This window comes from Streptomyces sp. NPDC048255 (assembly GCF_040652415.1).
Lineage (GTDB): Bacteria > Actinomycetota > Actinomycetes > Streptomycetales > Streptomycetaceae > Streptomyces.
Genome location: NZ_JBEZMA010000052.1, coordinates 1 through 54,640, shown reverse-complemented (window position 1 = coordinate 54,640; position 54,640 = coordinate 1). Strand labels below are relative to the sequence as shown.

General features: G+C 72.6%; 47 protein-coding genes and 2 pseudogenes. 13 read left to right on the top strand and 36 right to left on the bottom strand.

From position 1 onward, the window contains the following. Positions 1–93: pseudogene (locus AB0D94_RS29850) on the top strand (glyoxalase); the annotation flags it as partial. Between the two features lie 46 nt (positions 94–139). Here the strand turns inward: AB0D94_RS29850 and AB0D94_RS29845 are convergent. Beyond that, entirely contained in the window at positions 140–520 is a 381-nt protein-coding gene (locus tag AB0D94_RS29845; protein ID WP_362057918.1) for a VOC family protein, read from the bottom strand. Positions 521–522: 2 nt separating this feature from the next. Continuing rightward, entirely contained in the window at positions 523–1,389 is an 867-nt protein-coding gene (locus tag AB0D94_RS29840; protein WP_362057915.1) for a trans-aconitate 2-methyltransferase, read from the bottom strand. 160 nt (positions 1,390–1,549) lie between these two features. Between AB0D94_RS29840 and AB0D94_RS29835 the strand changes: the two genes are divergently transcribed. Further along, a complete protein-coding gene (locus AB0D94_RS29835; RefSeq protein ID WP_362057912.1) occupies positions 1,550–2,047 on the top strand; it encodes a MarR family transcriptional regulator in 498 nt (165 codons plus the stop codon). On the opposite strand, the gene AB0D94_RS29830 is transcribed toward AB0D94_RS29835, so the two are convergent. From AB0D94_RS29830 to rsmI, 13 genes are all read right to left on the bottom strand, one after another. Next, on the bottom strand, positions 2,006–2,770 hold the full coding sequence (locus AB0D94_RS29830) for a response regulator transcription factor (RefSeq protein ID WP_362057909.1): 765 nt from the start codon (positions 2,768–2,770) through the stop codon (positions 2,006–2,008). The two genes, AB0D94_RS29835 and AB0D94_RS29830, sit on opposite strands and share 42 nt — an antisense overlap. Positions 2,771–3,236: 466 nt before the next feature. Further along, positions 3,237–4,226, bottom strand: a complete 990-nt coding sequence (gene galE, locus AB0D94_RS29825) for a UDP-glucose 4-epimerase GalE (RefSeq protein ID WP_362057906.1) — start codon at positions 4,224–4,226, stop codon at positions 3,237–3,239. Positions 4,227–4,331: 105 nt separating this feature from the next. Further along, positions 4,332–5,024, bottom strand: coding sequence for a LuxR C-terminal-related transcriptional regulator (locus AB0D94_RS29820; protein WP_362057903.1), 693 nt, complete (start codon positions 5,022–5,024; stop codon positions 4,332–4,334). A gap of 129 nt (positions 5,025–5,153) precedes the next feature. Then, a complete protein-coding gene (locus AB0D94_RS29815; protein WP_362057900.1) occupies positions 5,154–6,923 on the bottom strand; it encodes a PQQ-binding-like beta-propeller repeat protein in 1,770 nt (589 codons plus the stop codon). A gap of 41 nt (positions 6,924–6,964) precedes the next feature. Further along, on the bottom strand, positions 6,965–8,596 hold the full coding sequence (locus AB0D94_RS29810; RefSeq protein WP_362057897.1) for a PQQ-binding-like beta-propeller repeat protein: 1,632 nt from the start codon (positions 8,594–8,596) through the stop codon (positions 6,965–6,967). A 155-nt stretch (positions 8,597–8,751) separates the two neighbouring features. Continuing rightward, positions 8,752–10,554 carry an ABC-F family ATP-binding cassette domain-containing protein gene (locus AB0D94_RS29805; RefSeq protein WP_362057894.1) on the bottom strand — a complete coding sequence of 601 codons (1,803 nt, stop codon included), beginning with the start codon at positions 10,552–10,554 and terminating at the stop codon, positions 8,752–8,754. Positions 10,555–10,582: 28 nt separating this feature from the next. Next, positions 10,583–11,935 carry an acyltransferase gene (locus AB0D94_RS29800; protein WP_362057891.1) on the bottom strand — a complete coding sequence of 451 codons (1,353 nt, stop codon included), beginning with the start codon at positions 11,933–11,935 and terminating at the stop codon, positions 10,583–10,585. Positions 11,936–12,559: 624 nt separating this feature from the next. Then, complete coding sequence (locus AB0D94_RS29795) at positions 12,560–13,456, bottom strand: 4-(cytidine 5'-diphospho)-2-C-methyl-D-erythritol kinase (RefSeq protein ID WP_362057888.1); 897 nt, start codon at positions 13,454–13,456, stop codon at positions 12,560–12,562. Beyond that, the gene (gene rsmA, locus AB0D94_RS29790) at positions 13,453–14,364 is read right to left on the bottom strand and encodes a 16S rRNA (adenine(1518)-N(6)/adenine(1519)-N(6))-dimethyltransferase RsmA (protein WP_362057885.1); all 912 of its coding nucleotides are present in this window, start codon (positions 14,362–14,364) and stop codon (positions 13,453–13,455) included. The genes AB0D94_RS29795 and rsmA overlap by 4 nt, the downstream gene beginning before the upstream one ends. Before the next feature lie 59 nt (positions 14,365–14,423). After that, a complete protein-coding gene (locus tag AB0D94_RS29785; protein WP_362057882.1) occupies positions 14,424–16,253 on the bottom strand; it encodes a ubiquitin-like domain-containing protein in 1,830 nt (609 codons plus the stop codon). A 112-nt stretch (positions 16,254–16,365) separates the two neighbouring features. Then, positions 16,366–17,253, bottom strand: coding sequence for a TatD family hydrolase (locus AB0D94_RS29780; RefSeq protein ID WP_362057879.1), 888 nt, complete (start codon positions 17,251–17,253; stop codon positions 16,366–16,368). A gap of 10 nt (positions 17,254–17,263) precedes the next feature. Next, positions 17,264–17,653: a hypothetical protein gene (locus AB0D94_RS29775; protein ID WP_362057936.1), complete on the bottom strand. Its 390-nt coding sequence runs from the start codon at positions 17,651–17,653 to the stop codon at positions 17,264–17,266. Positions 17,654–17,915: 262 nt separating this feature from the next. Next, positions 17,916–18,764 carry a 16S rRNA (cytidine(1402)-2'-O)-methyltransferase gene (rsmI, locus tag AB0D94_RS29770; RefSeq protein ID WP_362057933.1) on the bottom strand — a complete coding sequence of 283 codons (849 nt, stop codon included), beginning with the start codon at positions 18,762–18,764 and terminating at the stop codon, positions 17,916–17,918. 230 nt (positions 18,765–18,994) lie between these two features. Between rsmI and AB0D94_RS29765 the strand changes: the two genes are divergently transcribed. The 3 genes from AB0D94_RS29765 (at position 18,995) to AB0D94_RS29755 (ending at position 23,437) form a co-directional block, all read left to right on the top strand. Next, entirely contained in the window at positions 18,995–20,677 is a 1,683-nt protein-coding gene (locus tag AB0D94_RS29765; RefSeq protein WP_362057930.1) for a phospholipid carrier-dependent glycosyltransferase, read from the top strand. A 200-nt stretch (positions 20,678–20,877) separates the two neighbouring features. Then, complete coding sequence (locus AB0D94_RS29760; RefSeq protein ID WP_362057876.1) at positions 20,878–22,521, top strand: penicillin-binding transpeptidase domain-containing protein; 1,644 nt, start codon at positions 20,878–20,880, stop codon at positions 22,519–22,521. A gap of 439 nt (positions 22,522–22,960) precedes the next feature. Next, positions 22,961–23,437, top strand: coding sequence for a YbaK/EbsC family protein (locus AB0D94_RS29755; protein WP_362057873.1), 477 nt, complete (start codon positions 22,961–22,963; stop codon positions 23,435–23,437). A gap of 477 nt (positions 23,438–23,914) precedes the next feature. Here AB0D94_RS29755 and AB0D94_RS29750 read toward each other — a convergent pair whose 3' ends face one another. Genes AB0D94_RS29750 through AB0D94_RS29735 form a run of 4 tightly spaced genes read right to left on the bottom strand, consistent with a single transcriptional unit; the run spans position 23,915 to position 27,698 of the window. Continuing rightward, on the bottom strand, positions 23,915–25,078 hold the full coding sequence (locus tag AB0D94_RS29750) for a serine hydrolase domain-containing protein (protein ID WP_362057870.1): 1,164 nt from the start codon (positions 25,076–25,078) through the stop codon (positions 23,915–23,917). A gap of 28 nt (positions 25,079–25,106) precedes the next feature. After that, entirely contained in the window at positions 25,107–25,895 is a 789-nt protein-coding gene (locus tag AB0D94_RS29745) for an ABC transporter ATP-binding protein (RefSeq protein WP_362057867.1), read from the bottom strand. Beyond that, positions 25,883–26,644 carry a cobalt ECF transporter T component CbiQ gene (gene cbiQ, locus AB0D94_RS29740; protein ID WP_362057864.1) on the bottom strand — a complete coding sequence of 254 codons (762 nt, stop codon included), beginning with the start codon at positions 26,642–26,644 and terminating at the stop codon, positions 25,883–25,885. Before cbiQ ends, AB0D94_RS29745 begins: the two co-directional genes overlap by 13 nt. Position 26,645: 1 nt before the next feature. Next, the gene (locus tag AB0D94_RS29735; RefSeq protein ID WP_362057861.1) at positions 26,646–27,698 is read right to left on the bottom strand and encodes an energy-coupling factor ABC transporter permease; all 1,053 of its coding nucleotides are present in this window, start codon (positions 27,696–27,698) and stop codon (positions 26,646–26,648) included. 169 nt (positions 27,699–27,867) lie between these two features. Between AB0D94_RS29735 and AB0D94_RS29730 the strand changes: the two genes are divergently transcribed. Next, positions 27,868–28,269, top strand: coding sequence for an SsgA family sporulation/cell division regulator (locus AB0D94_RS29730; RefSeq protein WP_362057858.1), 402 nt, complete (start codon positions 27,868–27,870; stop codon positions 28,267–28,269). Positions 28,270–28,380: 111 nt separating this feature from the next. Here the strand turns inward: AB0D94_RS29730 and AB0D94_RS29725 are convergent, their stop codons facing one another. Together AB0D94_RS29725 and AB0D94_RS29720 are read right to left on the bottom strand one after the other, a co-directional pair. Beyond that, positions 28,381–30,606 carry an MMPL family transporter gene (locus AB0D94_RS29725; RefSeq protein WP_362057855.1) on the bottom strand — a complete coding sequence of 742 codons (2,226 nt, stop codon included), beginning with the start codon at positions 30,604–30,606 and terminating at the stop codon, positions 28,381–28,383. A 117-nt stretch (positions 30,607–30,723) separates the two neighbouring features. Continuing rightward, complete coding sequence (locus AB0D94_RS29720; protein ID WP_362057852.1) at positions 30,724–31,314, bottom strand: TetR/AcrR family transcriptional regulator; 591 nt, start codon at positions 31,312–31,314, stop codon at positions 30,724–30,726. A 168-nt stretch (positions 31,315–31,482) separates the two neighbouring features. On the opposite strand from AB0D94_RS29720, the gene AB0D94_RS29715 reads away from it, so the two are divergent. Then, on the top strand, positions 31,483–34,764 hold the full coding sequence (locus AB0D94_RS29715; protein ID WP_362057849.1) for a S41 family peptidase: 3,282 nt from the start codon (positions 31,483–31,485) through the stop codon (positions 34,762–34,764). Between the two features lie 88 nt (positions 34,765–34,852). Here AB0D94_RS29715 and AB0D94_RS29710 read toward each other — a convergent pair whose 3' ends face one another. From AB0D94_RS29710 to AB0D94_RS29695, 4 genes are all read right to left on the bottom strand, one after another. Further along, entirely contained in the window at positions 34,853–35,062 is a 210-nt protein-coding gene (locus AB0D94_RS29710; protein ID WP_362057846.1) for a hypothetical protein, read from the bottom strand. A 74-nt stretch (positions 35,063–35,136) separates the two neighbouring features. Beyond that, on the bottom strand, positions 35,137–36,021 hold the full coding sequence (locus AB0D94_RS29705) for an SDR family oxidoreductase (protein ID WP_362057843.1): 885 nt from the start codon (positions 36,019–36,021) through the stop codon (positions 35,137–35,139). Then, positions 36,018–36,953 (bottom strand): alpha/beta hydrolase, encoded by a 936-nt coding sequence (locus AB0D94_RS29700; protein WP_362057840.1) that lies wholly within the window; start codon positions 36,951–36,953, stop codon positions 36,018–36,020. The genes AB0D94_RS29705 and AB0D94_RS29700 overlap by 4 nt, the downstream gene beginning before the upstream one ends. Continuing rightward, positions 36,950–38,653, bottom strand: a complete 1,704-nt coding sequence (locus tag AB0D94_RS29695; protein ID WP_362057837.1) for an NAD(P)/FAD-dependent oxidoreductase — start codon at positions 38,651–38,653, stop codon at positions 36,950–36,952. The genes AB0D94_RS29700 and AB0D94_RS29695 overlap by 4 nt, the downstream gene beginning before the upstream one ends. A gap of 175 nt (positions 38,654–38,828) precedes the next feature. Here AB0D94_RS29695 and AB0D94_RS29690 point away from each other — a divergent pair, with 175 nt between their 5' ends. Continuing rightward, positions 38,829–39,518, top strand: coding sequence for a MerR family transcriptional regulator (locus tag AB0D94_RS29690; protein WP_362057834.1), 690 nt, complete (start codon positions 38,829–38,831; stop codon positions 39,516–39,518). Here AB0D94_RS29690 and AB0D94_RS29685 read toward each other — a convergent pair. Then, positions 39,500–40,309, bottom strand: a complete 810-nt coding sequence (locus AB0D94_RS29685) for an exodeoxyribonuclease III (protein ID WP_362057831.1) — start codon at positions 40,307–40,309, stop codon at positions 39,500–39,502. The two genes, AB0D94_RS29690 and AB0D94_RS29685, sit on opposite strands and share 19 nt — an antisense overlap. A 38-nt stretch (positions 40,310–40,347) precedes the next feature. Here AB0D94_RS29685 and AB0D94_RS29680 point away from each other — a divergent pair, with 38 nt between their 5' ends. Next, the gene (locus AB0D94_RS29680; RefSeq protein WP_362057827.1) at positions 40,348–40,860 is read left to right on the top strand and encodes a GNAT family N-acetyltransferase; all 513 of its coding nucleotides are present in this window, start codon (positions 40,348–40,350) and stop codon (positions 40,858–40,860) included. 162 nt (positions 40,861–41,022) lie between these two features. On the opposite strand, the gene AB0D94_RS29675 is transcribed toward AB0D94_RS29680, so the two are convergent. Continuing rightward, positions 41,023–42,405, bottom strand: coding sequence for a CoA transferase (locus AB0D94_RS29675; protein WP_362057824.1), 1,383 nt, complete (start codon positions 42,403–42,405; stop codon positions 41,023–41,025). Positions 42,406–42,494: 89 nt separating this feature from the next. Between AB0D94_RS29675 and AB0D94_RS29670 the strand changes: the two genes are divergently transcribed. Genes AB0D94_RS29670 through AB0D94_RS29660 form a run of 3 tightly spaced genes read left to right on the top strand, consistent with a single transcriptional unit; the run spans position 42,495 to position 44,703 of the window. Beyond that, positions 42,495–43,061, top strand: a complete 567-nt coding sequence (locus AB0D94_RS29670; protein WP_362057821.1) for a hypothetical protein — start codon at positions 42,495–42,497, stop codon at positions 43,059–43,061. Further along, positions 43,061–44,203: a hypothetical protein gene (locus AB0D94_RS29665; protein ID WP_362057818.1), complete on the top strand. Its 1,143-nt coding sequence runs from the start codon at positions 43,061–43,063 to the stop codon at positions 44,201–44,203. The genes AB0D94_RS29670 and AB0D94_RS29665 overlap by 1 nt, the downstream gene beginning before the upstream one ends. A gap of 5 nt (positions 44,204–44,208) precedes the next feature. Next, positions 44,209–44,703 (top strand): hypothetical protein, encoded by a 495-nt coding sequence (locus tag AB0D94_RS29660; protein ID WP_362057815.1) that lies wholly within the window; start codon positions 44,209–44,211, stop codon positions 44,701–44,703. Between the two features lie 147 nt (positions 44,704–44,850). Here the strand turns inward: AB0D94_RS29660 and AB0D94_RS29655 are convergent, their stop codons facing one another. The 9 genes and pseudogenes from AB0D94_RS29655 to asnB all read right to left on the bottom strand — a co-directional run bounded on the left by AB0D94_RS29655 (position 44,851) and on the right by asnB (position 53,550). Then, positions 44,851–45,912, bottom strand: coding sequence for a CE1758 family FMN-dependent luciferase-like monooxygenase (locus AB0D94_RS29655; RefSeq protein ID WP_362057927.1), 1,062 nt, complete (start codon positions 45,910–45,912; stop codon positions 44,851–44,853). A 79-nt stretch (positions 45,913–45,991) separates the two neighbouring features. Continuing rightward, complete coding sequence (locus AB0D94_RS29650; protein WP_362057812.1) at positions 45,992–46,858, bottom strand: shikimate dehydrogenase; 867 nt, start codon at positions 46,856–46,858, stop codon at positions 45,992–45,994. Further along, positions 46,851–47,297 (bottom strand): type II 3-dehydroquinate dehydratase, encoded by a 447-nt coding sequence (aroQ, locus tag AB0D94_RS29645; RefSeq protein ID WP_362057924.1) that lies wholly within the window; start codon positions 47,295–47,297, stop codon positions 46,851–46,853. The genes AB0D94_RS29650 and aroQ overlap by 8 nt, the downstream gene beginning before the upstream one ends. Positions 47,298–47,330: 33 nt before the next feature. Then, positions 47,331–48,431: pseudogene (gene aroB / locus AB0D94_RS29640) on the bottom strand (3-dehydroquinate synthase); the annotation flags it as partial. Beyond that, the gene (locus AB0D94_RS29635; RefSeq protein ID WP_362057809.1) at positions 48,428–48,946 is read right to left on the bottom strand and encodes a shikimate kinase; all 519 of its coding nucleotides are present in this window, start codon (positions 48,944–48,946) and stop codon (positions 48,428–48,430) included. The gene AB0D94_RS29635 and the pseudogene aroB, both read right to left, overlap by 4 nt. Beyond that, positions 48,943–50,127, bottom strand: a complete 1,185-nt coding sequence (aroC, locus tag AB0D94_RS29630) for a chorismate synthase (RefSeq protein WP_362057921.1) — start codon at positions 50,125–50,127, stop codon at positions 48,943–48,945. The genes AB0D94_RS29635 and aroC overlap by 4 nt, the downstream gene beginning before the upstream one ends. Before the next feature lie 79 nt (positions 50,128–50,206). Next, on the bottom strand, positions 50,207–50,920 hold the full coding sequence (locus AB0D94_RS29625; protein ID WP_362057806.1) for an SDR family oxidoreductase: 714 nt from the start codon (positions 50,918–50,920) through the stop codon (positions 50,207–50,209). Positions 50,921–50,939: 19 nt separating this feature from the next. Then, complete coding sequence (locus AB0D94_RS29620; protein WP_362057803.1) at positions 50,940–51,632, bottom strand: DsbA family protein; 693 nt, start codon at positions 51,630–51,632, stop codon at positions 50,940–50,942. A 64-nt stretch (positions 51,633–51,696) separates the two neighbouring features. Next, entirely contained in the window at positions 51,697–53,550 is a 1,854-nt protein-coding gene (gene asnB / locus AB0D94_RS29615) for an asparagine synthase (glutamine-hydrolyzing) (protein ID WP_362057800.1), read from the bottom strand. A gap of 226 nt (positions 53,551–53,776) precedes the next feature. Here asnB and AB0D94_RS29610 point away from each other — a divergent pair, with 226 nt between their 5' ends. Next, positions 53,777–54,538 carry an aquaporin gene (locus tag AB0D94_RS29610; RefSeq protein WP_362057798.1) on the top strand — a complete coding sequence of 254 codons (762 nt, stop codon included), beginning with the start codon at positions 53,777–53,779 and terminating at the stop codon, positions 54,536–54,538. The last annotated feature ends 102 nt before the right edge of the window (positions 54,539–54,640 follow it).

Below are 54,640 nucleotides of genomic sequence, written 5' to 3'. Positions count from 1 at the left end.
GGAGGCTGCTGGTTCGCTGCCGGAGGCGTCCAGCTGCACCTCGGCGTGGAGGAGGACTTCCGCCCGGCCCGCAAGGCGCACCCGGGACTACGGTGGCGGGGCGCCGTCGTGCGCGCGCGCAGGTGCGCGGGTGCGTGCGTCAGGCGAGGGGTCGCGGGTCGGCAACCGGCTCCAGGAACTCCAGCCGGTTGCCGACCGGGTCCTCGGAGTAGAAGCGGCGGTGGCCCGGCAGGTTGTCGTCCCAGACGACCTCGGCGCCCCGCTCCTCCAGTCTGCGCGCGTACTCCTCGATCCCCGTCACCCGTAGTCCCGGGTGCGCCTTGCGGGCCGGGCGGAAGTCCTCCTCCACGCCGAGGTGCAGCTGGACGCCTCCGGCAGCGAACCAGCAGCCTCCACGGGCGGCGAGGACGGGCGGTTTGGAGAGCTCCGTCATGCCGAGGACCCCTGTGTAGTACGCGCGCAGCCGGTCCTCCGTACCGGGCGGTGCGGCGAGTTGTACGTGGTCGACTGCGGTGAGCACGCTCAGGCCTCCTTGCGGGCGACGGCGAAGATGCGGCGGAAGGGGAAGACGGTGCCCCGCGGCCCGGACGGGTAGGCGGCGCGCAACCGGTCCCGGTACTCGGCCAGGAAGGTGTCCACCGCGTCCCGGTCGTCGCCGAGGGCGGTCAGGACGGGCCGCAGGGCGGTTCCCTTGACCCAGTCCAGGACCGGGTCGGGGCCTTGCAGGAGTTGGTAGTAGGTCGTCTCCCACACCTCCACGGCGCAGCCGAGTTCGGTGAGGCGGGCGAGGTACTCGGGGGGTTCCAGCAGGTGGATGTAGCGGGCGCCGTGGCCGGCGAGCCGGGACCGCCAGCGCGGGGTGTCGCAGAGGTCGGCGAGCAGGGCGTGGCTGGGAGCGGTGAAGTTGCCGGGGATCTGGAAGGCGAAGGTGCCGCCGGCGCGCAGTCCGTTGATCCAGGCGGCGAAGGAGCCGGGGTGGCTGGGGACCCACTGGAGGGCGGCGTTGGACACGATCAGGTCGTACGTCTCCTCGGGGAGCCAGTGCGCGAGGTCGCCGAGGCGGAAGTCGAGGCTGCCGCCGCCGGCGGTGGGGCCCGCGTACTCCTCGGTGGCGCGGTGGAGCATCTCCGGGGAGAGGTCGAAGCCGGTGATGCGGGCCTCGGGCCAGCGTCCGGCGAGCAGGGCCGTGACGTTGCCGGGTCCGCAGCCGAGGTCGGCGATCCGGGCGGGCCGGGCCGGGAGTTCAGGTATGCGGGTCAGGAGGTCGAGGAAGGGGCGTGTGCGGTGGCCTGCGTGCCGGAGGTACTGCTGGGGGTCCCAGGTGGGTGCGGAGGGGTCGGAGAGGACATCGGCCGTGGGGATCCTGGCCTGGGCGGTATCGGAATGCATGTTCGAGCCTCCCTGCTGGCGGGGCGGTCGGAAGCGGAAGCCGTTTCAGCCCCCTCCATGCCCCATGCTGGCGCATTTATATCTTGACGTCAAGATAATTGATCACGAGATACTCGATATGAAGAGACTTCATATCGACAGACCCCTTACACTGATCCGCATGGAGGACGAGGTCGACCGACTGGTCGCGGCATGGCGGCGGGAGCGCCCTGACCTCGACGTGGAACCGCTCGAAGTGCTCAGCCGTGTCAGCAGGCTCGCGCGCCACCTCGACCGGGCGCGCAGGCTGGCCTTCTCCGAGCACGGCCTGGAGCCTTGGGAGTTCGACGTCCTGACCTCCCTGCGGCGTGCCGGCGCCCCGTACCAGCTCTCGCCCGGCCAGCTGCTCACCCAGACCCTCGTCACCTCCGGCACCATGACCAACCGCATCGACCGGCTCGCCAAGAAGGGCCTCGTCGAACGGCTCCCGGACCCCAGCGACCGGCGCGGGGTCCTGGTCCGGCTGAGCCCCGAAGGGCGCGACCGCGCCGACCAGGCACTGGCCGGGCTGCTGGCCCAGGAACGGGCGATCCTGGCCCAGCTCTCGCAGGCCCAGCGCGGCGACCTCGCCGCGCTGCTACGCCAGTTGACCGCTCCGTTCGACAACATCCCCGGCTAGGTCCGCCGGCCGTACGCCCGCCCGCCGGGCCAGCGCCACCGCGGCCAGGGTGGAGTGCACCCCGAGCTTGCCCAGCACGTTCTGCATGTGCGTGCGGACGGTGTGCGGGGACAGGAACAGCCGCGCGGCCACGTCCTTGCGGCCCAGCCCCGCCACCATGCAGCGCAGTACCTCGTGCTCACGCGGCGTCAGCGACTCCACCAGCCGTTCGCTGTCCGTACGGTGCTTGCGCGCCGCGGTCAGTTCGCGCAGCACACCGGTGAGCAGCGCGGGCGGCAGGTGGGTCTCCTCGCGCAGTACGCCCCGCACGACGGCCAGCAGCCGGGAGAGCGAGCAGTCCTTCGCCACCCAGCCCGAGGCCCCGGCCTGGAGCGCGTGGGCGGCCCGGCGGGGGTCGTCGCGCTCGGCGAGGACCACGGTACGGACCCCGGGGTGGGTCACCCGCACCCCCGCGACCAGCGCGATCCCGTCGGGGGCAGACGGTGGCCCGGACCCCGACTCCCGCTGGGCGGGCACGGTCCCGGCGGCGGCGCCCAGATCGGCGTCGACCAGCAGGACGTCGAAGCGGCGGCCCTCGGCCACCGCGCGTTCGAGGCAGCGCAGGGCGGCGGGACCGCTGCCGGCCGCGGACACGTCCACGTCCGGCTCGGCCGCGAGCGCGGCTGCGAGCGATTCGGCGAAGATGCGGTGATCGTCGACGACGAGAACCCGGATACGAACCACAAAACCCCCAAGGGTCGGGGAACGGACGACGGCGGGTACGGCGCCCGGACCGGGTGATCCGCAGCTGCCGCGGCCGCCGCCGAGACATCTCTGCACTACCCCGGACCGGACGCCGTACCCGACGTGTCTCGACCCCTGAATCAACACCGGCCCCCACCGGTGTCACGCATCAGCGTAGGGCCGGTGGCGCTCGCAGTTGGCCGAATAGCAGAAGTTTTCCCGGGGATTTTCCGGCGCGGCCGTCCTGAACGGCCTTTGTGGTGGCTTGAATTCGACTGCCCTGAAGGTCCGGATGGCGGCTTCCCGCCCAGCGTGTGCCGCGGGCAGTTGCACGGGGTGCATTTCACCCGGCGTGTGCACGCTGGGCGCCCGCGCACAGCGCCCGCCTACGGCGTGCGGCCAGACACACGCGCCCCCCGCACCGGTCGGCGCGAGGGGCGGGTGGAGCAGGGGTGGCCCAGGGGGCTCAGGAGGTGTGCGTACGGGCGAAGTTCCACGCGTCCGTGATGATGCCGGTGAGACCCGAACGGGTCGGAGTCCAGCCGAGACGCTCGTGGGCCGCGCGGGCCGAGGCGACCAGGACCGCGGGGTCGCCGGCCCGGCGGGGTGCGACCACCTCGGGGATCTCCTCGCCGGTGACCTTGCGGACCGTCTCGATGACCTCGCGGACCGAGAAGCCGCTGCCGTTGCCCAGGTTGCAGATCAGGTGCTCCCCGGGCGCGGCCACCCGCAGCGCGTCGAGGTGGGCCTCCGCCAGGTCGGCGACGTGGATGTAGTCGCGCACGCAGGTGCCGTCCGGGGTCGGGTAGTCCTCGCCGAAGACCGAGATGGCCTCCCGCTTGCCCTGGGCGACCTGGAGAACCAGAGGGATCAGGTGGGTCTCGGGGTCGTGGCGCTCGCCGAACTCCTTGTACGAGCCCGCCACGTTGAAGTAGCGCAGCGAGACCGCGGCCAGGCCGTGCGCCGCGGCCATGCCGGCGATCATGTGGTCCACGGCCAGCTTCGAGGCGCCGTAGGGGTTGGTCGGGGCGGTCACCGAGGCCTCGGTGAGCAGGCCTTCGGTGGGCTCGCCGTAGGTGGCCGCGGTGGAGGAGAAGACCAGCTTGGCCACCCCCGCGTCCCGCATGGCGGTCAGCAGGGCGAGGGTGCCGCCGACGTTGTTGTCCCAGTACTTGGCGGGGTCCGTGACGGACTCGCCGACCTGGGAGGACGCGGCGAAGTGCAGGACCGCGTCGTAGGAGCCGTCCAGGTGGCGGGCCGCGTCCTGGATCCGGCCCTCGATGAACGTGGCGCCGGCCGGGACGCCGGCGCGGAAGCCGGTGCTCAGGTCGTCCAGGACGGTGACCTGGTGGCCGGCCTCCAGGAGGTGGGCGGCCACCACGCTGCCGACGTAACCGGCGCCGCCGGTGACCAGGCACTTGAGAACCGGCGTGTCATGAATCGGCGTGCTGCTCACTCGCCTACTGCCTCTCACGGGGGTACGCACGCGGGAGGTTCCACATGCCGGTCACTGGCTTACCCGATTCCGCGCCCACGGGGAAATCGGGAGCCCCCCGGCCCTTCAGACGGCGGGAGCCTCGGAGGGCGGTTCCGGCACCGCACGGTCCAGCAGGCCGGTGCGCGCGGCCAGCGCGGCCGCCTCCAGCCGGGACCCCACGCCCAGCTTCATCAGCACCCGCTGCACGTGCGTACGGGCCGTGCTGGGCGCGATCTCCATGCCCGCGGCGATGAGCCGGGTGTCCTCGCCCTCGGCGACCCGGACCAGCACCTCCACCTCGCGCGGGGTGAGCAGCCGCAGCAGTCGGCTGCCCTCGTCGTCAGGCTGTGCCGCGGGGTTGAGGAGCTCGGCGAAGGCCCCCTGGAGCAGCTGCGGGGCGATCGCCACCTCCCCCGCCCTGGCCTTGGCCAGGGCCCGCTCCACGCCTTCGATGCGCTCGTCGTGGCGCACGTACCCCGAGGCCCCCGCGGCGAAGGCGGCCGCGATCCCGCGCGGGCTGGGCACCGGGCCGAGGACAACGACGGCGAGCTGCGGGCGCTCCCGCCTGATCCGCGTGACGGGTTCGAAGACCCCGGGCTCGGCCGGGGAGGCGGTGCCGAACAGACAGACCTCAGGAGCCCGGCTGATGACCAGCTCGGCGGCGCCCGAGGCCGGGGCCGCCGCGGCGAGCACCCGGTGGCCCCTCAGTTTCAGGGCCGAGGCGAGCGCCTCGGCCAACAGCCGGTGCTCGTCGACCACCACGACCCGTACGCCCATTGAGGCACCCCACCCCCCACCCTTCTGCCCCGGCAAGCTACACGCTTGTTCGACGGTGCGCGGGGGATACCGCGCAGAAGCCCCCGGAAGGATTGACCTTCCGGGGGCTCCTGACGGGCGCTGCGCGGGTCAGCTCGCCGTGAACGAGACGAACAGGTACTCCGGGTCGCCCCCGCCCGAGTAGGGCTTGCGCGCGTACCAGCGGGCGATGAACAGCTTGCCGTTGTGGTAGCGGTACTCGGCGGCCGTGGGCGTGGTGCGGGTCTCGGCGCGCTGGCTGGTCTTGTCCCCCGGGTTCTCCATGAGGAGGGTCTCCTTCATGGTCTTCCCGTCGATGCTGACGATCTGGCCGCCCTTGTCGTACGGGGGGATCTTGTACGCGATGACGTTCGACCCGTCCATGCGCAGCGGCATGATCTGGTAGCGCTCGCCCGCGTCGGCGCGGTCGTTGGTCTGCTTGCCGGTCTCCAGGTCGAAGGAGAGCAGCTCGTTGGTGCGGGCACCGCTGCTGTCCTGGCCCTGGTGCTCGTAGGAGGGCACGTAGACCTTGCCGTTGCCGACCACCATGTTCGAGCACTGCTCGACCTCAGTGGCCGGGCACTCGGGGTTGAAGTTGCCCGAGGCGAGGGAGATGCGCGACTTGAGCTGGCCCGCGTCGTCGACGACGAAGAGGTCGCTGACGCCGGTGGCGTTCTTGGCGGTCTTGCCGACGTCGGCGGCGATGACCAGCGGCTTGGTGGAGATGATGCCGGCCCACTCGATGCCCGGGGAGAGCTTGTACGAGGACTTGACCGCGCCGGTGGCGGGGTCGAGGGCCTGCGCCTGCAGGGTCTGGTTGGGGCTGCGGCCGCACTTGCGGAGCACGGCGAGGGCCTCGCCGCCCGCGTAGCCGAGGTCGTAGCAGCCCTCGCTGTCCACCTTCGGCTGCCACAGGGGCTTGCCGTCGGCCAGGTTCCAGGCGGCGCCGCCCGACAGGCCGCCCGCGGCGACGGTCTGGCCGCTGAGGGAGACCTCGGCGAACGTGACGTTCTTGTCGCCGCCGGTGGGCGACTTGGCGGCCGCGGACCACAGGAGCTTGCCGGCCTCCAGGTCGATGACGCCGACCTTGGTGCAGGGCTGGAACTTCTTCTCCGGGGTCGCCGGCCCCTCCTCGAAGAGGATGGCGGTCTTGTTCTCGCTGACGTGCTTGGTCGCGGCGCAGACGTTGGCCGGGAGCGCGATCTCCCACTTCTTGCCGCCGTCGACGAGGTTGTAGCCGACGACCTTGCCCACATCGGACTTGATGTAGGTGGAGTCGGTGAGCCAGGAGCCCTTGACCGTGACCTGCTCCTCCGGCGCCGGAAGCGGCACGTTCAGCAGGGTCTTGGACTTGGGGTTGGCCGGCACCTTCTCGGTGCCGCCGCCGCCCGCCTGCGGCTTGTCGCCGTCCGGGGAGCCGCTGGCGCCGCCGTCGGCGGTGTTCTGCGTACCGCCGCCGCTGTCGCCGGAGACGTACCAGAAGCCGCCGCCGATGATGAGGACGATGGCCAGCAGGGCCGCGCCGACGATCATCAGCTGGGTACGGACCTCACCGCGGCCGCCGCCCGAGCCGCCGACCGGGGCCTGGGACGCGGCCATGGGCGTGGTGGGCGGGCCGAACGGCGGCGGGGTGCCGGGCTGCTGCGGGTATCCGTAGCCGGGCCCGGCCTGCGGGTAGCCGTACGCCGGCTGCGCCGGGGCGCCGGGCGCCTGCTGCGGCGGCGCGGGCGGCTGCTGCGGGACCGGCGGCGGGGTCGGGGGCTGCTGCGGGGGCGGCGGGGGCGTGGGCGCGCCGAATCCGCCGGCGGGCGGCTGGCCGGGGGGCGGCGGGGCGCCGAAACCGCCGGGCGGCGGCTGGTGGGGGGGCGGCGGGGTACTCATCGGTTGCTACTGCCTCTCGTGGGCGGCTCGGTGGACGCGTTTCACTTGCCGAAGACCATCAGGAGCTTCTCGTCCTTGCCCTTGGCGAGGAGGCGGGAGGCGGAGATGAAGAACCGGCCGTCCACGTAGTCGATCCTCGGGGAGTGGAAGGAGCTCTCGACCGGGGCCGCGGCGCCCGACGGGTGGCGCAGCACCGGGGTGGGCGTGCCTCCGGCGGCGGGGACGGTCACGACCTCGCCGGCCTGGTCGTACTCGGCCTCGCGGTAGGCGACCAGCTGTCCGCCCTCGGCCTTGACCGGCGTCAGCGTGCGCTTGTCCCCGGCCGGGGTGCGCCACTTGACCTTGCCGGTGCCCAGGTCGAAGGCGACGATCTCGTTGCCGGTGCCGGCGGCCGGGGCGGTGGGCAGGTACAGGGTGTTGGAGTCGACCAGGCCGGAGGAGCACTGGAGGGAGCGGCTGAAGGAGAGTCCGCAGCCGGTGGCGAAGCTGCCCTCGCCGGTGACGGTGGCGCGCTGCTTCCCGTCGGGTCCCAGGACCACGATGGAGCGCTCCTTCTTGGCCTCGTTGCCGATGTCGAGGACGAGCGGGTCCACCGAGTAGACGCTGGTGACCTTGAAGTCCTTGGGGAGCCTGAAGGACCAGGTCGTCTTGCCGGTGGCCGGGTCGGCGTCCTGGACCTCGACGGTGTGGTCGGCGTCCTGGCAGGTGGCGATGCCGATCATCTTGCCGTTGCCGCCGATGTAGCTGCCGGCCTGGCAGCCCTCGGACGGGGTGGCGAAGAGCTTGTCGCCGGTGCTGACCTTGAAGGCGCTGGCGCGGGTCACGCGGTTGACGGAGACGGTGTCGCCGGTGAGGGACAGGTTGGGGCCGGCGAAGAGGTCGAACATGCCCTCCTTGGGCACCTCCTTCGACCAGCCCTCCTTGCCCGCCTTGAGGTCGATCATCCGCATCTGGTTGCAGTTCGCGGTGTCCGACTCGCCGTCCCGGTACATGACGACGGTCTTGCCGTCGGCGGTCATCTGGTCGGTGACGGCGCAGATCTCGGCAGGGAAGGTGAGCGTCCACTTCTCCTTGCCGTCGGCGGCGCCGTAGCCGGTCACGGACTTCCAGACGCTCTTGGCGACGGTGTCGCCGACGACCCACTGACCGTCGGCCTCGACGCCGGAGCCGGGTCCGTCGATCTTGCTGGTCTTGAGCCAGAGGACCTTGTCCTCGCCCTGCTTGCGGCCGGAGTTGAGGTCGCCCTCCTGGCCGCCGTCGCCGCTGCCGTCCCCCTTGTCCACGGAGGGCGAGGCGGAGGGCTTCTCGTCGACGGGCGGGGAGGACTGCGCGACGGGCTGCTTCGGGTCCTTGTCGTCACCCCGGAGGAAGCCCACGTAGGCGACGGTGCCGACGACCAGCGCGGCGGCGACCGAGGCGGCGATCCACACCACCGCCTTCTTCTTCGGCGGCGTGCCGGGAGCGCCCGGGTGCATCCCCGGCGGGCCGGGGGGCGGGGGCGGGAAGCCGTAGCCGACGGGCTGGGTCTGCGGCTGCTGGGCGTACGGGGACTGCTGGGCGTACGGGTTGTCGCCCTGTGCGGGGTATCCGTAGCCGGACTGCGGCGGGCCGGGCAGGTGGCCGTAACCGGAAGGTGTCGGCGGCTGGTTCGGCGGCTGGGGCGGCTCGGTCATCAGCGCACACTTTCGGCTTCTGGAGGTCGTGGAGGATGACCTTTCTATCACTGACGGCTCTCGCACGCCGGGCCGGTCCGCCCCCTGTTCCCAAGGGAGGACCGGCCCGTGATGCCGTCGTTATCGGGCCAGTTGGCCCGTACGCGCCCCGGGGGTCACGCCTCTTCGGCCAGCTCCAGCCAGCGCATCTCCAACTCGTCGCGCTCCGAGAGCAGTTCCCGGAGCTCCGCGTCGAGCTTGGCCACCTTGTCGTAGTCGGTGGAGTTCTCGGCGATCTGCGCGTGCAGGTTGCTCTCGCGGTCGGAGACCTTGTTGAGCTGCCGCTCGATCTTCTGGAGCTCCTTCTTCGCAGCGCGCGCGTCGCCCGAGGCGGTGGACTTCGCCGCGGGGGCGGCCGGGGCGGACGCCGGGGCGGCCGCCTCGATCATCCGGCGGCGGCGCTCCAGGTACTCGTCCAGACCGCGCGGCAGCATCCGCAGGCTCGCGTCGCCGAGGAGCGCCATCACCGTGTCGGTGGTGCGCTCGATGAAGAACCGGTCGTGGGAGATCACGATCATCGAGCCGGGCCAGCCGTCGAGGAGGTCCTCCAGCTGGGTCAGGGTCTCGATGTCGAGGTCATTGGTGGGCTCGTCGAGGAAGAGGACGTTGGGCTCGTCCATGAGCAGCCGCAGGATCTGCAGCCGGCGCCGCTCACCGCCGGAGAGGTCGCCGACGGGCGTCCACTGCTTCTCCTTGGTGAAGCCGAACTGCTCGCACAGCTGGCCCGCCGTCATCTCGCGGCCCTTGCCGAGGTCGACGCGGTCACGGACGCGCTGGACGGCCTCCAGGACCCGCAGGGACGGGTCGAGTTCGCCGACCTCCTGGGAGAGGTAGGCGAGCCGTACGGTCTTGCCCACGGTGACCTTGCCCGCCGCGGGCTGGACGTCGCCCTGGGTGCGGGCGGCCTCGGCGAGGGCGCGCAGCAGGGAGGTCTTGCCCGCGCCGTTGACGCCGACGAGGCCGATGCGGTCACCGGGGCCCAGGTGCCAGGTGAGGTGCTTGAGCAGCTCCTTCGGGCCCGCGTGGACGCTGACGTCCTCCAGGTCGAAGACGGTCTTGCCGAGCCGGGCGTTGGCGAACCGCATCAGCTCGGAGGTGTCGCGGGGCGGCGGGACGTCGGCGATCAGCTCGTTGGCCGCCTCGATGCGGTAACGCGGCTTGGAGGTGCGGGCGGGGGCGCCGCGGCGCAGCCAGGCCAGCTCCTTGCGCATCAGGTTCTGCCGCTTGGACTCCTCGGTGGCCGCGATCCGCTCGCGCTCGGCGCGGGCGAAGACGTAGTCGCTGTAGCCGCCCTCGTACTCGTGCACCTCGCCGCGCTGCACGTCCCACATACGGGTGCAGACCTGGTCGAGGAACCAGCGGTCGTGGGTGACGCAGACGAGCGCGGAACGGCGCTCCTGGAGGTGCGCGGCCAGCCAGGAGATGCCCTCGACGTCGAGGTGGTTGGTGGGCTCGTCGAGGATCAGCAGGTCCTGGTCGGCGATGAGCAGCTTGGCGAGGGCGATGCGGCGGCGCTCGCCGCCGGAGAGCGGGCCGATGACGGTGTCCAGGCCCTGGCCGAAGCCGGGCAGGTCGAGCCCGCCGAAGAGGCCGGTGAGCACGTCGCGGATCTTGGAGTTGCCGGCCCACTCGTGGTCGGCCATGTCGCGGATGATCTCGTGGCGGATGGTGGCCGCGGGGTCGAGCGAGTCGTGCTGGGTGAGGACGCCCATGCGCAGGCCGCCCGACTGGGTGACCCGGCCGGTGTCGGGGTCCTCCAGTTTGGCCAGCATGCGGATCAGGGTGGTCTTTCCGTCGCCGTTGCGGCCGACGACACCGATCCTGTCTCCCTCGGACACGCCGAGGGAGATGCCGTCGAGCAGGGTACGTGTGCCGTACACCTTGCTGACTGCCTCGACATTGACCAGATTGACGGCCATCAGACGCGCTCCAGGGAAGGGGTGTGGATCAGCCCCTCAGCCTAACCCTCCGGGACGGGGCGGACCGTTCCACCAGGAGCCAGCCGCCGACGGCCATGCCGATGGCGGCGGGCGCGGTGACCGGGAGGGCGATCAGGGTGGCGCTGTGGCCCTCCAGCAGCCCCCCGAGGCCGGTCATGGACAGGCCGAGGACTCCGAGCAGGCAGAGGGTGATCCCCAGGGCGGCGCCGGCTCCGCTCCCCCGCCGGGCGGGGGCGGGCCCGGAGGCGGCCTCCGCCGCCGGGGCGGGCCGGGCCGGGGCCTCGAAGCGGCGGAACAGGGCCACGAAGAGGCCGGTCAGCGCGATCGCGGCCAGCACCCGGACCGGCACCTGCGCCCACCAGGCGGCGCTGGCCGGGGCCGGCAGGGCCAGGCCGAGGGCGAGCTGGACCCCGTACACCCCGAGCATGGCGGAGAGGTGCCAGAGGAAGGCGGTCATGGCGATCCCGTTGGCGGCGACCACGCCCCGCCAGACCCGGGGGCGGCGCAGCCAGGCGGTGGCGGGGCGGGCGAGCAGCTGCACCGCTCCGACGAGCCACATGCCGTGGCAGAGCAGGGCGAAGGTGGGCGGGGCCATGTTGGAGACCCGCTCGCCGGGCATCCCGACCATGGACAGCGGGTACGGGCCGTACGCCACCAGCAGGACGGCCCCGGCGAGACCGGCGGCGGCGAGCAGGGCGGGCCTGCGGATGCGCCCGTCGGCGCGGAGGAAGCCGAGCTGGTGGACGGCGAGCCAGACGAAGGCGAAGTTCAGGAACTCGACGTACGGCACGCCGAGCGCGAAGCGCAGTACGTCGACCAGCGCGGCCGCCGCCACGAGCCCGGCGAAGGCGGCCCAGCCGTGGCGTTCGTGCAGCCTGAGCAGCGGCGGGGTGAAGGCGACCATCGCGAGGTAGATCCCGATGAACCACAACGGCTGCGTGACCACCCGCAGCGCGGCCCCGGTCAGCCGCCCGTCGCCGCCGCCGGCGAGCTGCACGCCCAGCGCGAGCACGCTCCACACCAGGACGAAGACCAGGGTGGGCCGCAGCAGCCGCTGGAGGCGGGCCCTCAGGAAGGCCGCGTAGACGGGCCCGTCGGTCCCGCGGGCCAGCGAGCGGTAGGACAGGGCGTGCGAGAACCCCCCGACGAAGAAGAAGACCGGCATCACCTGGAGCGCCCAGGTGAGCACCTGGAGCGGGGGCAGGACGGCGAGCAGGTTCCCTATGCCGTCGCCGCTGACCGCGGCCATCAGCCAGTGCCCGCACACGACCGCCCCGAGGGAGGCGACGCGCAGCAGGTCGACGTACCGGTCCCGTCCGGCGGGGGTGGCTGCGGCCATGGCGCTTGCGCTGACTGTCATGGGCCTTACGGTCGCCGCCGGCGGGCGTCTCCCGACAGGGTGCGGATACTCAACCCGCGCCTAGGTACCGGCCCGGCCGCGGGCCGTCTCCGGGGCTCCGCCGACTCCCCTGCCGCGCCGCTGCACGGGGCTCCGCCGACTCCCCTGCCGCGCCGTTGCACGGGGCTCCGCCCCGGACCCCGCGCCTCAAACGCCGGCGGGGCTGATTCTTGCCTTGGTATCCGTGTGCGGGGCGGGGGCCCTCCGGAGCGTCTCCTCGGCTCGCGCACTGAGCCCCGGCTCCGCAAGTACGGCCTGGGTTGCGCGCTCGTCCTGCGGGGACTCTCCTGCGGGCCCCCGCCCCACACGCCCCGGCCCTGGAAGCGGAGCCCGGGCGGAGGGGAGTGGGGACACTCCGGGGTGTCCTCGCAGGACGAGCGCGCAGCCGGGGCCGAGGACGTCGAACGGGGTTCAGTGCGCGAGCCGAGGAGACACCCCGGAGGGGCACCGCGGACCGACACCACCCGACCAGGTCCCGCCAGGGCCGAACTCCAGCCCCGCCGGCGTTTGAGGCGCGGGGTCCGGGGCGGAGCCCCGTGCAGCGGCGCGGCAGGGGAGCCCGCGGAGCCCCAACGGCGCGGCAGGTCAGGACGGCAGGAGCGTGGCTCCGGGGGCCGGGCTGGACGCCACGCGGGTGACCCGGCAGGTGCCGGACGCTTCGAGGGCGGCGGCGACCTTCGCCGCGGCTTCCTCGTCGCGGACCAGGAAGGCCGTGGTGGGCCCCGAGCCGGAGACCAGCGCGGCCAGCGCACCGGCCCCGGTCCCCGCGGCCAGGGTGTCCGCCAGGGCCGGCCGCAGCGACAGGGCCGCGGGCTGGAGGTCGTTGACCAGGGTGGTCGCCAGCGCGTCGGGGTCGCCGGAGGCAAGGGCGGCGAGCAGCGCCGGGGAGGCCTCGGGCTCGGGTACCGCCGTACCGGCGGTGAGGCGGTCGAACTCGCGGAACACCGCCGGCGTGGACAGTCCGCCGTCGGCGACGGCGAACACCCAGTGGAAGGTGCCCGCGTCCACCGGCGTGAGCAGCTCGCCGCGGCCCGTGCCCAGCGCGGCCCCGCCGACCAGGCTGAAGGGGACGTCGCTGCCCAGCACCGCGCAGATGTCGAGCAGTTCGGCGCGCGGGGTGTCCAGGCCCCACAGGGCGTCGCAGGCCAGCAGCGCGGCGGCGCCGTCCGCGCTGCCGCCCGCCATGCCGCCCGCGACCGGGATGTTCTTCGCGATGTGGAGGTGGACGGCGGGTTCGATGCCGGCCCGCTCCGCGAGCATCTCGGCGGCGCGCGCGGCGAGGTTGGTGCGGTCCAGGGGGACCTGATCGGCGTCGGGGCCCGCGCAGGTGACGGTCAGCCCGTCCGCGCGGGTGGCCGTGACCTCGTCGAAGAGGGAGACGGCGAGGAAGACGTTGGCCAGGCCGTGGAAGCCGTCGGGGCGGGCCGCGCCCACCGCCAGCTGGACATTGACCTTCGCCGGGACCCGTACGGTCACGCTCACAGCGCGGGCCTCTCCGCCGCGGGCTTGTTCTCGGCGATCGCCGCGAACTCCTCCACCGTCAGGGACTCCCCGCGGGCCTGCGGCGAGACGCCCGCGGCGACCAGCGCCGCCTCGGCGCCCGCCGCCGAGCCGGCCCAGCCGGCCAGGGCGGCGCGCAGGGTCTTGCGGCGCTGCGCGAACGCTGCGTCCACGACCGCGAAGACCTCCGCCTTCGAGGCACTGGTCTTGATCGGTTCGCTGCGGCGCACCAGGGAGACGAGACCGGAGTCGACGTTGGGCGCGGGCCAGAAGACGTTGCGGCCGATGGATCCGGCGCGCTTGACGTGGGCGTACCAGTTGGCCTTGACGGAGGGCACCCCGTACACCTTGTTGCCCGGCTTGGCGGCGAGCCGGTCGGCGACCTCCGCCTGCACCATGACCAGGGTCCGCTCGATGGTCGGGAAGCGGTCGAGCATCGTCAGCAGGACGGGCACGGCCACGTTGTACGGCAGGTTCGCGACGAGCGCGGTCGGCGCCGGACCGGGCAGTTCCGTGACCAGCATCGCGTCGGAGTGGACCAGCGCGAAGCGGTCCCGGCGCGCGGGCATCCGGGCCTCGATGGTGGCGGGCAGCGCCGCGGCCAGGATGTCGTCGATCTCGACGGCGACGACCCGGTCGGCGGCCTCCAGCAGTGCGAGCGTCAGCGAGCCCAGACCCGGCCCGACCTCGACGACCACGTCGTCGGGGCGCACCTCGGCGGTGCGCACGATCCGGCGCACCGTGTTGGCGTCGATGACGAAGTTCTGGCCCTTCTGCTTCGTCGGGCGGACACCGAGGGCTGCTGCCAGCTCGCGGATGTCGGACGCGCCGAGGAGGGCGTCGGGGGTACTGGGGGAGGCGGCTTCGGGCTGCTGCTCTGCGGTGCTCACCGGTAAAGCGTCTCAGATCACCCGGGGGATCCCGCGCCGGACCGGGGTCCGCCGCGGTGTCACCCCCGGGTGAGCCTGCGTCCGCAGTGCGGCCACGGGCTCGCGCCCCGCTGTACGTAGAGCTTCTTCGCCCGGTACGTCTGCTCCGCGCCGGAGGCGTCCTGCGGGCGGCCGCTCCCGCCGAGGCCCTGCCAGGTGCGGACGTCGAACTGGTAGAGCCCGCCGTAGGTGCCGGAGGGGTCGGTGGCCGAGGACCGCCCGCCGGACTCGCACTGGGCCAGGGCCGCCCAGTTGAGGCCGTCCGCGCCCGAGACGGAGGTCGGCAGCGGCCGCGTGCCGACCTTGACGAGCTGGGTGACGGGCTCGCGGATCGTCTCCTCGGCGACGCGGCGGGGCTGCTGGCGGACCCCGTTGACGGTGCGCAGGCTGTAGGTGACCCGGCGCGCCCCGGGCCGGCCCGCCCGTTCGACGACCTCGGTCCCGGCGAAGAGGCTGTCGTCCTCGGCCCGCTCGGTCGCGTACGGGATGCGTTCCTCCCGGACCTCGCGCGTGCCGGTGATCCGGAGCACGGTGACGGTCTGGCCGTCGCGCGGGAAGGAGCCGGGGGGTACGGAGGTGGTGTCCTGCCCCTGGAGGGTGATGCCGGCCTGGCCGAGGGCCTCCCCGACGGTGGCGGCGTTGGTGCGGATGGTGCGTTCGCGGCCGTCGGCCATGAAGGTGACGCTGCGCTCGGTGCGGACGCTGAGGGTCAGGCCCGCGCGCGGGACGGACGCGGTGCGGGGGGCGGAGAGGTACGCGCCCTCGGCGCGGATGCCGAACTGGCGCAGGGCCCCGTCGACGGTGCGGGCGGTGGTCCACACCTGGCGCTGCTGCCCGTCGACGGTGAGGCGCAGCGGGCGGCCGTATCGGACGACGATCTCCTCGCCGTCCTCGATGGGTGCGCCGGGGGCGGGGGCGACGAGGTCGTGCGGGCCGACGCCGAGGCCTTCGGCGACGAGCAGTTCGTCCACGCCGTCGGCGAAGGTGTGCAGGGTCCTCGGTACGCCGTCCACGGTGAGCCGTACCGCCTTGTCGGCGGCGACGAAGGCGGTGGTGCCGCCGGCGAGGAAGGCGACGACGAGGGCCTGCGGGACGATGCGCCGCCAGTTCCCCGCCGGGGCGGGGGCGGGGAGGAGCCCGGTGCCCGTCGTCCGGGCCCCGGTGGCGGCCCGGCGGTGGGCGCGTCCGTTGGGCGCGGTCCCCGGTTCGGGGGCGGGCTGGCCGCCGCCCCGGCGCCGGCCGGGCCCCGCGGGCGCGGGGAGGGTGAGGGATCCCGCGTCCCCGGCTTCCGGGCCGCCCCGGCGTCGGCCGGTGCCCGGTGCGGGCGGGGTGGCGGTGTCTGCCGCGCCGCCCCTGCGGCGGCCGGAGCCGGTCCCGGCGGCTGCGGCGGCGAGGTCCCCGGTGTCGGCCACGGCGCCGCGGCGGCGGCCGGGCCCCGCGGATGCGGACGGGGCGGGTTCCCCGGCGGCCGGACCGCCGGATTCACCGGCGCTGCGGCGGCGGCCCGTACCCGGCGCGGCGGCGGACGGCTGCGGCTCGGGTCCGCGGGCGCGGCGGCGCGATGCCCGCGGGGCCGGGACCCCGGGCTCGGTGTCCCCTGCGGCGGCTTCGGCGGCGGACCAGGCCAACGGCCCGGGGTCCGCCGCCGGCCACGTCAGCGGCCCGGGATCGGCCGCCGGCCAGGCCAACGGTCCGGGGTCGGCTGCCGGCCAGGCCAACGGTCCGGGGTCGGCTGCCGGCCAGGCCATCGGCCCGGGGTCCGGCAGTGTCGGCGGCCAGTCCGGCTGTCCGGCCCCGTACGACCCCGGGACGGGACCGCCACGGCGGTGACTGCCCTGCGTATCGCTCACGACGCTCGCTCCACTGGTCCGGCACCCCTGGTCGGGGCACGGCACCTTAGCGGAGCGGTGGTCACTCAAACAAAGCAGGGCGACTACCCAGCGTGTCGCGTCGCGGGCGGTTTCAGTAGCCGAAGGCGCGGGCGGTGTTGGCCGCCAGGGCCGTGGCCATCACGTCCTCGTCGAGGCCGCGGACCGCCGCCATCGCCCGTACGGTCAGCGGAATGAGGTACGGGGCGTTGGGCCGTCCGCGGTACGGGGCCGGGGTGAGGTAGGGCGCGTCCGTCTCGACGAGGACCAGCTCCAGCGGGGCCACGGCGAGCGCCTCGCGCAGCGGGGCCGCGTTCTTGAAGGTGACCGTCCCGGCGAAGGACATGTAGTAGCCGGCGGCGGCGCACTCGCGGGCCATCTCCGCGTCCCCCGAGTAGCAGTGGAAGACGGTCCGCTCCGGGGCGCCCTCCTCGCGCAGCACCCGCAGGACGTCCGCGTGGGCCTCGCGGTCGTGGATGACCAGGGCCTTGCCCTGCCGCTTGGCGATCTCGATGTGGGCGCGGAAGGAACGCTCCTGCGCGGCCATCCCCTCGGGCCCCGTGCGGAAGTAGTCCAGTCCGGTCTCACCGACCGCCTTGACGTGGTCCAGCGCGGCGAGCGCCTCGATCTCGGCCAGCGCGTCGTCCAGGGCGCCCTCGCCGCCACCGGTCCGAGCGCCCTGCCGGGACCAGCCGTCGGGGTCGCCGTGCACGATGCGGGGGGCTTCGTTCGGGTGAAGGGCCACGGTCGCGTGGACGTTCTCGTAGGCGGCCGCGGTCTCGGCCGCCCACCGGGAGCCCTTCACGTCGCAGCCCACCTGGACGACCGTCGTCACACCCACCGAGGCGGCCTTCGCCAGGCCTTCCTCGACGGTCCCGGACTGCATGTCCAGGTGGGTGTGCGAGTCCGCCACCGCCACCCGGAGGGGTTCGGGCAGCGGCGGCGGTGCGTCCTTGGTCTGCGCTTTCTCCTCGCGTGTCATACGGCCGATCTTATGACCGGCGGAAGATCCCCAGCAGCCGGGAGAGCAGGCCCCGGCGCTCCTCGTCCGCGTCGATGGCGACGGGCCCCGGGGCGTCGTGCCGCAGGGGTGCCTTGCGCGCCTTCGGGGGCCTGGGGAGGTCCGCGCCCGCCGGCACCGGGCCGGCGATCCCGGGGGCGACGGGGTAGTGGTAGAGCTGGTCGAGCATGCCGAGCACCGAGGAGACCTGGCCCGCCCGCATGATGCGTACGACGTGGCCGCCGCAGTTGAGGCAGGTCGGGTTCGACAGCGGGGAGGGCACCCGCTCACCCTTGACCGTGTACATGATGAACGGCTGGCCCGCGCCGTCGACGTGGTGCTCTATCGCGTAGGCCTGTTCCCAGCCGTATCCGCACCGCATGCAGGCGAACGAGTACGCCTCGTGCACGGTCTGCACATCAGGTGCGGAGACCGGCACGCCCGCTGCGGAGACGGGTGCCGGGGTGTCTGCGATCTCACTCATGCCAGCTCCTCTTGTTCCACTGGTGCCATTGCCAGTGGACGCCTCTTCGGGCGGGAGCGCATCAGGCCCTGTCTAGTGTTGGACGGTCTTTGGGCGACTCATGCCCAAAGCGCCCGGTGCGCGGTCTGAGCTTTGCCTTTCAGGTTAGCTCTTTACCGACTTACGGCACCTTTTGTGCCTCGTTCTTTGCCGCCACCACCGCGTCGAAGACCTCCCGCTTGGGTACCCCGGCCTCGGCCGCGACCGCCGCGATGGCCTCCTTGCGCCGCTCCCCCGCCTCCTCGCGCACCCGCACCCTGCGCACCAGCTCCGCCGCGTCCACATCGCCGGGGCCGGGCGCCGCGGCGCCCTCCACGACGACGGTGATCTCCCCCCGCACACCGTCGGCCGCCCAGGCCGCCAGCTCGCCGAGGCCGCCGCGCTTGACCTCCTCGTAGGTCTTCGTCAGCTCGCGGCACACGGCGGCCCGCCGCTGGGGGCCGAACACCTCGGCCATCGCGGCCAGGGTGTCGTCGAGCCGGTGCGGGGCCTCGAAGTACACGAGCGTGCGCCGCTCGTCCGCCACCTCGCGCAGCCGGCCCAGGCGCTCGCCCGCCTTGCGCGGCAGGAACCCCTCGAAGCAGAAGCGGTCCACCGGCAGCCCGGACAGGGCGAGCGCGGTGAGCACGGCCGAGGGGCCGGGCACGGCGGTGACCTTGATGTCCTTCTCCACGGCGGCGGCGACCAGCCGGTAGCCGGGGTCGGAGACGGAGGGCATCCCCGCGTCGGTGACGAGCAGCACCCGCTTGCCCGCCTCCAGGGCCTCGACCAGTTCCGGGGTGCGCGCCGTCTCGTTGCCCTCGAAGTACGACAGGACCCGGCCCGTGGTGTGCACGCCGAGCCCCTGGGTCAGCCGGCGCAGCCGCCGGGTGTCCTCGGCGGCGACCACGTCGGCCCGTTCCAGCTCGGCCGCGAGGCGGGGCGGGGCGTCGGCGAGGTCACCGATGGGGGTGCCGGCGAGGACGAGCACACCCGCCGCGCCGGGGGCCGGGTGGACGGGTTCGGTACCGCGGGGCTGGTCAGTTGTCACGCGGCCATCCTCTCATTGGGGCTCGGCCGGCCTCCGGGGCGCTTTCAGTGGGCTCCCACAGATCAGTTCCCTACGATGGCCCGGTGACCAGTACCGCGACGCCTCCGCCCAGCCCCGCGGGGGCCCCTCCCGCCCCGCCGGAGGGAAGGGCAGAAGAGCCGCCCACCTGGCTGCGCCGCCTGCGCGGCTTCGGCTACGTGCGCTCCGCCGCGGCCGAGCCGCGCGCGGACGTCCGCACCCGCCTGGTGCCCCCGTACGCCAAGCCGTCCCCCCAGCTGTGGACGGCGCTCGGCGTGCCCGCCTCGGCCGTGGGCACCTGGCAGCGGGTGCTCGCCTGGGCGGGGCCGCTGCTGGTGGCGCTGGTCGCCGGGGTGCTGCGGTTCGTGCACCTGGGCAGCCCGAAGGCGGTGATATTCGACGAGACGTACTACGCCAAGGACGCCTGGGCCACGATCCAGCAGGGCTACGAGGCGAGCTGGCCCAAGGACATCGACAAGTCGATCCTCGCCAACCCCGACGGGATCTCCCTCCCGCTGGACCCGGGCTACGTCGTGCACCCGCCCGTCGGCAAGTGGGTGATCGGCCTCGGCGAGTGGATCTTCGGCTTCACCCCGTTCGGCTGGCGGTTCATGACCGCCGTACTCGGCACCCTCTCGGTGCTGATGCTGTGCCGGATCGGGCGCCGGCTGCTGCGCTCCACCTTCCTCGGCTGCCTGGCGGGCGCCCTGCTCGCCGTGGACGGCCTGCACCTGGTGATGAGCCGCACCGCGCTGCTGGACCTGGTGCTGATGTTCTTCGTCCTCGCCGCCTTCGGGGCGCTGCTCATCGACCGCGACAGGAGCCGGGCCAGACTCGCGGCCGCGCTCCCGGTGGACGACGAGGGCCGGGTCCGGCCCGATCTGAAGATCGCCGAGACGCTGCGGCTGGGCTGGCGCCCGTACCGGATCCTGGCCGGGGTCTGCCTGGGCCTGGCCGCCGGCACGAAGTGGAACGGCTTCGTGGTCCTGGCCTTCTTCGGCATCCTCACCGTGCTCTGGGACGCCGCCGCGCGCCGCACCGCGGGCGCGGGCGCCCCGTACGCGGCGATGCTGCGCCGCGACGCCGTGCCCGCCTTCGTCTCCACGGTCCCGGTGGCGATCGTGACGTACGTGGCCTCCTGGAGCGGCTGGATCTTCAGCCCCGACAACGGCAAGGGCGGCTACCTGCGCGACTGGGCGGCCAAGAACGACCAGGGCAGCTCGCTGGCGTTCCTGCCGGAGTGGCTGCGCAGCCTGTGGCACTACGAGACCGAGGTCTACAAGTTCCACGTCGGCCTGACCTCGGGGCACACCTACGACTCCAACCCGTGGAGCTGGCTGGTCCTGGGCCGCCCGGTCTCCTACTTCTACGAGTCCCCCGAGCCCGGCACCGCCGGCTGCCCGGCGACGGAGGCGGGCAAGTGCGCCCGCGAGGTCCTGGCCCTGGGCACCCCGCTGCTGTGGTGGGCGGGCTGCTTCGCGCTGCTGTACGTGCTGTGGCGGTGGTTCTTCCGCCGCGACTGGCGGGCGGGCGCGATCGCGTGCGCGCTCGGCGCGGGCCTGCTGCCCTGGTTCAACTACCAGGAGCGGACCATCTTCTACTTCTACGCGGTGGTCTTCGTCCCGTACCTGTGCCTGGCGGTGGCGATGATGATCGGCGCCCTGCTGGGCCCGGCGGGCTCGTCCGAACGCCGGCGGGCGCTGGGCGCGATCGGGGCGGGGGTCCTGGTCCTGCTGATCGTGTGGAACTTCATCTACTTCTGGCCGATCTACACGGGCCAGACCCTCCCGATGGACTCCTGGCGCGGCCGCATGTGGCTGGACACCTGGGTCTAGCAGCGGGAACAGCGGCGAGAACGGCGGATGGCCCGGCACCTCCCAGGTGCCGGGCCATCCGCCGTCCGGCGGGCTTCAGAGGCCCCTTGACATGTTCCGGTCCGGTAACAAAGACCTGCTGATACGTCAGCGCAGCGTAAGGTCTGCACCACGAGTTCTTTGAACACGTTCAGAGAACTGAGGTCCGGGGGAGGACTTGAATGAACGGGGTAGCGAAGGGCGCCGTCATCGGCGGGGTGTTCATCGCGATGCTCGGCGGGGCCGGGTACGGGGTGTACGCGCTGGTCGGGGACGCGGGCGGCGAGGGCAATGCCGGCATCAAGGCCGGTGAGGCCTCGTACCGTCCGGAGAAGGGCAGCGGCCCGGTCACCGAGACGGAGACCGCCGAAGTGGCGAAGGCCTTCCTCGCCGCATGGGCGTCCGGGGACGACCGGGCGGCCGCCGACCTGACGAACAACGCCCAGGCCGCCCAGACGGCCGTCGCCGACTACAAGGCCAAGGCGTACGTCTCCAAGGCCGTGATCACCCCCGGTACGGCGAAGGGCGACACCGTCCCCTTCACGGTCGCCGCGGAGATCACCTACGAGGGCACCACCAAGCCCCTCGCCTACGAGTCCCAGCTGACCGTGGTGCGCGGGGTGACCAGCGGCAAGCCGCTGGTCGACTGGCAGCCGTCGGTGATCCACCCGCAGCTCCAGAAGGACGAGAAGCTGCGCGCGGGCGCCCCGGCGAGCCCGCCCGTCAAGCTGGTCGACCGCAACGACGAGGAGCTGACGGCGGAGAAGTACCCCTCGCTGCGGCCCCTCCTCGACCAGCTCCGCGACACGTACGGCAGCAAGACGGGCGGCAAGACCGGCGCCGAGGTCTGGATCGAGCCGGCCGTCGCGGGCACGCCCAAGCGGACCCTGCTGACCTTGGTGGAGGGGCAGCCGAGCGTCCTCAAGACGTACCTGGACGCGAAGGTGCAGGCGGCGGCCGAGAAGGCGGTCGCGAAGTTCCCGGAGGCGTCCGTGGTCGCCGTCAAGCCGAGCAGCGGGCACATCCTGGCCGTCGCCAACCACCGCCAGGACGGGTACAACGCGGCGATGGCGGGCACCCGGGCGCCGGGCTCCACGATGAAGATCGTGACGGCGGCGATGCTGCTGGACCGGGGCATGGTGGCGGCCGACAAGCCGGCGGAGTGCCCGAAGTCCGTGTCCTGGGGCGGGCGCCCCTTCCACAACCTGAAGAACTTCGACCTGCCGGCGGGCACCACCTTCGCGACCAGCTTCGCCAAGTCCTGCAACACCGCCTTCATCAAGCAGATCAAGCCCGTCGACGACGACGCCGCGCTGTCGAAGGAGGCCAGGGAGGTCTTCGGCATCGGCCTGGACTGGAAGACCGGCGTGAAGTCCACCGACGGCAAGGTCCCGGCGGCGACGGGCGCGGAGGCCGCCGCCGCGTACATCGGGCAGGGCCAGATCACCATGAACCCGCTGAACGTCGCCTCCATCACCGCGACCGCCCGCACCGGGGTCTTCCGCCAGCCGCTGCTGGTCTCCCCCGAGCTCGACGGCCGTACGATCGCGACGGCGCAGCGCCGGATGAAGCCCGCGGTGCAGCAGCAGCTGGTGTCGATGATGCGGCTGACGGCCACCGAGGGCACCGCCCAGAAGGCGATGGCCTCGGTCGGCGGCGACAAGGGCGCGAAGACCGGCTCGGCGGAGGTCGACGGCGCGGGCAGCCCGGACAGCTGGTTCACCGGCTTCAGCGGCGACATCGCCGCGGCGGCGATGGTCGAGGGCGGCGGCCACGGCGGCGACGCGGCGGGCCCGATCGTCGCCTCGGTGCTGTCCTCTTCCTGACGCGCCCCTCGCATTCCTGACGCGCCCCTCGCACCGCCCGGCGCCGGGGCGCCTCACGGGCGCCGGGCCGCTGCGCCGGCCTCCGTCCGGCGTCGGCAGCCCGGCGCGGCAGCCCCGCTTCGGCCCCGCGCCGGTGGAGCCGGGAGCCCAATCCAGCCCCGCCGGCGTTCGAGGCGCGGGCCCAATCCAGCCCCGCCGACGTTCGAGGCACCGGCCCCATCCAGCCCCGGCGGCATTCGAGGCGCGGGCCCAATTCAGCCCCGCCGGCGTTGAGGCGCGGGGTCCGGGGCGGAGCCCCGGCAGCGGCGCCGCACCGGACGGCCCACACGGAGCAGGGGCGGCGGAGCCGAACAGCCGAGGCGGAGTCGGGGCAGGCGGCGTGGAGGCCGGCGCAGAGAAACGGCTCGCCCCCGCACCCGCACAGCGCTAGCGTGCCGGCATGCGCACCCCCACCCACCCCCTCTTCGCCGAGGCCCTCGCCACCCTGGCCCTCGACGTCACCGTCCGCACGTTCCCCGAAGGGACCCGGACCGCCGCGGACGCCGCCGCCGCGATCGGCTGCGAGCTCAGCCAGATCGCGAAGTCGCTGGTCTTCGCGGCGGACGGGGTCCCGGTCCTGGTCCTCATGGACGGGGCCTCGCGGGTCGACGTCGAGGCGGTGCGCCGGGAGCTGGGCGCCGCGAAGGTCACCCGGGCGGATGCCGCCCTGGTGCGCGAGACCACCGGTTACGCGATCGGCGGCGTCCCGCCCTTCGGCCACCGCACCCGCACCCGCGTGCTGGCGGACCGGTCCCTGCTGGCCCACGAGGTGGTCTGGGCGGCGGCGGGCACCCCGCACACGGTGTTCCCGATGGCCCCGAAGGAGCTCATCGAGCACGCCGGGGCCGTCCTGGCCGACGTACGGGAAGCCGGCTGACCGCCAACTCCCGCCCCGCCGACGACCGAGGCACAGGGCCCACCCAGCCCCGCCACCGGTCAAGCCGGGGTCCCAATCCAGCCCCACCGACGTTTGAGGGCGGGGGCTCAATCCAGCACCGCCGGCGTTCGAGGCGTACGCCCATCCAGCCCCGTCGGCGCTTGAGGCAGGGCCCCACCCAGCCCGGCACCGGTCGAGCCGCGGTCCCAATCCAGCCCCGCTTGAGGCAGGGGCCCCATCCAGCCCCGCCGGCGTTTGAGGCGCGGGCCCAATCCAGCCCCGCCGGCGTTTGAGGCGCGGGGTCCGGGGCGGAGCCCCGGCAGCGGCGCCGCACCGGACGGCCCACACGGAGCAGGCGCGGCGGAGCCGGACAGCCCAGGCGGAGCCAAGACAGACGGCGCGGAAGCCAGGGCCGAGCCGTGCGGCCCTGCGCCAAGCGCCGAGCCCTGCGTCAAGCGGCGAGCCGCGAGCCCTGCCTCAAGAGGCGAGGGCTGACCGCAGCGCCCGTACCAGCGCCTGCGCACGCGGATCGGCAGTGACCGACTTGGCGAGGGCGTTGGTGACGTAGCCGAAGCCGATGCCCTCCTCCGGGTCCGCGAAGGCCAGCGAGCCGCCGCGGCCCGGGTGGCCGAAGGAGGCCGGGGACAGCAGCGGGGAGGCCGGGCCGTGCAGCATGTAGCCGGGGCCGAAGCGGGTGTTCACCACCAGGACCCGGTCCGGGCCGGCCGAGAGCTCCTTGCCGGCGAGGGCGGTGGTGGCCGGAGTGAAGATCCGGGCGCCGTCCTCCACCACCCCGATCGTGGCCGCGTAGAAGCGGGCGAGGGCGCGCGCGGTGCCGATGCCCGCCGAGGCCGGCAGTTCGGCGGCCCGGTAGGCGGGGTCGTTCTCGTCCGGCAGCGGATCGATGGCGGCGAAGGCGCGACGGGTGAGGGAGTCCGGGTCGGCGTAGGCCTCGGAAACGTTTCTCCTGGGCCTCGTCCTGAGCACGCCCGCGCTCTCGGGCGGGTCCACGGGGGCCACCCGCCCCACCCGGTGGACCTCCGTCTCCGGCAGGCCCATCCAGAACTCCAGTCCCAGCGGCTCCGCCAGCTCTTCGGCCCAGATGCCCCCGACGGTGCGGCCGGTCGCCCGCAGCACCAGCTCGGACAGCAGCCAGCTGTAGGTCTGCGCGTGGTAGCCGTGCTCGGTGCCGGGCTGCCAGAAGGGCTGCTGCACGGCGACCGCGCGCGGGCCGCTGACCCCGTCGGCGGCCTCGGCCGCGGTCAGTCCCCGGTCCAGCGCCGGCACGCCCGCGCGGTGCGCGAGCAGGTCGCGGACCAGGGTCCGGTCCTTGCCGCCCGCCTTGAACTCCGGCCAGTAGGAGCCCACCGGCGCGTCCAGGTCGAGCAGTCCGTTCTGGTGCAGCAGCAGGGGGACGGCCGCGGCCACGCCCTTGGTCGCGGAGCGGACGATCTGGGCGGTGTCAGCGGTCCAGGGCTCGGTGCCGTGCGCGTCCTTGGTCCCGCCCCACAGGTCCACGACCTTGCGGCCGTCCCGGTACACGGCGACGGCCGCGCCCCGGTCCCCGAGCACCTCGAAGTTGCGTACGAACGCGTCCCTGACGGGCTCGAAGCCCTCCGCCACCACACCCTGGATGTCCACGACCAGGCCAACAACCCGCGGCCTGCGCTTATGCCACGGCCACGGAGCGGGGGTCGAAGCCGAAGGGGAGCTCCAGGCGGTGGGCCCGCATCAGCTCCTCGTCGCACAGGAGCGCCTGCGTGCGGCCGTCCGCCGCGATGACCCCCTGGCTGAGGATCACGGCCCGGGGGCAGAGCTCCAGCGCGTACGGGAGGTCGTGCGTGACCATCAGGACGGTCACGTCCAGCGAGCGCAGGATGTCCGCGAGCTCGCGGCGCGAGGCCGGGTCCAGATTGGACGAGGGCTCGTCCAGGACGAGGATCTCGGGCCGCATGGCGAGGACGGTGGCCACCGCGACCCGGCGGCGCTGGCCGAAGGACAGGTGGTGCGGCGGCCGGTCGGCGAAGTCCGCCATGCCGACCTGCTCCAGGGCGTCCCGGACCCGCTCCTCCAGCGCCGCGCCGCGCATTCCGGCCGCCGCCGGTCCGAAGGCGACGTCCTCCCGCACGGTCGGCATGAACAGCTGGTCGTCAGGGTCCTGGAAGACGATCCCGACCCGGCGCCTGATCTCGGCGAGGTTCCGCTTCTCCACGGGCAGCCCGGCCACGGTCACGGAGCCGACCCCGCCGGCCAGGATGCCGTTGAGGTGCAGCACCAGGGTGGTCTTCCCGGCGCCGTTGGGGCCGAGCAGGGCGACGCGCTCGCCGTGCCCGACGGTCAGGTCCACCCCGAAGAGGGCCTGGTGGCCGTCCGGGTAGGCGTAGGCGAGACCCGAGACCTCCAGGGAGGGGGCGGTCGCCGAGGGTGTGGTCGCTGAGGATGCCGTCACAGGGTCCATCCCATCAGACAGACGGCGAGCGCCGTCACCGGGAGTACGGCCGCGTGCGCCCACTGGGTGCGCGTGGCCGCGACGTCGTCGATCACCGGCATCGAACCGGCGTAGCCGCGGCTGACCATCGCCAGGTAGACGCGCTCGCCCCGCTCGTAGGAGCGGATGAACAGCGCGCCGGCCGTCTTGGCCAGCACCCCCCAGTGCCGGATGCCGCGGGCCTCGAACCCGCGCGAGCGGCGGGCGATGGACATCCGGCGCAGCTCGTCGGTGATCACGTCCCCGTAGCGGATCATGAAGGTGGCGATCTGTACGAGCAGCGGCGGGAGCTTCAGCCGCTGGAGCCCCAGCAGCAGTGCCCGCAGTTCGGTGGTGGAGGCGAGCAGGACGGACGCGGCCACGCCGAGGGTGCCCTTGGCCAGGACGTTCCAGGCGCCCCACAGGCCGGAGACGCTGAGCGGGACGCCGAGTACGTCCACCCGCTCGCCCTCGGCCACGAAGGGCATCAGGACGGCGAAGGCCACGAACGGGACCTCGATCAGCAGCCGCTTCAGCAGGAAGCCGGCCGGGATCCGGGCCACGGCCGCGACCCCGGCGATGAGGAGGGCGTACAGGCCGAAGGCCCACACCGCCTCGCGCGGTGTGGACACCACGACCACCACGAACGCGAAGGTCGCGGCGAGCTTGCAGTGCGGCGGCAAGGCGTGGACCGGTGAGTGACCGGGCCGGTAGAGCCGGTGGGCGTGGCCCGCGCCCATCTCAGACCGCCGACGGCTGGGCCGCGGCGGGCTCCTCGGTACGGCGGCGGCGCACCGCCCAGAAGACCCCGGAGCCGACGGCTACGGTCGCGCCTACGCCGATGACGCCCGCGAGGCCCACGGAGAGGCCCTCGTTCCCGATGTCCTTGATCTCGTAGTCGGCGAGCGGGGAGCCGGCGGTGGCGTGCGTGTACTGGTCGGCCTTGGCGTCGATGCCCTTGTCGGCGGCGACCTTCTCCAGGCCGTCGGGGCTGCCGGAGGCGAAGGAGGAGACGATCCCGGCGAGGGCCAGGGCGGAGACCATGCCGACGGCCCAGACCTTCTTGGTGGAGCGGGCGGCGACCGGCTCCGCGGCGGCGGCCGGGGCGTCGACGAGCTCTCCGCCGACGCGCAGCTTCAGCGGCGCGGTCAGCCCGCGCGCCCCGTGGACGAGGTCGGGCCGGACGGCGATCACGGCGCCCACGGTGGCGGCGGTGATGGCCGCCTCACCGATGCCGATGAGCACGTGCACGCCGACCATGGCGGTGATCACCTTGCCGATGGCCACGTCGGTGGTCCCGCCGACGGCGTAGAGGAGGGTGAAGGCGGCGGCCGAGGCCGGCACCGAGAACAGGGCTCCGGTGAAGGCGGCGACGGTCACGGAGCGGCGGGTGCGCGGCAGGACCTTGAGCAGCCCGCGGAAGGTCGCGTAGGCGACGACCACGGTGACGACGCCCATGACGGTGATGTTGACGCCGAGGGCGGTCAGGCCGCCGTCGGCGAAGAGGATGCCCTGCATGAGCAGCACCACGGACACGCACAGCACACCGGTGTAGGGGCCGACGAGTATGGCGGCGAGCGCCCCGCCGAGCAGGTGGCCGCTGGTGCCCGCGGCGACCGGGAAGTTCAGCATCTGGACGGCGAAGATGAAGGCGGCGACGAGGCCGGCGAGCGGCGCGGTGCGCTCGTCCAGCTCCCGGCGTGCGCCGCGGAGGCTGACGGCCACCGCGGCGGCGGCCGCCACTCCGGCGGCCACCGAGACGGGTGCGTTGATGAATCCGTCGGGCACATGCATGGAGTGGCTCCGCTTCTTATGCAGTCTTTAACCGTTCAAGAATAGTGCTCACTTGCAAATGGTTGGCAAGAGCGCGCGCGTCACAAATAGAGCCGTGCGGTTTCGTGGGAATGTGCGAGGCTGGACGGACAAACGGAGTCAAAGGTTCCGATTTCGAGGAGTCGTGTCGATGTCAGCGACCGCCGAGAATCCCCCTGCCGCCCGGACCGCCACCGCGACCGTCGCCCTCGTCGAGGAACGCGTCAGCGCGCGCGTGATCACCGACGACCCCCTCTACCGGAAGATTCCGGTCGCGCTGCGCTTCGTCCCCGCCGAGCCGCTGGCCGTACGGATCGTCTTCCCCGCCGACCTGTCCCCCGAGGGCACCGACAACGAGTGGGTCTTCCCCCTCGCCCTGCTGGAGGCGGGCCTGCTGGCCCCGTCCGGCACCGGGGACGTACGCGTCTGGCCGTGCGGCCGCGTGCAGGCGGTCGTCGAGTTCCACTCCCCCGACGGGGTCGCCGTGATCCAGTTCGACATCGCCGCCCTGCGCCGCTTCCTTCGCCGCACGTACGCCCCCGCCACCCGGTAGGGGGTACCTCGCCGGTCAGGCCGGACACCCCCAAGGCGCAACGGCCCCGGCCCCGTACCACCTGAGGATCAGGCGGTACGGGGCCGGGGCCTTCAGCCGTACGGAGCAAGGTCAGGCGTTGACCAGCTCGCGGTCCTTGTCCGGACCCTCGGGGGAGCCGGTGTCGTCCGCGAGGTGGCGCCGCAGGCTCTCGCCCTCCACGTCCACGTTCGGCAGCAGCCGGTCCAGCCACTTGGGCAGCCACCAGGCCTTGTGCCCGAGCAGTGCGAGCACCGCCGGGACGATGGCCATGCGGACCACGAAGGCGTCGAAGAAGACGGCGACGGCCAGACCGAAGCCGATCATCTTGACCATCTGGTCGCTGGCCCCCATGAAGCCCCCGAACACCGCGATCATGATGACGGCGGCGGCCACGACCACCCGGGCGCTGTACTGGAAGCCGGTCACGACGGCCTGCCCCGGGCGCTCGCCGTGGACGTACGCCTCCCGCATCCGGGTGACGAGGAAGACCTCGTAGTCCATGGCCAGACCGAAGACCACGCCCACCATGAAGATCGGCATCATCGACATGATCGGGCCGGTCTGCTCCACGCCGAAGACCGAGCCGAGCCAGCCCCACTGGAAGACCGCGACGACCGCGCCGAGGGCGGCGACCACCGAGAGCAGGAAGCCGAGGGCCGCCTTGAGCGGGACCAGGATCGAACGGAACACCAGCATCAGCAGCAGGAAGGCGAGGCCGACCACGAGCGCCAGGTAGGGCAGCAGCGCGTCGTTCATCTTCTGCGAGAAGTCGATGTTCATCGCGGTGGCGCCGGTGACCAGGACGTCGTCCCCGCTGCCGTCGCGGATCGAATGGACCAGGTCCTCGGTCTGCGTGGAGGACGGGCGGTCCTTCGGGATGACGGTGATCACCGCGGCGTCGCCGTCCGCGTTGGGGGCGGGCGGGGTGACCGCGGCCACGCCCTCCAGGCCCTTGATCCGGTCGGCGGTCTCGGCGGCGAGCTCCTTGCCCCCGTCCACGACCACCATCAGCGGGCCGTTGAAGCCCGGGCCGAAGCCCTCGGACAGCAGGTCGTACGCCTGACGCTGGGTGGTGGAGACCGGCTGGGCGCCGTCGTCCGGCAGGCCCATCTCCAGCTTGCTCGCCGGGATCGCGATGACGCCGAGGCCGATCACACCGGCCAGCAGGACCATGACCGGGCGGCGCAGGACGAAGCGGGCCCAGCGGGTGCCGCCGTTCGCCTTCTGCTCGGCACCGGCGGCCTTGTCCTTGCTCTTGGTCTTGCCCTGGCCCTTGCCGAACAGCTTGCTCTTCTCGCCGGCCGGCAGGACCTTCTTGCCCGCGAAGCCGAGGATGGCCGGGACCAGCGTGAGGGCGACCAGGACCGCGATGACCACGGTTCCGGCGGCCGCGACGCCCATCTTGGTCAGCATGGGGATGTTGACGACGGCCAGGCCCACGAGGGCGATGACCACGGTCAGACCGGCGAACACGACGGCGGAGCCGGCAGTTCCGGCGGCCCGGCCCGCGGCCTCGTCGCGCTCACGGCCCTCGGCGAGCTCCGCGCGGTAGCGGGAGACGATGAAGAGCGCGTAGTCGATGCCGACCGCGAGGCCGATCATCGTGGCGAGGGTGGCGGTGGTGTTGCCGAGGTCCAGCACGTTGGCGAGCGCGGTGATGGAGGAGACGCCGATGCCCACGCCGATGATCGCCGTCAGCAGCGGCAGACCGGCCGCGATCAGCGAGCCGAAGGTGATGACGAGGACGATCGCGGCGACCAGGATGCCGATGATCTCCCCGGAACCGGTCTCGGGGGCCGCCATCAGCGCGTCGCCGCCGATCTCGACGGTCAGGCCCTGGGCCTCGGCCTCCTTGCCGGAGTCCTTCAGCGCCTCACGGGTCTGGTCGGTCAGCTCCATGCCGCTGACCACGTACTTGGTGCTGATGTAGGCGGTGGAGCCGTCCTGGCTCACGGCCTGCGTCTGGTACGGGTCGGCGACCGAGGAGATCTGGTCCTTGCCCGGGCCGGACTTCAGGTCCTCGACGATCTTCTCGACCTGGGCCTTGGTGTCCGGGTCGGTGACCTTGGCCCCGGCCGGGGCCTTGATGACGATGCGGGCGGTGGCGCCGTCGGCGGCCATCCCCGGGAACTTCTTGTCCAGCAGGTCGAAGGCCTTCTGGGCCTCCGTGCCGGGTATCGAGAACGAGCCGGAGGTGGGGGCGGACGCCGAGGCCGCGCCGAAGCCGGCGAGGAACAGCAGCGCCACCCAGACGAGGGCGACGAGGCGTCGGCGCCGGAAGGCGCCTCTGCCGAGGCGGTAGAGGAAGGTGGCCACGTCGGTGGTTCTCCCGTTCAGGTCGTGGGATGGATCCGGTGCGGATCAGGGCATGGAGAGCCGGCCCGACGACGAGAGCGGCGTGTCAGGAGCAGCAAAAAGGAAATGCGGGGCGGATCAGACGCCGAGGGCGGGGAAGACCACGGCGTCGATGAAGTCACCGAGGAAAGTCCGGTCCACCGGACGGTCCTCGATCAGCGGGAGCGCGATGAACGCCCCGATGAGCATGTGCGGTACGAACTCCAGGGCCGGACAGTCCGGGACGATCTCGCCCCGGTCCACCGCACGCTGGAGCATCACCTGCAAACCGGTGATCTCGGGGTCGACCAGCAGGTCCCGCAGCGCCTTGTGGAGCTCCGGGCTCTCGTGGACCGCATGGGCCAGACCCCGCATCAGGGCGGTGTCCTTGGCCATCTGGGCGTCGTCGGAGTGCTCCACCATGCGCGCGAAGTCCCCGCGCAGGCTGCCCGTGTCGATCTCCCGCAGCGAAACGGGCTGCGTGCATCGCAGGGCTTTGGCGACCAGCTCCGGCTTGCTCCCCCACTGGCGGTAGAGGGTGGCCTTGCTGGACTTCGTACGGGCGGCGACCGCGTCCATGGTCAACGCCTCGTAGCCGACGTCACGCAGGAGGTCGAGGACCGCCTCGTGCAGTTCGGCCTGCCGTTCGGGGGTGATCCGGCTGCGCCGGGCCGCCATCGCCTCGGTCATCGCCGTGCCTCCCGTCCGAACGCGCCTCTTATCGAAACGAATGTGTTCCGTACGCCTAAGACGATACCCCTACGCCGAACGAAACGAAACCGTTCCGTTTCGCTGTGGGCGTGGCATGGATCACCTGTACGAGTTGCCAGGCCCCCCTGGCGCGGAAAGCATTGGGGGGTGAGTCACGACGTCGCGTACCTCCGCTTCCCGCACCTGCACGACGACCTGCTGTGCTTCGCCACCGAGGACGACCTCTGGGTCGCCCCGCTGGTCCCCGACGGACAGACTCCCGGCCGGGCCTGGCGGATCACCGTCGACCGGACCCGGGTCAGCCACCCGCGCTTCTCCCCCGACGGCCGGCACATCGCCTTCACCACCTGGCGCAGCCTAGACCCCGAGATCCACCTCGCCCCCGTCGACGGCGGCCCCGCCCGCCAGCTGAGCCACTGGGGCGCCACCGACACCCGCGTCTGCGGCTGGACCCCGCCCGACGAGCACGGACACAGCGACATCCTCGCCGTGTCCTCGCACGGCCAGCCCTTCTCCTACTTCGCCTGGGCCTACAGCCTCCCCACCGACGGCAGCCCCGGCGGGCGCCTGCCCTGGGGACCGGTCTCCGACATCCAGGTGCACGACGGGGACGAGGGCGAGCGGCGCACCCTGCTGCTCACCGGCAAGCCCCCGCACGAGCCCGCCGCCTGGAAGCGCTACCGCGGCGGCGCCACCGGCCGGCTGTGGCTGCACGGCCGGCGGCTGCTGGAGGACATCGACGGCCACCTCGACGCCCCGATGTTCGCCGACGGCCGGATCGCCTTCCTCTCCGACCACGAGGGCGTCGGCAACCTCTACTCCTGCCTGCCCGACGGAACCGACCTGCGCCGGCACACCGACCACGACGAGTTCTACGCCCGGCACGCCTCCACCGACGGCCGCCGGATCGTCTACCAGTGCGCCGGGGACATCTGGCTCGTGGACTCGCTGGCCCCCGGCGCCGCCCCGCGCAAGCTCCAGGTCCGGCTGGGCGGACCGCGCGCGGGCCGGCGCACGTACCAGGTCCCCGCCGCCAGCCACGTCGACTCGCTGTCCGTCGACGCCACCGGGCGGGCCAGCGCGGTCGTGGTCCGCGGCAGCCTGTACTGGCTGACCCACCGCGACGGGCCGGCCCGGACCATCGCCGACACCCCGGGCGTACGGGTGCGGCTGCCCGAGATGCTCGGCAGCGGCGGGCAGGTCGCCTACGTCACCGACGCCGAGGGCGAGGACGCGATCGAGATCGCGTACCTCCCGCGCGCCTCCGGGGAACGGGAGCCGCGCCGGCTGGCCTCGGGCGAGCTGGGGCGCGTACTGGAGCTGCTGTCCGACCCCGACGGGGAACGCCTCGCCATCGCCTCCAACGACGGGCGCCTGCTGCTCATCGACGCCGGCGAGGAGTCCGACGGCGAGGTCACCGAGCTGATCCGGTCCATCAACGGGCCCGTCACCGACCTGGCGTTCTCCCCCGACGGCTGCTGGCTGACCTGGTCGCACCCGGGCATCGGGCGCTCGCTGCGGCAGATCAAGATGGCCCGGATCTCCGGCCCCGGCGCCCGTACGGTCATCGACGTCACCAACGGCCGCTTCGAGGACGAGAGTCCGGTCTTCACCCGCGACGGGCGCTACCTCGCCTTCCTGTCGTGGCGCGGGTTCGACCCGGTCTACGACGTGCACACCGGCGACCTGTCCTTCCCGCTGGGCTGCCGCCCGTACCTGGTGCCGCTCTCCTCGGCGACCCCCTCGCCGTTCGCGTTCTCCCCCGACGGACGTCCGGCCGCCGGCGGCCTCGACCCGGCGGAGGGGGACTCGGAATCGGGCGACGGCGCGGTGACCGTGGAAGTGGAGGGGCTGGAGAGCCGGGTGACACCGTTCCCGGTATCGGCGTCGAAGTACTCGGCCCTCTACCCGGTGCACGGCGGCGGGCTGGTCTGGCTGCGCTGGCCGATCTCCGGCGCGCTCGGCGAGACCTTCGCCAACCCGGCCGACACCAGCGGCAAACCCACGCTGGAGCACTTCGACATGACCAAGGCCCGCAAGACCGAACTGGCCTCGGGGCTGGACTGGTTCGCGGTCAGCGGCGACGGCACCCGGCTCGTGCTCAACGACGACGGCGACCTGCGGGCGGTCCCGGCCACCGAGTCCGGCGACAGCGACTCGACGGTCTACCTGGACCTGCGGCGCATCCTGCACGAGGTGGACCCGGCGGCCGAGTGGCGCCAGGCCTTCGAGGAGGCCGGGCGGATCATCCGCGCCTACTTCTGGGAGCCGGGCATGTGCGGCATCGACTGGGACGGGGTGCTGCGCCAGTACCGCCCCCTGGTCGAACGGGTCGCCTCGCCCGACGAGTTCGCCGACCTCCTGCGCGAGGTCCTCGGCGAACTGGGCACCTCGCACGCCTACGTCTCCCCCGCACGCCGCAACGAAGGCCCCCCGCACTACCAGCGGGCCATCGGGCTGCTCGGCGCCAACCTGGTGCCCCGGGACGGGGCGTGGGTGGTCAGGCGGATCCTGCCCGGCGAGTCCTCGGACTCCAAGGCCCGCTCCCCGCTGGCGGGCACCGGCATCCGCGAGGGCGCCGTGCTCACCCATGTGGACGGGCGGCCCGTGGACCCGGTCACCGGCCCCTACCCGCTGCTCTCGGCGGCCGGGGGCACCACGGTGGAGCTGACCTTCCAGCCCGCGGAGGGCGAGGGCCCGGCCCGCCGGGTGGCCATCGTGCCCCTGATCGACGAACGGCCGCTGCGCTACCAGGACTGGGTGTCCAAGCGGCGCGCGGTGGTCCGGGAGATCAGCGGCGGCCGCTGCGGCTACCTGCACATCCCCGACATGGGCGGCTCGGGCTGGGCGCAGTTCAACCGCGACCTGCGGATGGAGATGTCCCGGCCCGCGCTGATCGTGGACGTACGCGGCAACGCGGGCGGGCACATCAGCGAGCTGGTGGTGGAGAAGCTGACCCGCTCGATCCTCGGCTGGGACCTGACGCGCAACGCCCAGCCGGTCTCGTACGCCTCCAACGCGCCCCGCGGTCCGATCGTGGCCCTCGCCGACGAGGCGACCTCCTCCGACGGGGACATGATCACCGCGGCCATCAAACTGCTGGGGCTGGGCCCGGTGGTGGGCCAGCGCACCTGGGGCGGGGTGGTCGGCATGACCGGCCGGCACACCCTCGGCGACGGCACGGTGATCACCGTGCCGATGAACGCCGCGTGGTTCCCGGAGTACGGCTGGTCGGTGGAGAACCACGGCGTGGAACCGGACCTCCCGATCCTGCGCACCCCGCTCGACTGGGCCGAGGGGCGGCACGCCCAGCTGGACGACGCCGTGCACCTGGCGCTGGAGCTGCTGGAACAGGACCCGGCGCTCCAGCCTCCCGGCTACACGGACGTACCGGACCGCCGCCGTCCGAAGCTGCCGCCGAGGGCGTAGCGCGGCGCGGGGAGCGCGGAAGGGCCCGGTCCGCGGGGAGTGCGGACCGGGCCCCCTGCGGCGGGCCCGGGTGCGGCTGCGGATCCGGTCAGTCCTCGAAGCCGCTGTCGAAGGCGTCCCGGGTCCTGTCGGCCCGCGCCTTCGTGTCCTGCTCGGCCTGTTCGGCCTGTCCGGCCTGTCCGGCCTGCGAGGAACGTCCGGAGGTCTCGTCCCGCAGGCCCGGCGCGCCCTGCGCCTTGGCCCTGGCCTGCTCGGCGAGCTGCTTCGCCTTGTCCTGGAACTGGTCCTTGAGACCCATGCTGTTCCTCCTGGAAGGGTGTCGGGGCTTGGCCCCGACCAGCCTGGCACGCAGCGACATCCCTCGCATTTCGACTAGGCGCGCCGGGTCCGCTCCTGCTCGTCGGCGGCCCCGCCGGCTCCCACAAGTCCCTTGGAGACACTGCCGAGTCGGGGCTCGAACCGCTTCATCTCGCGCTGTCCGACCGCGCCGATGATCCCCGGCAGGTACCCCCGTACGCCCTGCATCCCGCGCAGCCACCACTGCGCGTACACGTGCGCCGAGCGCCGCTCGATGCCCGCCACGATGCGGTCGACCGCGGGACCCAGGGGGTACGTGCGGTTCGCGGGCCACGGCAGCCGCTGGCGCAGCTCGCGCATGACCTCGTCCTGGTCGGCGCCGCGCACCATGTCGGTGTCGGTCCAGGAGAGGTAGCCGACGCCGACCTTGACCCCCTTGTGGCCGACCTCGGCGCGCAGGCAGTGGGCGAAGGCCTCGACTCCCGACTTGGAGGCGCAGTACGCGGTCATCATGGGCGCCGGGGTGATCGCGGCGAGCGAGGCGATCTGGAGGAAGTACCCGCGGCTCTCCGTCAGGACGGGCAGGAAGGCCCGTCCCGTCACGGCCCCGCCGATCAGGTTGACCTCGATCACCCGGCGCCAGGCGTCGGGGTCGGAGTCGGCGAACGGCCCGCCGGAGGCCACGCCCGCGTTGGCGACGACGATGTCGACCTTGCCGAAGCGCTCCTTGACCTCCTGCGCGACCCGGGCCATGGCCTCGTGGTCGGTGACGTCGGCGTACCAGTGGTCGCTTTCGGCGTGCAGCCGCTCGGAGACCTCCTTGAGGGCCTCCGGCTCCAGACCCACCAGCGCGACCTTCGCGCCCCGCGCGGAGAGCTTGCGGGCGAGCAGCTCGCCCACGCCGCGGGCGGCTCCGGTGACGACGGCGACCTGGCCTTCCAGACTCCTGTGCGCGCTCACGGCGTCTTCTCCTTCTCTTCGGCCTCTACGGCGGGGAGGTACAGCGCGGTCAGCTCGCGCACCGCACCGGTGACGGCCTCGGGGGCCTCGACGGGCGTCATGTGCCCCGTGCCGGTGAGCTCGGTGAGCCCTACGCAGTTCGGCAGGGCGGCGGCGATCCCCCGGGCGTGCACCACGGGGGTGAGCCGGTCGTCCTTGCCGCCGATGACGGCGGTGGGCACGGTGAGCCGGGCCAGTTCGGCGTCGAGGTCCAGCCCGGCCAGCACCTGGGACCAGGCGTGGCGGACCCCGGTGGGACAGGCGTGCACGATACGGGCACAGGCCTCGACCTTGTCCGGCGCGGAACCGGCGGCCATGGTGGCGTACTTGAGCACCTTCCGCGCGATCGGCGTGACCGGCCCGAGCGGGGCGCGGGAGCCGAGGACCGCGCCGGTGACACGGGTGCGCACCCGCCCGGCGCGGATCGGCAGGACCATGGCCTCCTCGACGAGCCGGGCGCTGCCGGTGCTGCACAGCAGCGCGGCCGCGGTGTGCTCGGCGAACTCCGGCCGCCCGGCGGCGGCCATGATCGTCATCCCGCCCATGGAGTGCCCGGCGACCACGGCCCGCTCCCCGGGGGCGAGGGCGGCTCCGAGGACGGCGACCAGGTCGTCGGCGAGGGCGGTGGTGCTGTGCGTACGGGAGGCGGGGCTGCGCCCGTGGCCGCGCTGGTCGTAGGCGATGACCCGGTGGTCCTTCGCCAGGTCCCGTATCTGCGCGGCCCAGAACGCGGTGGAGCAGGTCCAGCCGTGCGCGAGCACCACGGCCGGCGCCCCCTCCTCGCCGTGCACCTCGGCGTGCAGCCGGGCCCCGTCGGCGGAGACGGCGACGAGCTCCCGCCGCGCGGCGGGCGGGGCGTACCGCCCGGAGACGACGTGCGCCGGCCGGCTCACGCGGCGCCCTCCGCCTGGGCGGCGGGCCGCGCATCTTCAGTCCCGCCGGAGGCCGATCCAGCCCCGCCGGAGGCAAACCCAGCCTCGTCGGCGTTTGAAGCGCCGCCGGAGCCAAACCCAGCCCCGCCGGCGTTTGAGGCGCGGGGGTCCGGGGGCAGAGCCCCCGGCACCGGCGCCGCGCCGGCAGCCCCCACCGCAGCCGGAACCCGCTCTCGCACCCGGACCACCTCGTACTCCGCCAGATCGACGCTCCGCGTCTCCCGGCGGAACTCGCCCGTCGTCCCCGGCCACACCGTCGTGTTGCGCCCCTGCGCATCCAGGTACCAGCTGGTGCAGCCGCCGGTGTTCCACACCGTCCGCTCCATCCGGGCCTGCACCTGCCGGTTCCATTGGTTGACGGCAGACGGACGGGCCGCGAGCGCGACCTTCCCACCCAGCATGCCGAGCTGCCGCAGGTAATCCGCCATGTAGTTGAGCTGCGACTCGATCATCAGGATCATCGAGCTGTTCCCGAGCCCGGTGTTCGGCCCGATGATCGTCATCCAGTTGGGGAAGCCCGCCGCGGTGGCCCCGCGCAGCGACTTCATCCCGTCCTTCCACTCGGCCGCGAGGGTCTTGCCCTCCGCGCCCACCACCCGGTCGGCGATCGGCATGTCCGTGACGTGGAAGCCGGTGCCGAAGATGATCGCGTCGGCCTCGGTCTCGGTCCCGTCGGCGGCGACCAGGACCGAGCCCCGGATCTCCTTGAGCCCGGAGGCGACCAGGTCCACGTCGGGCCGGGCCAGCGCCGGGTAGTACTCGCTGGAGAGCAGGATCCGCTTGCAGCCGATCCGGTAGGACGGCGTCAGCTTCGCCCGCAGCGCCGGGTCCTTGATCGAGCGCGCCATATTGGCCTTGGCCAGCGATTCGATCAGCCCGAGCTGGTTCGGCCGCTTGGTGAAGGCGCTGACCTGGAGCTCCCGGATCCCCCACAGCAGCCCGCGCCGCGCCGCGCGGGTGAAGGGCAGCTGGCGGTGGAGCCAGCGCTCCACGGCGGAGATGGCCCGGTCGGTGCGCGGCATCACCCACGGCGGGGTCCGCTGGAAGAGCGTGAGGTGCTCCACCTGGGGTGCGATGGCGGGCACGATCTGGATGGCGGAGGCGCCGGTGCCGATCATGGCGACGCGCTTGCCGGTCAGGTCGTAGTCGTGGTCCCAGCGCGCCGAGTGGAAGACCTTGCCGGGGAACTCGGCGAGTCCGGGGATCTCGGGCATCTTCGGGTCGGACAGCGGCCCGGTCGCCGAGACCACCACGTCGGCGGTCAGCTCACCGGAGGAGGTCTCGATCTCCCACCGCAGCTCCTCGGCGTCCCAGCGCATCATCCGCACGTCCGAGTCCAGCCGGATGTGCGGACGCAGCCCGAAGGTGTCGGCGACGCGCTCCAGGTACGCCCGGATGTGCGACTGCCCCGAGAAGGTCCGGGGCCAGTCGGGGTTGGGCGCGAAGGAGAAGGAGTACAGGTGCGAGGGGACGTCGCAGGCGCACCCGGGGTAGCTGTTGTCGCGCCAGGTCCCGCCGACCGAGCCGGCCCGCTCCAGGACGACGAAGTCGGTGATCCCCTCCCGCCGCAGCCGCACGGCGGCTCCCAGGCCGCCGAATCCCGACCCGATCACTGCCACTCGTACGTGCTCGCGCCGCTCGCGCTCGCCCTTGCCGCCCATGCCCGCCGCCTTCCGATTCCGCTTCGTCCGCAGTCCCAGCCACGCCACGCCACGCCACACACCGCCAAAACACTGCCAGCAATCACTGGCACAATCGGGAGAGTAGAGCAGCCGTGTACCCATGGGTAGGGGTCGCGCCCGGAAAGTTACCGCGGGTACCGCCTAGGCTGCGCCCGTGGCGAAGGAAGAGACGGAAGCGAAGACAGTGCGTGAGTACCGTACGGAGGAACTGGCCGAGGCGGCCGGCATCCCGGTGCGCACCCTGCGCTTCTACCGCGAGCGCAAACTGCTCCCGCCGCCCCGCCGCGAGGGCCGCATCGCCTGGTACGACGACCACCACCTGGCCCGGCTGCGCACCATCGCCGCCCTGCTGGAGCGCGGCCACACCCTGGGCGGCATCGCCGAGCTGACGGCCGCCTTCGAGAACGGCCGCGACGTCGGACAGCTCGGCGAGCTGCTCGGCATCGGCTGGTCGGAGGAGACCCCCGTGCGCCTCACCCCGGAGGCACTGGCCGACTACTTCGAGGGCGAGGTCACCCCGGAGAACCTGGCGGCCTCCCTCGACCTCGGCTACCTGGCCACCGACGGCGACGAGATCGTGCACGTCAGCAGGCGCCTGCTGGACGTCTCCTCGGCCCTGGTCCGCGAGGGCGTCCCGCTCTCGGCCGTACTGGAGACGGGCCGCCGCGTCCGCGAGCACGCGGACGCGATGGCGGCCCTGTTCACCGAGCTGATCTCGGCCCATCTCCCGGAGGACGCCCTCCCGCGCCTGCGCCCGCTCGCCAAGAGCGTGGTCGAGGCCGAGCTGACGATGGCGATGGACCGCCTGCTGGCATCCGGCTCAGGTCACGCACCGAGTTCGTAGACGACGGTCACCGGCGCGTGGTCGGACCAGCGCTCCGGGTGCGTCTCGGCCCGCTCGACGAAGGCCTTCACGGCCTTCGCCGCCAGCCCCGGGGTGGCGACCTGGAGGTCGATCCGCCAGCCGGCGTCGTTGTCGAAGGCCCGGCCCCGGTAGGACCACCAGGAGTACGGCCCTTCCGTGTCGGGGTGCAGCGTCCGCACGACGTCCACGTACCCGGCGCCCGCCACGTCGTAGACCTGGCCCAGCCACTCCCGCTCCTCGGGGAGGAAGCCGGCGTTCTTGCGGTTGGTCTTCCAGTTCTTGAGGTCGGCTTCCTCGTGGCAGATGTTCCAGTCGCCGCAGACCACGACCTCCCGGCCGTCCGCGGCGGCCCGCACGCGCAGCTCCCGCAGGTAGGGCAGGAACTCCGCCATGAACCGGTACTTCTCGTCCTGCTTCTCGGTCCCGGCCTCCCCGGAGGGCAGGTAGAGGCTGGCGACGGTCACACCGGGCAGATCCGCCTCGATGTACCGCCCGGCGGCGTCGAACTCGTCGCTGCCGAAGCCGACCCGCACCGCCTCCGGCGCCCTGCGCGTGTACAGCGCGACCCCGGCCCGGCCCTTCGCGGCGGCCGGCGCGAACACGGTGTGCCAGCCCTCGGGCTGCCTGACCTCCTCCGGAATCTGCACTTCCTCGGCCCGTACCTCCTGGAGGCAGACCACGTCGGCGTCAGATCCGTCGAGCCACGCTCCGAAGCCCTTCTTGGCGGCGGCGCGGATCCCATTCACATTCACGGAGGTCACAGTGAGCATCCGAGCACCATAGCCGGAGGGTTCCGTACGATGTTCGGATGTCTCACGCGATCCAGCTCCTCCCCGTGCCGTACGACCACCCGGACGCGGTGAAACTCAACGACCAGGTCCAGCTCGAGTACGAGGCGCGGTACGGGGGTGAGGGCGATCTCACCTTCCTCGACCCGTCGATGTTCTCCCCGCCGAGGGGCCTGTACCTGATCGCGTACGACGCCACGGGCGCGCCGGTCGCCACCGGCGGCTGGCGCAGCCAGGACGAGAACGAAGAGGGCTACGCGGACGGCGACGCCGAGCTGAAGCGCATGTACGTCATACCCGAGGCGCGCGGCCTCGGCCTGGCCCGCCGGATCCTGGCGGAGCTGGAGCAGGACGCCCGCGCGGCGGGCCGGCTGCGCATGGTCCTGGAGACGGGCGACCAGCAGCCCGAGGCGATCGCCCTCTACTCCTCCACGGGTTACACGCCGGCCCCGAAGTTCGGCTACTACCGCTTCCACGACTCCAGCCGCTGCATGGCGAAGCCCCTGGCCAAACCCAGCCCCGCCGGCGCTTGAGGCGCGGCAAAATTCCAGCCCCGCCGGCGTTTGAGGCGCGGGGCCCGGGGCGGAGCCCCGAATCATTGACCCCAGCCAGACACACGGCACAGCCAAACCCAGCCCCGCCGGCGCTTGAGGCGCGGGGCCCGGGGCGGAGCCCCAGCGACGGCCCCGCCGGGCCTACCGCGGCGCGAGCCAAACGGCCCGGTCCGCGCCCCAGCGAGACGGCCCCACCGCCCAATCCCCGAAGGGACTGGCCGCGTGGCGCAGCGGCCCATACCCGGAGTCCGTCTCACGAAGCCACGGCTCCGCCGAATACCCCGCAGCACCCGGCGCAGCCGAAGACGCCGAGTACCCCGCCGCGACCGGAGCGCCCGTCGCCGGAACCTCTCGTACCAGCCACGACGCCGTCCCCGCGAGGGAGCACCGCAGCGCGTACCCGCCCCCGTCCGCCAGGGCCCGCAGCACACCGGCGGCCACCAGGTACCCGGTGCCGTGGTCCAGCGCCTGCGCCGGGAGCACCCCCGGGACGCCGTCCGCGCCCGCACAGCGCGCGGAGATCCCGTAGCCCGCCTGCACCAGCGAGTCGAAGCCCCGCCGCCGCGCCCAGGGCCCCTGCCAGCCCCACGCGCACAGCTGCGCCACCACCAGCCCGGGCCTGCGCCGCAGCAGGTCCTGCGCCCCGAGCCCGTACCGCTCCAGCGCGCCCGGCCGGTACCCCGTGACCACCACGTCGGCCTCCGCCAGCAGCCCCTCGAACACCGCCCGGTCCTGCGCGGCTCCCAGGTCCAGCAGCGCCGACCGCTTCCCGAAGCCGGTGTCCGCGTACGCGTCGTCCGCCTCCGCCAGCCCGGGCGCGTCGATGCGCAGCACGTCCGCCCCGAGCAGCCCGAGGGTCCGCGTGGCCACGGGTCCGGCGATGACCCGCGTCAGGTCCAGTACGCGCACCCCGGCCGCGGGCCGCCCCTGCGGAGCCGGCCCGAGCACCCGGTCCCGACCGCCGGGGTCCCGTACGGACTCCACCAGCGGCTGCGGCTCCCCGTACTCCCCGGCCACCGCGACGGCCAGCCCGCCCTCGCCGTACGCCCGTTCCTGCACCTCGACGGCCGACCACCGGGCCACCGCCTCCCGCAGCCCCTCCGGGGTCGCCGAGCCCAGCCCCAGCGCCCGCACGAGCGCCGCCTCGTGATGCGGATAGTTGGCGTGCGTCCGCACCCATCCGTCCGCGGTCCGCCAGAACCCGGACAGCGGCGCGAAGTTCACCGGTGCACGCCCTTGGACGCGCAGGTGACGCTCGCTCACGAAGGCAGTGGCCACCGCCCCTTCGTCCACCGCGACACGGCCGGCGCCGTCCACTCCTCTCCCGGCCCGCACCGCGCCCAGCTCCGCCGCGGCCAGGGCGCACACGCCCACCGTCGCCCGCGCCAATTCCCGTACGGGCAGGGGCCCTTCATTGAGCCCACCGGCCCCGCCGTAACTCACCCGCCCGGCCGCCCCGGCCGTCCCGCCGAGCGCTGCCCACGCCTGCACCGTCGCCTGATCGCCCGCACCGCTGATCACCATGGGCCCATTCTCGACCCTCCGGTCCACTCGACTAAGGTACGGACGCAAATGTGTTCGTATTCGCGTTCGCGCACAGGGGGATCCACCACATGGCCGACGACAAACTGCCCGAACCGGCCCAGCTGCCGTTGACCCCGGATGAGCTCAAGCGGCACAACTCCGAGTGGATGGGCGGCGTCACCAAGGCCCCGCCCGCCGACAGCTACCGGGACCCGCTGACCCCGCTCCTGCCGCAGCCGGGTCCGCCCCTCCTCCAGCAGCCCTCGTCGCCCTTCCTCCAGAAGCCCCCCTCGCCCGGCTCGCCCTTCGCACCCGCACCCGGCGGCCCGACCCAGGACCGGCTCAAGATCGAGCCGTCCGTCCTCAACACGGCGGCGGGCAAGGCGGACGAGATCCACACCGCCTTCACCAAGCCGGCGGCCGCACTGGAGGAGCCCGCCCAGGCGGCGGTCGCCGCGATGGTGGGCTGGGAGTCGGCCAAGAGCATCCGTACGGCGCACACGCAGTGGGAGAAGCAGGCGGGAACCGTCGCTGGCTGGCTGGCGCACATCGCCGAGAGCCTGCGCGCCGGAGCCCGGGACTACAACAAGACCAATGCCGAGATCGAGCAGTCGTTCAACGGCGTGAAGCGCCGCTCGCTGCTGGAGGGGCTCTGATGACGACCTTCTACCAGGAGATCCTGGAAACCGACCTCGGGCCGCTGGAGAAGCTCGTCACCCAGTGGCGCACCACGCAAGAGGCCCTCACGAAGCTCCCGAAGCGCGTCCACGACGAGATGCTCACGCCGCTGCGGGACAAGGGCTACTGGGAGGGCGCGGCGGCCCCGTACGCCTGGCGGATGATCGACGACATCGAGCGGCAGATCGAGTCGGCCGCCAAGGTCGCCAAGGCGGCGGTCGGCGTCCTTGAAGACGCCCTCGGCGACTTCAAGACGGTGAAGAAGGACCTCCAGGAGGCCGTCAAACGCATCCAGGCAAAAGGCGTCTTCATCCAGGCGAGCGGCGAGGTGTCCACCACGGTCTTCGACGGCCAGTGCAAGGTGATCGCCAAGGACTCCCCCGAGGCGAAGGCGATCGAAGGGGCCCAGAAGGAGATCAACGCCATCGTCAAGCGCGGCATCATCGCCGACCGGAACCTGGCGTACGCGCTGATGTCGGACGTCGGGCTCGGCCAGTGGTTCAACCCGAACCCCCAGCACAGCAACATCGACTCCACGAACAAGATCTCGCACGACGACTACAACGCCTTCAACCTCGCCATGCAGGGCAAGAACCCGTACCCCGGCACGCAGAAGGAAGGCGCCTACTCGCTGGGCTGGGACTGGGTCAGCGGAGACGGCCCGCGCAAGCGCGAGTACGCCGACGGCGACAAGATGACGGAGCTCATCAAGTCCAGCGTGAGCATGGACCAGCTGCGCGCCGACACCCTCGCCGAGTGGCGGTCCCAGGGGAAGCAGGAGGGCACCGTCAGCTACTCCATCTCCGAGGACGGAAAGGTCGGCGCGCTGAAGAAGCTGTTCCTCACCGACATCCCGGCCATCGTCACCAACGACGAGGACCACCTCGGCGAGGCCTTCATGGGCTCCTACTCCCTCGGCTACAACGTGAAGGGCCAGGACCCGGACGGCTCCCTCGTGGTGGAGTACTCCCTGGAGAACAAGACCAGCAACGAGTCCTTCCTCCACTTCGTCGGCTATTACGACTGGCTGAAGAAGTTCAACCGCGAGGAGGGCGTCTTCTCCACGGTCGAGCAGACGATCACCTGGACCGAGCGCATCCCGGCAGACGGAAAGAAGTAGTTCCCGTGCACCACCGATCCCACCGCATCCGCCGCGCCGCCGCAGCCCTCGCCGTTCTCGTCGGCTCGCTCACCGCCTGCGGCTCGGACACCTTCGAACGCTGCGTCCCGGAGGAGTCGACCACGGCCGGCGCCGCCCAGCTCGCCGGCACCTACGAGGGCTCCCTGAAGGCCGAGGGCGTCCGCCTCACGCTCACCGCCGACCCCGGCGGAAAGGGCGGCGGCACCCTCAGTGCGGAGAACTGGCCCACCGGCGGCTTCCACCGCGCCGAGCTGGGCGAGGCCTTCTCCGGCTCGGGCACCTGGGAGGTCGAGTCCGGCCAGTCCCCGAACGGCCGCTCCCTGCTCCGTCTGCACTTCGAGAAGCCGCAACTGTTCCTGCCGGGCGACACCCTGGACAAGCTCTCCATCGGCATCGACGCCGAGCGGACCTTCGTCTACGACAACTCCGACCCCGACGTCTGCCCGGACTTCCGCCTGAAGCTCCAGCGGAACGGCTGACCCGGATCCGGGCCGCCCCACGAGGGCGGCCCGGCCCTCGGCCGTACCCCCCGGACATGCAGAAGATCCCGCCCGATCTTCCGATCGGACGGGATCCCCATCGGAACCCCTCTGCGCTGCATTTCCGCAGGGCAGAGGGGTTCCGTCTTACAGCGCGGCAGGGTGGCGGGGTGCGTTCGGGACTCCGGGGCGGCGGATGGAGTCCATCTCCTTGCGAAGCACCGGGACGACCTCCGTCCCGAGGATCTCGATCTGCTCCAGGGCGGCCTTCAGCGGCAGGCCCGCGTGGTCCACGTGGAAGAGCTGCCGGTGGTAATCGCCGTAGATCTCGCGGAAGGCCAGCGTCTTCTCGATCGCCTGCTGCGGGCTACCGACCGTCAGCGGAGTCTGCGCGGCGACGTCCTCCAGGGAGGGGCCACCGCCGTAGACCGGCGAGCGGTCGAAGTACGGGCGGAAGCCACGGAACGCGTCCTGGGAGCGCGGCTTCAGGAATGTCTGGCCGCCCAGGCCCACGATGGCCTGTTCCGGGGTTCCGTGGCCGTGGTGGGCGAACCGCTCGCGGTAGAACTCCACCAGCTGCCGGTAGTGGCCCATGGGCGCGAAGATGTTGTTGGCGAAGAATCCGTCGCCGTGGAAGGCGGCCAGTTCCGCGACCTCGGCGGAGCGGACCGAGCCGTGCCAGACGAAGGGCGCTACGCCGTCCAGCGGGCGCGGTGTGGAGGTGAAGTGCCGCAGCGGGGTGCGGAACTTCCCCTCCCAGGTCACGCGCTCCTTCCTCCACAGGGTGTGCAGGAGTTCGTAGTTCTCGACGGCGAGCGGTATGGCCTGGTGCTGGTCCTTGCCGAACCACGGGTAGACGGCTGGCGTGTTGCCCCGGCCCAGCATCAAGTCCATCCGGCCGTCGGCCAGGTGCTGGAGCATCGCGTAGTCCTCCGCGATCTTCACCGGGTCGTTGGTGGTGATCAACGTGGTGGACGTGGAGAGGATCAGCCGCTCCGTGCGCGCCGCGATCCAGGCGAGCAGCGTCGTCGGGGACGAGGGAACGAACGGCGGATTGTGGTGCTCGCCGGTGGCGAAGACATCGAGCCCGACCTCCTCCGCTTTGACCGCCATGGCGGTCATCGCTTTGATCCGCTCGTGCTCGGTCGGCGCCCGCCCGGTGGTCGGATCGGGAGTGACGTCTCCGATCGTGAAGATCCCGAACTGCATTGCGCTCATCTGTCCTCCAGGATGTGTGTGTTCGCGCGGCACCCGAGCGAGGACGCAGGCCCGTACAGGCATGTCGTCGTCATGCGACTGCCGCGGCCAGCGCCGCCGTGCCCGCCGCGCGCATCGCCGCGAGCGGGGCCCGGCTGTGACCCGTCATCAGCTCCACCTGGCGTGCAGCCTGGTGGACCAGCAGGTCGAGACCGCCGAGTACCGATCCGCCGCGGCCTGCCCAGGCCGCCGCGAGTGCTGTGGGCCACGGGTCGTACACCACGTCGAACAAGACCCCGGGGGCGGCGGGCACAACCCCCGCGAAGCCGTCCGCGGCACCCTTGGGGGTGGTGGAGATCACGAGCGGGGCGGACAGGGCACGGTCGGCGTGCTCCCACCGCGCCGTCCGGACGTCCACGCCGAGGCGTTCGCCCCAGCCTCTCAGCTCGGCGGCGCGCCCGGGTACCCGCGCGAAGACGGTGACCGGTCCGGAGCAGACCTCCGCGAGGGCGGCGATCGCGGAGGCCGCAGTGGCCCCCGCGCCGAGCACGGTGGCGGACTCGACCTGGGTCACGCCCCGCTCCCGCAGAGCCGCGACCATGCCGGGGATATCGGTGTTGTCGCCGGTCAACCGTCCGCTGGGGCCCCGGATCACGGTGTTGACGGCCCCTACAGAGGCCGCCCTGCCGGTGAGTTCGTCCAGCAACGGGATGACGGCCCGCTTGAGCGGCATAGTCAGCGACAGACCGGCCCACACGGAGCCGGATCGCCCCCCGAGCCGGGCCACAAAGCCCGGCAGACCCCGCTCGTCCACCTCGAAGCGGCCGTAGGACCAGTGATCCAGGCCGAGCGCGACGTATGCGGCGCTGTGCAGCAGCGGGGAGAGCGAGTGGGCGATGGGTGAGCCGAGAACGGCGGCCCTGCGCCGGCCTTCGTCCGCGAGGTCCAGGTCAGGCATCACAGCTCACCCGGTTCGGTGCTCGCGTCGCGAGGGCGTGCAGCGCAAGCCGGTAGGACCCGATGCCCAGCCCGGCGATGGTGCCACTCGCGACCGGGGAGACCACCGAGACTCGCCGGAAGTCCTCACGGGCCTGCGGATTGGAGATATGGACCTCGATGAGCGGCGCCGTGCACTGCGCGGCCGCGTCACGCACCGCGTACGAGTAGTGGGTCAAGGCCGCAGGGTTGAGGACGACGGGCAGTGTGAAGTCGGCGGCCTCGTGGAGCCAGTGGATCAGTTCGCTCTCGTCGTCGGTCTGGCGTACTTCGACATCGAGTCCGAGTTCCTTGCCGAGGGTCCGGCAGGCCTCGACGAGCCCGGCGTACGAAGTCGTCCCGTAGATCCCGGGCTCGCGGCAGCCGAGGCGGCCGAGGTTGGGGCCGTTGAGGACGAGCACCCGCTGGGAGGCGGGGGCTCTCGGCGGCCGGGTGGCCGCGATCTTCGCGTAGGCGGCCTCCAGGATCTCCGGGGGTGGGTCCGCCAGGACGCCGGGGTGGCCGACACCGTCGAGGACGATGAAGCGAAGCTGGTCGCCGCGGGACTTCTTGTCCAGCCGCATCGTGTCCAGCAGCTGGGGCCAGCGGTCGTCGCGGTAGGTGACCGGCAGGCCCACGGATGTCAGGACGGCACGGTGGCGCTCGACATCGGATGCGGACAGCCGCCCCGCGAACTGAGCGAGTTCGGCCGCGTAGACCATGCCGACGGCGACGGCCTCACCGTGCCGCCACATGTAGCGCTCGTTCTTCTCGATGGCGTGCGCGAGGGTGTGGCCGTAGTTGAGGATCTCCCGCAGCCCGGCCTCCTTGAGGTCGCTGGAGACCACGTCCGCCTTGACCTGGATGGAGCGGCGGATCAGCTCGGCCGTGTGCGGGCCGGCCGGCGTACGCGCCGCCTCCGGGTCCTCCTCGATCAGGTCGAGGATCACCGGGTCGGAGATGAATCCGGCCTTGACGATCTCGGCCAGGCCGCTCACGTAGTCGTCGACCGGCAGCGACTCCAGCGCCGCCAGGTCGCACAGCACCCCGGCCGGCGGGTGGAAGGCGCCCACCAGGTTCTTGCCCTCGGCGGTGTTGATGCCCGTCTTCCCGCCGACCGCCGCGTCGACCATCGCGAGCACGGTGGTCGGCACGGCGAGCCAGCGCACCCCGCGCAGCCAGCTCGCCGCGACGAAACCGGCGAGGTCGGTGGTGGCGCCGCCGCCGACACCGATCACGACATCGGTACGGGTGAAGCCGGCCCGGCCCAGCGTCTGCCAGCAGTCCGCCGCCACCTCGGCGGTCTTCGCCGCCTCCGCCTCCGGCACCCGGACCGCGACCGTCTCGTAGCCGAGTTCCTCGGCCTGGGCGCGTAGCGCCTCGGAGATGGCGGTCAGCGCCTCGGGATGGATCACGGCGACCCTTCGGGCGCCGGGTCCGATCAGCCGGTGCAACTCGGCCGAATCCTCCAGGATCCGCCGCCCGACCACGACTTCGTACGGCTCAGTGCCGGCGCTCGCGCCGATCCGGATCCGCATCGCAGACTGCCCGGTCATGCCTTCTTCAGCTCCAATGCGTCGATAACCGCCCGCGCGACGTCTTCGGGCGTACGGCCGTCCGTCGGGACGACGACCCGGGCGACAACGGCGTACAAGTCACGCCGTTCTTCGTGCAGTTCCTGCCAGAGCCGCTGCGGGTTCTCCGCGAGCAGCGGCCGGCCGGTCCCCTCCCCGACCCGCTTCATGGCCTCGCCGACCCGGACGTCGAGGAAGGCCACGGGCAGCCCGGCCAACAGTGCGCGGGTGCCCGCGTGCAGGACCGCGCCCCCGCCGAGGGCGAGGACACTGCCCGTCTCGGCGACCGCGCGCGCCACCGCCAGATGCTCCAGTTCGCGGAACCTCCGCTCACCGTCGGCAGTGATGATCTCCCTGACCGAACGGCCGGTCCCACACTCCACGTCCTGGTCGGTGTCGCGGAAGGGGACTCCGAGCCGCTCGGCCAGCAGTGCGCCCACCGTGGACTTGCCCACACCCATCGGACCCACCAGGACGATCAGCGGCCCGCCGGTCACCGGATACGCAGGTTGTCGATGTACGACCGGACATTGCGGCGGGTCTCGGTGACCGAGTCGCCGCCGAACTTCTCGATGACGGCGTCCGCGAGGACCAGGGCCACCATGGCTTCGGCGACGATGCCGGCCGCCGGGACGGCGCACACATCGGAGCGCTGGTGGTGCGCCGCGGCGGCCTCGCCGGTGGCCACGTCCACCGTGGCCAACGCGCGCGGCACCGTCGCGATGGGCTTCATCGCGGCCCGCACACGCAGCAGTTCACCGGTGGTGAGGCCGCCCTCGGTCCCTCCCGAGCGGTCCGAGGTACGGCGGATACCGGCGTCGGTCGACACCATCTCGTCGTGGGCCTTCGACCCGGGGACGCGGGCCAGCTCGAAGCCGTCGCCGACCTCGACGCCCTTGATCGCCTGGATGCCCATCAGCGCAGCGGCCAGACGTGCGTCCAGGCGGCGGTCCCAGTGGACGTGCGAGCCGAGTCCGACCGGGACCCCGTACGCGAGGACCTCGACCACGCCGCCCAGAGTGTCACCGTCCCTGTGAGCCTGCTCGATCTCCGCCACCATCGCCTTCGAGGCGTCGGCGTCGAGGCAGCGCACCGGATCCGCATCCAGCTTCTCCACATCCGCGGGGGTCGGGTAGGCGCCGTACGGGGCCTTGGCAGCGGCCAGTTCCACCACGTGCGAGACGATCTCGATCCCGGCGACCTCCTTGATGAAGGAGCGGGAGACCGCGCCCAGGGCGACCCGGGCCGCGGTCTCCCGGGCGCTGGCGCGCTCCAGGATCGGCCGGGCCTCGTCGAAGCCGTACTTCTGCATCCCGGCGAGGTCGGCGTGGCCGGGACGGGGGCGGGTCAGCGGGGCGCCCCGCCCCGACTCCGCGAGTTCCGCGGGGTCCACGGGATCCGCCGACATGACCTTCTGCCACTTCGGCCACTCGCTGTTGCCGATCATGACCGCAACAGGGGACCCCAGGGACAGGCCGTGCCGGACACCGCCCAGGAACGTCACCTGGTCCTGCTCGAACTTCATCCGGGCGCCGCGCCCGTGCCCGAGCCGACGCCGGGCCAAATGTTCCGCGACCAGCGCGGTGTCGACCGGAACGCCTGCCGGAAGCCCCTCCAGGGTGGCCACCAGCGCGGGTCCGTGGGACTCGCCCGCGGTCAGCCAGCGCAACCTGCTCAGCACTCTCTCACTGCTCCTCGTAGAAATTCCGGACTCGTGCCCGCACCGGCGGGAAGAGACGTTCCAGCTCGCCGCGGGCTCAGACCACGGTCTTCTTGTCGAGCACCAGGTCGTGGCCGACCACGAAGGCGGCCTCGTCCGAGCAGAGCCACACCACCGTCTCGGCGACCTCCTCGGCGGTGGCCCCGTCGGCTTCGGTGTTGCCCGGCTCGTGCGCAGGCCCAGGGCTGATCGCGTTGATCCGGATGCCCTTGGCGATGTACTCGTGGGCGGCGGTGCGGGTCAGCGTGCTCAGCGCGGCCTTGGAGGCCGCGTAGGCCCCCATGCCGACCAGCCGGCCGGTGCTCGCCATGTTGCAGGCCGTGTTCACGATCACGCCCCTGCCGCGCGACTCCATCTCGGCGAGCTCGTGCTTCATCGCCATCCACACCCCGGTGAGGTTGGCGGCGAGGGTCTCCGCCCAGACGACCTCGCAGATGTCGGCGACGTTCCGGTTCGGACCGGTGACCGTCGCGTTGTTGAAGGCGATGTCCAGGGCCCCGTACCGCTCCACCGTCGCCGCCACCATGCGGATGGCGTCGGCGGAGCCGCCCCGCGTCATGTCCGCCACGACGGAGTCCACCTCACCACCCGCCTCGCGGATCAGCTTGACCGTGCCCGCCAGCTCCTCGGCATCCGGTCCCGCGATCATCACGGTGGCGCCCTCCCGGGCGAACGCGACGGCCGTCGCCCGGCAGACGCCGTCGCCCGCTCCGGCGACCAGGGCGACCCTTCCAGCGAATCGTGCGGACATCGTTCAAGCCCCTCTTTCTCTAGCTTTCTCGGTGAATCGTGTCGAGCAGTTCGTCGGCCCAGGCGGCGCTGTAGTCGTCCAGCCGCGGGAGGCCGCCCTCGTAGGGCGAGCCCGTCCACGTGAACGTGGCACCGGGGTTGTGCGCGGCGTAGCCGCCGGCGGCGAAGAGGTGCGGGCTGCCCTGGACGTCCGGCCCCTCGGCGGTACGCCAGTGCGCGTAGACCTCGGCCCGTCCGCTGCCCCGGGCCAGTGCCTGCGCCAGCACCTTGGCATCGACGTGCTCGCACTGCTCGGCGATTTCGAGGATCACCGCGTGGACGCTGATGCACTTGCTGTCGGCGTAGAACGCCCGGCGCAGCGCGTCGTCCAGCTCGTCGCTGCCCCGCAGCCCGCCTATCGCGGGGTCCTTGGCGGCCTGAACCGCTTCGAGGGCCGGCAGGGTCGTCACCGGGTAGGTGTGCGCCGGGCCGTCCCACAGCCGCCAGCCGAGCTCGGGCAGACGGGCGGCGATCGCCATGACCTCCGGGTCCACGATGAACTTCGGGGTGGGTTCGCGGTTGAACAGCTCCAGCGGGAAGGCCCGGTGGTCGATGAGCAGCGGCAGGTCCCGGCGGCGCGCCGCGGCGCGCAGGGTGTGCAGGGCGAGACTCGCCCAGGGGCAGCCGATGTCCGACCAGACGGTCACCGTCGGGCTGCCGTTGTGTAGCGCCATGTCCGTTCCTCCTGGGGTGGGACGAGCCCGCCCGGCCGCCGCCGGGCGGACGGGCGGACGTCGGTCAGAGCTCGACGCGGACGTTGTACTCGGTGACCCAGGTGTTGAACTCGATGAGCCGCTCCAGCACCGCGCGGGCACTCCACGGGCCACCGACGCCGTACGAGCCTTCCGGCACGTCGAGCAGCTTGCGGATGTCCGCCTCGGAGACCAGCTGGAAGACCGGGGCGCCCTCGGTGAGGATGCCCTCGACCTGCTCGCGCAGGGCCAGTTCGTACCTGCGGTCCTGGGTGGAGGGGTACGGGTTCTTCTTGCGGTCGAGGACCGAGTCCGGCAGCAGACCCCGCATGGAGGCGCGCAGCAGGCTCTTCTCGCGGCCGTCGAAGGTCTTCATCGCCCAGGGGGTGTTGTAGACGTACTCGACGAGGCGGTGGTCGGTGAAGGGGACGCGCACCTCCAGGCTGACCGCCATGCTGATCCGGTCCTTGCGGTCCAGCAGGAAGTTCTCCCAGCGGGTGAGGTTGAGGTACGTGACCTCGCGCATCCGTGCCTCGAGGCCGGTCTCGCCCTCCAGCCGGGGGACCTCGTCCAGGGCCTCGGTGTAGCGCTCCTTGACGTACTCGGTGAGGCCGAGCTTGTCCCACAGGCCGACCGTGCGCAGCGCGCCGATGCCGCCGGCCTGCTCGAAGGGGTGGTGCCAGGGGAAGCTGTTCGACTCGACGGCTTCCTTGTCGTGGAACCAGGTGTAGCCGCCGAAGAGCTCGTCGGCCGCCTCGCCGGAGAGCGCGACGGTCATCTGCTCCTTCAGCGCCCGGCACAGGATGAGCAGGGAGTACTCCATGTCGCCGGTGGAGACCGGCAGGTCCTGGGCCCGCAGGACGGTGCTGCGCACCTCGGGGTCGAGGATGTCCTCGTTGGCGAGCTCGACGATGATGTGCTCCGCGCCGACCAGCTCCGCGACCTCGACCGCGAACGGGGTGTCGGGGTCGGCCCACTGGACGTTGGCCTCGAAGCGCTCGTCGTGGCCGGTGAAGTCCACGGAGAAGGCGCGGATGGGCTCCGTCACGCCCTGCTTGGTGAGGGCCTTGGCGGCGAGCGCGGTGACCGCGCTGGAGTCCAGACCGCCGGAGAGCAGGGTGCCGACGGTGACATCGGCGACGAGCTGGCGCTCCACGATGTCCTCGAGGAGATCGCGGACGTTGGCGATCGTCGCGCCGAGGTCGTCGGTGTGCGGCTTCGCCTCGAGCTGCCAGTACTTCGTCTCGGTCCGGCCCTCTCGGGTGAAGCGGACGATCGTGGCGGGACGGACCTCGTGCATGCCCTTGTAGACGGCGTGCCCGGGGGTCTTGACGATGCTGAAGATCTCCTTCAGGCCGTCGGCGTCGACGACGGCCTCGGCGTCGTCGTGCGCGAGGATCGCCTTCGGCTCGGAGCCGAAGAGCACGCCGTCGGCAGTCGGGTAGTAGTAGAGCGGCTTCACGCCCATCCGGTCGCGGATGAGGAGCAGTTCCTCGGTACGCGGGTCCCAGATCGCGAAGGCGTAGATGCCGTTGAGGCGGTCCGCGAAGCCGGCGCCCCACTCCAGGTAGGAGCGCAGGACTACCTCGGTGTCGCTGGAGGTGCGGAACTCGTGGCCGAGTCCGCGCAGCTCCTCGCGCAGCTCCTGGAAGTTGTAGACCTCGCCGGTGTACGTGATGACGGGCTGCGTTTTGTCGTTCTCGACGGCGGCCATCGGCTGCCGGCCGCCCTCGAGGTCGATGATCGCCAGTCGGCGGTGTCCGAGGATCGCTCGGGGCGAGGTCCACAGCCCACCCGCGTCCGGGCCGCGGCACTCCATGGTGCCCGTCATGGCCGAAGCGATTTCGGTGTGCGCCGTCAGATCGCGCTGAAAGCTAACCCATCCGGCAAGGCCGCACATAAGTGATCGGTTCCTCTCGATAAGCGGTGACCAGGTGACCAGGTGTCCTTGGCCGACTCCCCGGAGTGTTGGGCCCGCCCGAATCCCCGGTCCACGGGCGCCGGTTCACTTCGTCAGGTGACCGCGACTTCTTGATGTCGCGGGGCCGGGAACCTCGGCCGCGGACCTGACACAGTGCGCCCCTCGTTCGTTGCCGCGGCCCGTGCGCGGACGCACATTCCATGGGGTGACATCGACAACTCTCGACACCGATCCCCGGGCCGCGAGGCCTCCCGTACGCGCGCCCGGCCGCCTGCCTCCCCTGCTGGTGACCGCCGGGTACGAGTTCGCGCTCACCACCGGCATGCTGTTCACCGTGGTCACGGCCGTCCGCTGGATGGCGGGACCCGGCTCCCCCCTGTCGGACCTGCTGCCGACCCTGCGCGGCCAGCTGGTGGCGATGGGGCTGCTGGTCGGCGCGATCGTCACCGCCGTGCTGGGGCCCTCCATGCGGCGGGAGACCGCCGGTCATCTCAATCCCGCGGTCAGCATCGGGCTGTGGCTGCTGCGCGTCTTCCCCGGAAAGGCGGTGGTTCCCTTCGTGGTCGCCCAGCTGGCCGGTTCCCTGTGCGGGGTCGCACTGGCCAGGCTGGTGTGGGGCGACGCGGCCGCCGCGGTCGGTGACGCCGCGCTGGCCCCCGCTCCCGGCTGGAGCGCCGGCGCCGTGTTCGCGGGCGAGGCGGGGGCCATGGCCGTGATCATGCTGATCGTGGCCTTCTTCGGGACCCGCCCACCGCTGCTGCGGTACCTGCCGCCGGTCATCGGCGTCTGTGTCGCCGCCGTCATCATCTTCCTCGGGCCGCTCTGCGGGGGCGGCGCGAACCCGGCGCGCCAGTTCGGGCCGGCCCTCGTCTCCGGTACGACCGGCGTGCTGTGGGTCTACCTGCTCGCACCCGTCGCCGGATCGCTCCTCGCGGGAGGGGTGGCGGCGCTGGCGCGCCGGCGCTGAGAAATCCCTCGGGGGCGGTCCGGGCCTGCGCCCGGTGGCTGGTCCGGCAGCAGGGCGGCGACTCCCGCGCCCACTACCTGCGGCTGTGCGCGGACTCCCCCT

Coding starts and splice junctions, on each gene's coding strand:
- AB0D94_RS29655 (WP_362057927.1), bottom strand. CDS start 45,912: ATGCAGTTCGGGATCTTCACGATCGGAGACGTCACTCCCGATCCGACC.
- AB0D94_RS29650 (WP_362057812.1), bottom strand. CDS start 46,858: ATGCCTGACCTGGACCTCGCGGACGAAGGCCGGCGCAGGGCCGCCGTT.
- AB0D94_RS29735 (WP_362057861.1), bottom strand. CDS start 27,698: ATGCATGTGCCCGACGGATTCATCAACGCACCCGTCTCGGTGGCCGCC.
- AB0D94_RS29745 (WP_362057867.1), bottom strand. CDS start 25,895: ATGGACCCTGTGACGGCATCCTCAGCGACCACACCCTCGGCGACCGCC.
- AB0D94_RS29760 (WP_362057876.1), top strand. CDS start 20,878: ATGAACGGGGTAGCGAAGGGCGCCGTCATCGGCGGGGTGTTCATCGCG.
- AB0D94_RS29620 (WP_362057803.1), bottom strand. CDS start 51,632: ATGGCGCTACACAACGGCAGCCCGACGGTGACCGTCTGGTCGGACATC.
- AB0D94_RS29720 (WP_362057852.1), bottom strand. CDS start 31,314: ATGACCGAGGCGATGGCGGCCCGGCGCAGCCGGATCACCCCCGAACGG.
- AB0D94_RS29755 (WP_362057873.1), top strand. CDS start 22,961: ATGCGCACCCCCACCCACCCCCTCTTCGCCGAGGCCCTCGCCACCCTG.
- AB0D94_RS29710 (WP_362057846.1), bottom strand. CDS start 35,062: ATGGGTCTCAAGGACCAGTTCCAGGACAAGGCGAAGCAGCTCGCCGAG.
- AB0D94_RS29775 (WP_362057936.1), bottom strand. CDS start 17,653: ATGCGGTGCGGATACGGCTGGGAACAGGCCTACGCGATAGAGCACCAC.
- AB0D94_RS29625 (WP_362057806.1), bottom strand. CDS start 50,920: ATGTCCGCACGATTCGCTGGAAGGGTCGCCCTGGTCGCCGGAGCGGGC.
- AB0D94_RS29815 (WP_362057900.1), bottom strand. CDS start 6,923: ATGAGTACCCCGCCGCCCCCCCACCAGCCGCCGCCCGGCGGTTTCGGC.
- AB0D94_RS29730 (WP_362057858.1), top strand. CDS start 27,868: ATGTCAGCGACCGCCGAGAATCCCCCTGCCGCCCGGACCGCCACCGCG.
- AB0D94_RS29780 (WP_362057879.1), bottom strand. CDS start 17,253: ATGACACGCGAGGAGAAAGCGCAGACCAAGGACGCACCGCCGCCGCTG.
- AB0D94_RS29800 (WP_362057891.1), bottom strand. CDS start 11,935: ATGACAGTCAGCGCAAGCGCCATGGCCGCAGCCACCCCCGCCGGACGG.
- cbiQ (WP_362057864.1), bottom strand. CDS start 26,644: ATGGGCGCGGGCCACGCCCACCGGCTCTACCGGCCCGGTCACTCACCG.
- AB0D94_RS29695 (WP_362057837.1), bottom strand. CDS start 38,653: ATGGGCGGCAAGGGCGAGCGCGAGCGGCGCGAGCACGTACGAGTGGCA.
- AB0D94_RS29670 (WP_362057821.1), top strand. CDS start 42,495: ATGGCCGACGACAAACTGCCCGAACCGGCCCAGCTGCCGTTGACCCCG.
- asnB (WP_362057800.1), bottom strand. CDS start 53,550: ATGTGCGGCCTTGCCGGATGGGTTAGCTTTCAGCGCGATCTGACGGCG.
- AB0D94_RS29685 (WP_362057831.1), bottom strand. CDS start 40,309: ATGCTCACTGTGACCTCCGTGAATGTGAATGGGATCCGCGCCGCCGCC.
- AB0D94_RS29835 (WP_362057912.1), top strand. CDS start 1,550: ATGGAGGACGAGGTCGACCGACTGGTCGCGGCATGGCGGCGGGAGCGC.
- AB0D94_RS29680 (WP_362057827.1), top strand. CDS start 40,348: ATGTCTCACGCGATCCAGCTCCTCCCCGTGCCGTACGACCACCCGGAC.
- AB0D94_RS29820 (WP_362057903.1), bottom strand. CDS start 5,024: ATGGGCGTACGGGTCGTGGTGGTCGACGAGCACCGGCTGTTGGCCGAG.
- AB0D94_RS29675 (WP_362057824.1), bottom strand. CDS start 42,405: ATGGTGATCAGCGGTGCGGGCGATCAGGCGACGGTGCAGGCGTGGGCA.
- AB0D94_RS29810 (WP_362057897.1), bottom strand. CDS start 8,596: ATGACCGAGCCGCCCCAGCCGCCGAACCAGCCGCCGACACCTTCCGGT.
- AB0D94_RS29840 (WP_362057915.1), bottom strand. CDS start 1,389: ATGCATTCCGATACCGCCCAGGCCAGGATCCCCACGGCCGATGTCCTC.
- AB0D94_RS29805 (WP_362057894.1), bottom strand. CDS start 10,554: ATGGCCGTCAATCTGGTCAATGTCGAGGCAGTCAGCAAGGTGTACGGC.
- AB0D94_RS29665 (WP_362057818.1), top strand. CDS start 43,061: ATGACGACCTTCTACCAGGAGATCCTGGAAACCGACCTCGGGCCGCTG.